The sequence below is a fragment of the Silvimonas sp. genome (assembly GCF_031291215.1).
Classification (GTDB): domain Bacteria; phylum Pseudomonadota; class Gammaproteobacteria; order Burkholderiales; family Chitinibacteraceae; genus Silvimonas; species Silvimonas soli.
The window spans coordinates 228,297-285,967 of the sequence record NZ_JARLJK010000054.1; the positions used below are offsets into that span (position 1 = coordinate 228,297).

Consider the following 57,671-nt stretch of genomic DNA (forward strand, 5'->3'; position numbering starts at 1 on the left):
AACACCCAACCAATAAAAACAGTAAGACCAATGGAAATTAAATATCCAACAGGGTGAAGAAAAAATGCCGCAGCGCTCATCACTGACACTATTCCAAAAAATAATATCGAGGATTGAAAAAGAACGGTTAAAATTCCCGAAAACGAAAGATCAAAATAGTATGTGTTTTGCATAATTACCTTTTTAAATTTCGTATTTCAAATTGAAAATTATTTCATTAGATAACACGCCCCTCAAACATGGGGCTATTACCGTTCCCGCAAACTCTCACTCGCATACTCAATCAGCGGGCTCAGGAAATACTCCGCCACCCGCCTGCGCCCGGTTTTGACTTCCACTGTTACCGCCATGCCCGGGGTGAGGTTCACCCACTTGTTGTCGACATGGATGCGGCTGCTCGGCAGGGTGATGCGGGCGGGGTAAACCAGGCCCAGTTTTTTGTCTTGTGAGGCGTCGTTGCTGACCTTGATGACGGTGCCGGTGAGGTAGTCGTAGCGGGTGTAGGGGAAGGTTTCGATCTTGATGATCGCTTCCTGCCCGGCGTCCACAAACCCGATGTCCTTGTTGTCGACGCTGGCTTCGACTTCCAGGGTGTCGTCGGGGACGATTTCCATGAGCCACTGCGCGGTCTGCACCACGCCGCCGACGGTATGCACGTTCAATTGCTGCACGGTGCCGCTACCTTGAGAGCCGCCTACACGTTTTGGTGGCTGCACACGTGCAAAACAAACGGCAGCCAAAGCTGCCGTTTATTCACCACACTACAAAGATTGCCTGGCTACGCCAAATTACTTCGCGCCGCCCACAATCTCCAGCACTTCCCACTTGCCACCCTTCACGGTGTAAATGGTGATCGCGCCGTTTTTGATGTCGCCCTTTTCATCAAAGGTGATCGGGCCGGTTACGCCCTGGTAGTCGATCTTGGCCAGTTCTGGCAGGTACTTGGCCGGTTCGGTGGAGCCGGCTTTCTTCATGGCTTCAACCATCACCTTCACAGCGTCATAGCAGTACGGTGCGTACAGTTGCACTTCCATGCCGAAGGTCTTCTTGAACTTGTCCAGGAATTCCTTGCCGCCAGGCAGTTGGTCTTTGGGTTGACCTGGGGAGGACGACACCATGCCTTCGGAGTCATCGCCAGCCAGTTTGATCAATTCAGGAGTTTGCGTGCCGTCGCCGCCCATGACCTTGGCGCTGATGCCCAGTTTCTTGGCTTGTTTCTTCAGCGGAGCAGCTTGTGCGTCCATGCCGCCGTAGAAGATCAGGTCAGGCTTGGTGCCTTTGATCGAGGTCAGGATCGCGTTGAAGTCGGTTTCCTGGTTGGTGGTGAATTCGCGCTTCACCACGTCGCCACCGGCGGCCTTGGCGGCTTTTTCGAATTCGTCTGCCAGGCCTTGGCCGTAAGCGGTGCGGTCATCAACAATGGCGATTTTCTTTGCGCCCAGTTTTTGCACTGCGTATTCGCCCAGCACCTTGCCTTGTTGGGCATCGTTAGCCATCACGCGGAAGGCGGTTTTGAAGCCTTGGGCGGTGTAGGCCACGGCAGTGGCGGAGGGGGAGATTTGCGGGATGCCAGCGTCAGAGTAAATCTTGGATGCGGGGATAGTGGTGCCGGAGTTCAAGTGACCGATCACGCCAACCACTTTTTCATCGACAAAACGTTGAGCCACGGTGGTGGCGGTTTTCGGGTCGGCCTGGTCATCTTCCGAATCCATCTCGAACTTGACCTTCTTGCCGCCGATATCTGCGCCGCCAGCGGCGTTGATTTCATCAATCGCCAGCTTCACGCCGTCTTCGTTGTCTTTACCCAAGTGGGCGATGTTGCCGGTCAACGGCGCAGCGTGGCCGATCTTGACGGTAACGGCGCCGCCAGAGGTGTCGGTGGAAGCGGCTGCAGCAGAAGCAGCAGGTGCCGAAGCGGTGTCGGATTGAGCCGGTTCCTGCTTGCCACATGCGGCAAGACCAAGAATGGCTGCAGCAATCAGGCTGTAACGCGCGATGGTCATTTGCAAATCCCCTCAGGACTAATGCGATTTGATCGTCAGAATGATTCGGTGATTCCGGGTCTTGAAATTTCGCCAGGCTGATGCCCGGTAGGGCTTTCACTGTCGTAATTTCAAAGTTACGGTAAACGATAATGAAGAGGCGGGTTTCGGACTGTCAAATGTGTACCGGTGCTGGCGCCATAACGGTGGCTTCTATGCAACACGCGTCAGCTACCAATGCATCTGTAAGGTGCGTCCACCCAATTTGCGACTTAAACATGCCTCAAATTGGGTAATTGTGATGATGCCGTCAGCTATGTTGCCCACTGTGTCAGGCTATAAATGGCCGTGCTCGGCGAAGGAGTACACCTGGTTGCCCGCAACCAGGAAATGATCCAGCAAGCGAATATCCAGCAACGCCAGCCCCTGGTGCAGCCTGCCGGTAAGAGAGACATCCGCGGCGGAAGGCGTAGCGCGACCAGAAGGATGGTTGTGGGCGACGATCACCGCGCTGGCATGATGGTGCAAGGCATGTCGTGCCAGTTCCTGCGGATAAACATGGGCCTGATTGACGCTGCCTTGTGAGAGCTCCACCACGCTGGTGACTTGATGGCCCGCATCAAGCATCAGCGCAATAAAACACTCCACCTGCCGGTTGCGCAGCAACAATCCGAGATAGTCGCGCACCGCTTGTGGGCTAGTCAGCACATCGGTTTGCGCCATGTCTTCTCGCAGCGCACGACGGGCCATTTCCAGCACGGCTTGCAGTTGCGCGTACTTGGCATCGCCCATCCCGGCGATCTTGCCAAACGCCGCCCGTGGCGCGCTGAATACGCCGTTGAGTGAGCCGAATTCGGTGAGCAACAGCCGCGCCAGATCCACCGCACTCAGCCCGACAATGCCCACGCGCAGAAATATCGCCAATAACTCGGCATCGGATAACGCTTGTGCGCCGCGTTCCAGCAGTTTTTCGCGCGGCCGTTCGGCGGCGGGCCAGTCACTGATTGCCATAAGAGCCTTTGACAGGTGGGGAAGGGGAACGCAGCGCGATACCCTGTTACACTTCTGGCCCATCAGCAACCTTGAAACCAGACAGGTTTGCCATGAAACAAACTCAAAAACGCATCGTGCTCGGCGTAACGGGCGGAGTGGCTGCTTACAAGGCAGCAGAATTGACGCGGCTGATGATCAAAGCCGGATGGGATGTCCAGGTGGTGCTGACCCAGGCGGGCGCGGCATTTGTCACGCCCGTTACGTTCCAGGCTCTATCGGGCAACACCGTGTTTACCGATCAGTGGGATGCCCGCATCGGTAATAACATGCCCCACATTGATCTGAGCCGCGGTGCCGATGCCATTGTGGTGGCACCAGCTACAGCCGATCTGATGGCCAAAGTGGCCAACGGCCTGTGTGATGATTTGTTGTCGACCATGATCGCCGCACGCGATTGCCCGTTGCTGGTGGCTCCGGCCATGAACAAGCAGATGTGGGAAAACAAACCCAATCAACGCAATGTGGCGCAACTCAAAGCCGATGGCGTAATCGTGCTGGGTCCGGATGCGGGCGACCAGGCGTGTGGCGAAGTTGGCATGGGCCGCATGCTGGAGCCCGCCGCCATCATGCAAGCGCTGGAAGCGTTTTTTCAGCCCAAGCTGCTGCGGGGCAAGCGCGTGTTGATTACCGCTGGTGCCACATTTGAGCGCATCGACGCCGTACGCGGCATTACCAATACCAGTTCCGGAAAGATGGGTTTTGCCGTGGCCCGCGCCGCGCTGGAAGCCGGGGCCGAGGTGACGCTGGTCGCTGGCGAAACCGCCCAGCCAACGCCTTTCGGTAGCCGCCGCATTAATGTGCAAAGCGCGCATGAAATGCTGGATGCGGTCGAGCGCGAGGTTGCGCACACTGACATTTTCATCAGCGTGGCGGCGGTGGCTGACTATCATGTGGTCAACCAGTCCGAACACAAAATCAAAAAAGATTCGCCCACGCTTACGCTGGAGCTGGCCGCCAATCCGGATATCCTGGCGCAGGTGGCCAGCCGCAAAGACGCGCCGTTCTGCGTGGGCTTTGCGGCGGAATCAGAAAAACTGCTGGAACACGCGCAGGCCAAGCGCAAGCGCAAACACCTGCCATTGCTGGTGGCGAACCTGGTGCAAGACGCCATGGGCGCTGACGATAACGAGGTCATTTTGCTGGACGACGCGGGCGAGCATCGCCTGCCGCGTGCACCCAAGCTGGAGGTGGCCCGCCAGCTGATCGCGCATCTTGCGCATCTTTACCAAACAACGCTTGAGGGGAAGCAAAAATGAGCACGCTCGATATCAAAATTCTGGATGAACGCCTGAAAGACAATCTGCCCGCCTACGCCACGCCAGGCGCAGCCGGGCTGGACTTGCGTGCTTGTCTGGCGGCGCCGCTGGAACTGGCGCCTGGCGCAACGGCGCTAGTGCCATCGGGCATGGCGATTCACCTGGCAGACCCGGGCCTGGCCGCAATGATTATCCCTCGCTCAGGTTTGGGCCATAAGCACGGCATTGTGCTGGGTAATCTGGTGGGTCTGATTGATTCGGATTACCAGGGCCAGGTGTTTGTATCGGTGTGGAATCGCGGCAATCATTCGTTCACGATTCAACCGCTGGAGCGCATTGCGCAACTGGTGGTAGTGCCTGTAGTACAAGTGGAACTCAACATTGTTGAGTCGTTTGAAGAAAGCAGCCGCGGCGAAGGTGGCTTTGGCAGTACCGGCAAGCACTAAGCCACAGTCGGTATCACCTACCGGATATGAATCTGCGGCTTGAGCGCTGGCGCTAGTTAACGTGCAGGATCGTCGCCGTGCCGCCGCAGATTTTCATATTCCACATGCAAGTCTTGTAACAGCCTCTGCATTTCCCCCATACACGCCATCCAGATTTCCGCAACCGTTGCGCCATCACCTTGGCGAGCGGCGCATTCCAGCGCTTGCATCCGTTGCATGTTGGCGTGTGCCGCGATGGTACCGCAGCTGCCTTTGATGGCATGTGCTTCATGCGCGACCGTGCCGAAATCTTCAGCGCTGGCCGCAGATTCAAGCGTTTGCAGCCGTGCAGGTATATCCGATAAAAACACGCCAAGTAGTTCTGCCAGCAAATCGGCGTCGCCAGCAACCGCGCCAAGTGCATTAAGGCGGTTGTATTCAGATTGGAATTGGCTGGTCATGATGGATGCGGTGCCACGGCAGAGTCGCGAGCGAGAGCTTGTAGCAGCGAGCGTGCCGCCTGATCGGCTTCGGCCAGCGCTTTATCGCGCTGCTGTTGCCAGTATAGAGTTAGTTCCGGCGAAAACTGGCCACCGTATTTCTCGTTCAGCACGTCCAGATCATGCAGATGCCCGAGCGCTTCTTGCGCCGGTTTGGCCGCGCCCGGCAGGGCACGCCAACGCCTGGGCAACCACTGCTGCAGATGCTCATGCAAGTAGCGCAATTTTTTTACGGTGACGCGTGCGGCGTGCCAGTTGGCCACATCCGCCTGTTCGTCCAGACCAACCAACTGGCGACCTGATTTGTGCCGCAAAGCACGTGCGGTCTGGCGGATGCGCTGGGTCAGCTTGCGTTTGCCCGGCAAGGACTTTTGCAACAGCTCGGGTAGCGCCTCGACGTTTCGGTCAAAGCCTTTCAGCCGCAACTGGCGCAACGCTTGAGCGCGGGGAACGGCGCTATCGTTGATTTGGGTTATGAGTGGCTCAGTTAACGGTTGCGGCCAGGTGGCGATCAGTTCGAGCAAGGCATCCCGATCGCGCAACGCGTTGGTGGCCGATCCTGCCTGCTTCATCAAGGTCAGAAGTTTGGCGATTGCCTGACGGTGGCTGGCGAGCGGCGTGAGTTGAATACGCAGGCTGCGCAGGCCAATGCGGAACTGGTGCAGCGCGGCTTCGTCACCTTTGCGGCAAACGGCGCGATGTAAACGCACCAGTTGCTGCGCCTGCGCGCTTTGCTGTTTGATCCATTGCTTGCGCTTGCCCATCGCCACTTCCCCCAGAATGTGCCGCTTGCGTTAAATGTCTTTTTGACGTTATCGCGTCAGACCGTCTGCGCGCTCAGCCATTGATCAACAATGAACTGCGCGGCATTGAGCGATTCGACCACCGGTACACCCAGCGCCAGGGTTTCGGCCGACGGCGGACGCAAATCTGGCACCATAATCACGCGGCACCCGGCGCTATGGGCTGCGGCGATACCAAAATTGGAATCCTCAAAAGCCACGCATTCTTGCGGTAAGCGGCCAAGGCTGGCGCTGGCTTTGAGATAGATATCGGGCGCAGGCTTGGGATGTTCGATTTCATCGCCACACACGGCAAACTCAAAGTAAGGCCACAGACCTGCTTCTTGCAGGTGATGCTCAGCCACGCTGCGCCGTGACGATGTCGCTACCGCGCAGGGAATACCGCGTTGTTTGAGCCATTCCAGCAAATCGCGCACCCCGGGGCGATGGGGAATGGCGACTGCAGTCGCTTTCAGGTAGCAGGCGTGGGTGGCGTCGATCAAGTCTTGCACCGGTGCATCAGAACCGAGTTCCAGCCGCAGATAATCCGGAACCTTGCTCATGTGCATGCCGACCATGCCGTAGGGCACACATTCATGTAGTGGGAGATTGAGTTCGCCAGCGGCAGCCATCCAGCAGTCAATGGCGATGCGCTCGGTGTCCAGCATCAAACCGTCCATATCGAAGATGGCGGCTTGCAAAGGTGGGAAAGACATGACGTAAACAATTGATTTGATTAAGATGCCAGTCTACCCGATCTACCACCCCCGGGACAGGCAGGAATGCCGCCCGTTGGCTTGCCAGTACACCCTCATATGACACCTTCCAAAGTTCTCTCCGCTGCCCTGCCTTGTCCTTGCGGTAACAAACTGGCTTATGCCGATTGTTGTGGCGCGTTCCACGCAGGCGAAGCCGCGCCTACGCCAGAAAAACTGATGCGCTCGCGTTACGCCGCTTATGTATTGCAGTTAGCGCCTTATCTATTGCAAACCTGGGCCGAGGCAACGCAACCAGCGACGCTGGATTTTGCCGAGGATGGAGCGGTGAAATGGCTCGGTCTGGAGATCAAACACGCGCAAGCGCAGGGCGACGATGGGCTGGTTGAATTTGTTGCTCGCTACAAAAGCGGTGGCCGTGCAACACGCATGCATGAAACCAGCCGCTTCAAACGCGAGCCGGATGGCCGTTGGTACTATGTAGATGGCGACATGCACGAGAAGTGAGCAACGCGGACGGGTAAACATGCGGTTTTCTCAGCAAAATCCCGTCAGAATCTGACAGTTCATATCAGACGACTACGTCTTTTTTGCCAGCTAGAGCCCTAAATCGGCCAATCTTGCTTTGATCCTGAACACCTTTGTTTGGGAGTGTTTCATTCAGGCAACGGCCTCACTCCATCCCCCGAAATGGTGCATTGGCTCGCAACCCGCGCCGATATTGGTGCGTAGCCGTGCGGGAAAATCCTTATCTTCATTTTGCGGTTGTGAATATTGACTTTGTTGTCGTGCTTCGTTAATTTCAAACAAACGTTTGAAATATTTGAAACAGCGCTACATCTCTGGAGTCAGCATGGCCGAGTCCGCCCGGGCTGTCGAAACATCGACCCGTATTCTTGATGCCGCCGAGCTTCTGTTCGTCGAGCACGGCTTTGATGCCACTTCCATGCGTTTGATCACGCAAGCCGCCGGCGTCAATATCGCCGCCGTTAACTACTATTTCGGCTCCAAAGACGGCCTGTTCAAGGCAGTTTTTGAGCGTCGCGCCGAGCCTTTTGTGCGACTGTTTGTCGGGCACCTGGATCGCCTTGAGCGCGATGTCGCCAATCCGTCGGCACAGCAAGTGGTTGAAGCCTTTGTAAACGCCGCCTGTGAACTGGGTCGCGATACTACCTTGGGCGGTTTGATCTTTGTGCGTTTGCTGGCTCGTACGTTTGTGGAGCCGCATCCGGTACTTAAAGAAAGCATGCCGCGCCGCTACAGCGAACTCACTCGTCGATACACCACTGCCTTGGTCAAAGCCCTGCCACATCTGGGCGAAGCCGAAGTGCACTGGCGTTTCCATTTCCTGGCCAACGCCATGTTCAACGCGTTTGCCGGTACCAACGTACTGCGTCTGTTTATGGCGCAACCCATCGTCAATGCGCGTGACCCGCAAATGGTCGCCCGCATGCTCGTTCCTTTTGTCGTAGCAGGCCTGGACGCGGCTGCCGCCGATCCATCCCTGAATAATGCAAATAATTGAGGAGTAACAAGACATGACCGCGCTCATCTGTGTGGCTGTTGTACTGGTCGCGTTCCTGCTGGTGGCGTATCTGCGCGCCCCGTTGTGGTTAAGCTCGCTGCTGGTTTTGCTGGGTACTGTTTATTCCGTGGCAGCGCACGGCGCTTCTGTGATCTTTGCCGTGGTCGTTGTGGTGGTATTGGCTGTTCTGAATCTCAAACCATTGCGCCGCGCCATCATCACTGGCCCGTTGTTTTCCGTCTTCAAAAAAATCACCCCGCCAATGTCGCAGACCGAGCAAGAAGCGGTTGATGCCGGCACCGTGTGGTGGGATCGTGATTTGTTCTCGGGCAAGCCGAATTACAGCCGCCTGCACAGTTTTCCGGCGCCCAAGCTGACTGCCGAAGAACAAGCGTTTATCGACGGCCCGACCGAGCAGCTGTGCGCCATGCTCGACGACTGGAAGATCACCCACGACACCAAAGATTTGTCGCCTGAAGCCTGGCAGTTCATCAAGGACAACGGCTTCCTGGGCATGATCATCAAGAAAGAATACGGCGGTAAAGAATTCTCCAATCTGGCGCACGCTCGCGTGGTGACCAAGATTGCTACGCGCAGTGGTTCTGCTGCAGTAACGGTGATGGTGCCGAACTCGCTCGGACCGGGCGAATTGCTGCAGCACTACGGTACTGAAGCACAAAAGAACTACTACCTGCCGCGTCTGGCCAAAGGTATCGAGATTCCGTGTTTCGCGCTGACCAGCCCGGAAGCCGGTTCTGATGCCGGTGGCATCCCGGATTACGGTTTAGTCACGCGTGGCAGCTATACCGATCCGCGCACTGGCGAGCGTCATGAAGACGTGCTGGGTATTCGCGTGTCCTGGGAAAAGCGTTACATCACGCTGGGCCCGATCGCCACGATCCTGGGTATGGCTTTCAAGCTGTATGACCCGGATGGTCTGCTGGGCGACAAGAAAGACATTGGTATTACCTGCGCGTTGATCCCGACCGAGCACGAAGGCGTGCAGATCGGCCGTCGCCACTATCCTGGTACCTCGGTGTTCCAGAATGGTCCGAACTGGGGTAAGGACGTGTTTATCCCGATGGACTGGGTTATCGGTGGCAAGGATTACGTCGGCCAGGGCTGGCGCATGCTGGTGGAATGTCTGTCGGTGGGGCGTTGTATCTCGCTGCCAGCCATGTCTGTGGCATCCGGCAAGTTGTCGTCGTGGACTACCGGTGCTTATGCCCGCATCCGTAACCAGTTTGGTCTGGCGATTGGCAAGTTTGAAGGCGTGGATGAAGCACTGGGCCGTATCGGTGGCTTTACCTACCAGATGGACGCCGCGCAAAGCCTGGCGCTGACTGGCCTGGATCTGGGCGAAAAGCCATCCGTGCTGTCCGGCATCTTGAAGTACCACAACACCGAACGCATGCGTAAGTGCATCAACGATGCCATGGACGTGCACGCCGGCAAGGCCGTGTGTATTGGCCCGAACAACTACCTGGCACACGGTTATCAGGCGATCCCGGTGGCGATCACCGTGGAAGGCGCCAATATCCTGACCCGTTCGATGATCATCTTTGGTCAGGGCGCGATCCGCTGCCATCCGTATGTGCTGACCGAATTGCGTGCGGCGATGGGTAACGACGGCGCGGCATTCGATGGCGCAGTAATTGGCCACATCGGCTTCACGATTTCCAACGCGGTGCGTTCGCTGTTAATGGGGCTGACTTGCGGTCGCTTTATCGGCAGCCCGAAATCCGGCGCAACCGCTGTGTTCTATCGCAACACCACACGGATGTCCTCAGCGTTTGCCTTCGCCGCAGACATGGGTATGGCTTCGCTGGGCGGTAGCCTCAAGTTCAAGGAAAAGCTCTCAGCCCGCCTGGGTGATGCGCTGTCCAATCTGTATATCGCCACCGCCGTACTGAAAAAATATCAGGACGAAGGTGCAACGGCTGAAGACTTGCCGCTAATGCAATGGGCTGCCCAAACCGCGCTGTATGACTGCCAGACCGCGCTGGATGGTTTCCTCAATAACCACCCGAACCGCGCCCTGGCATGGCTGATGCGCCGCATTGTGTTCCCGCTGGGTCTGACCCTGCGCACAGCGCCGGATGAAGTCGGTACCCGCATCGCTCGTCTGCTGATGGAGCCTTCTGCCAGCCGCGATCGCCTGACTGAGTTCATGTACAAGCCGACCGCCGAGACTGATCCGGTCGGTGTGCTGGATCACGCCCTCAAGGCCGTGATCGCCACTGAAGCAGTGGAAGGCAAGCTGCGCAAGGCGAGTCGCGGTGGCCAACTGACCGGCTTGACCTCGCACGCCCAGCTGGCCGATGCCCAGACCAAGGGTTTGATTACACAAGAAGAATTCTCTGCCATTACCCGTGCTCGCCAGCTCAAGCGCGCCGTGATCATGGTGGACGATTTTGACAGCCAGTTGCGTAACCCGGATCCGGAAGTAACGACCCGCAGCGTTTTCTAAGCGCGTCAAGGCTCCGTTGTATTTGCGTCCGGTGGCTTGCCGCCGGACCAATCGGAATAAAAAATTCAGCAGGTCGTTTTTGTTGCGCACCAAAGCAGGGCAAAACACTTGACTGGAATCTACTGAAGGCCGGAACAAGGCCTCCGATGAAAACCCGCCAGGAGCGGCGGGTCCCAAAAAAATCGCAGTCAGAAGCTGCGTTTGAAGGAGAGTACGATGAAGAAGATGGTCTGCGCGTTACGCATGATTGGAGCCGGGAGTCTGGTGGTTGTCTCCAGTCATGCTCTGGCTTCGGGATATACCTTCGGCGTGCAAAGTATCAGTGCGCAAAGCGTGGCGAATTCAAATGGTGCAGAAGCCAAAGACGCTTCGGTACTGTTTTATAACCCGGCTGGTATGACCCGCTTGCAAGGTGACAATATCTCCGGCGGTGTGGTGTTGCTTGATCCGTCGATCAAGGTTTCCAATGCCAGTTCCACCACGGTAGGTGGTGTGCCGGTTCAGGGCAATAACGGTGGCGATCCAACCGAACTGGTTGCGGTGCCGCAGTTGTATTACACCCACCAGGTCAATGACCAGATGTTCGCCGGTATCGGTTTCTTTGTGCCGTTTGGTGACTCTGTCAAGTACGACAGCGGTTGGGTTGGTCGTTACAACTCCACTCGCCTCGATATGCGCACTTACGCATTTAACCCGTCGTTTGCCTACAAAGTGAACGATCACCTGTCGCTGGGTGTGGGTTTCACTGCGCAATACATGGACGCGTCTTTCAAGAAGAAGGCGGACTTCGGTTCACTGGCCGCACAAGACCTGAAAGCAACGCTGAGCACCCCGGAAGGCCAGCAGCAACTCACCACCCTGGTTACCCAGATGGTAGTGAACGGCATGCTGACCCAGGCACAGGCCCAGCAAATTCAGGCTTCGCTGCCTACCGCTATTGCTGCCATGCAAGGCAACGCCAAGTATGACGGCGAGCTGAGCTATGAAGGCACTGACTGGGGCTTTGGCTGGAACATCGGCGCGTTGTATGAGGTCGATCCAACCTTGCGTTTCGGTGCCGCTTATCGCAGCAGCATCAAGCAAAACCTGTCGGGTGATGCCGAGTGGAACGATCCGCAGAATTTCAACCTGGATGGCTTGTCCAACTTCGGGGCCGCCGGTTCAGTGCTGAACGCTGCACTTAACAAGACACTGCAAGGCGCTTTCTCGGCCTTTGAAGATGGCAATGGCAAGGTTTCCGTCAATACGCCTGATACCGTGTCGCTGAACTTCTTCAAGCAAATCAACGACAAATGGGCAGTGATGGGCGACTGGACCCACACCTGGCACTCCAAGTTTGACGAACTGCGTTTGCAGTTCGACAACGGCTTGCCAGATGCGGTGATCGAGCAAAACTGGAAGAACACCAACCGTTATTCGCTGGGTGCAACTTATCAGTACAGCACGCCGTTCCAGCTGCGTTTCGGTATGGCGTACGACCAGTCGCCAGTACCAAGTTCGACTTACCGGATTGCAGCACTGCCAGACAGCAACCGGATCTGGTATTCGCTGGGCTTTAACTATGCGGTCAACAAGGATATGTCGGTCGACGTGGCTTATACCTACGTGAATATCCAGGGTTCGCATATGAATAACAACGAAGGTTGCGTACTGCCAACGTGTACCGGCAGTGGCACCACCACTGTGGCTGACTTCAGCAGCAATGCCAATATTCTTGGCGCGCAGTTGAACTACCACTTCTAAACGAGGTGGGCCGGCCCGGCGTTGTTGGCTGGGCTGGCCTGTTCGGCTCCCGCAAGGGAGCTGGTTCTACATGGGATATATTGCAAATGGTCCAGACAGCCAACATCCGCCGCGTCGCCGTTTTGGGCGCCGGGGTGATGGGCGCGCAGATTGCCGCTCACCTGGTGAACGCCGGTATCGACACCGTGCTTTTTGATTTGCCGGCCAAAGAGGGTGATGCCAACGGCATCGTCAAAAAGGCGATCGACAACCTGAAAAAGCTCAAGCCAGCGCCGTTTTCCAGCGCAGCTCGTGCCGAACATGTCGCCATGGCCAATTATGGTTCCGATCTGGAACGGCTGGCAGACTGCGATCTGATCATCGAAGCGATCGCCGAACGCCTGGACTGGAAGCTCGACCTTTACGCCAAAATTGCCCCGCACCTGGCACCACACGCCATTCTGGCAACCAATACTTCTGGCTTGTCGATTGGCAAGCTGGCTGAAGGCGTACCGGCAGAACTGCGTGATCGCTTCTGCGGTATTCACTTCTTTAACCCGCCGCGCTACATGTACCTGGTCGAGCTGATCCCGACTGCACATACCGCTGCCGCCCAACTGGACGCACTCGAATCCTTCCTGGTGACACGTCTGGGCAAAGGCGTGGTTCGCGCCAAAGATACGCCTAACTTCATTGCCAACCGCATCGGTGTGTTCTCCATGCTGGCAACGATTCATCACGCCGAACGCTTCGGCATCCGCTTTGATGTGGTCGATGACCTGACTGGCCCGCGTCTGGGTCGGCCCAAGTCCGCTACGTTCCGCACCGCTGATGTGGTGGGCCTGGATACCTTCGCGCATGTCGTGAAGACCATGACTGACAACCTGCCGAACGATCCGTGGCATGCCCATTACCAGGCACCGGCCTGGATGCAGGCACTGATCGAAAAGGGCGCGCTGGGCCAGAAAACCCGCGCCGGTATCTACAAGAAAGAAGGCCGCGATATTTTCGTGCTGGACCCAAAGGCCGGTGAGTATGTGCCGTCGGGCCAGAAGGGTAGCGATGAAGTCAAAGCCATCCTGAAAATCGAAAACCCGGCCGAACGTGTAGCCGCACTGCGTGCCTCGGCCAACCCGGAAGCGCAGTTCCTGTGGTCGTGCATGCGCGATGTGTGGCAATACATTGCCTACTGGCTGGGCGACATCGCTGGTAACGCGCGGGATGTGGACTTCGCCATTCGCTGGGGTTTCGGCTGGAAGCAAGGCCCGTTTGAAATGTGGCAAGCCGCAGGCTGGAAAGCCATCGCCGCCGCCATCAACGAAGATATCGCCGCTGGCAAAACCATGAGTTCGGCCGCGTTGCCGGCTTGGGTGGCGCAACGTGATGGTGTGCATGCGGCAGAAGGTAGCTACAGCGCCGCGGATAACAGCCTGAAGCCAGCGTCGAACCTGCCGGTGTATCAACGCCAGATTTATCCGCCGACCGTCTTCGGTGCCGCCGAGCCTGTTTATGGCGAAACCGTATTCGAGAACGACGGTGTGCGTATGTGGTTGCGCGCTGGCGACGACGTGCCGGTGCTGACCTTCAAAACCAAAGCGCATTGTGTGGGCGCAGCGGTGCTGGAAGGCGTACAAAAGGCCGTCAAGATTGCCGAAGACCGCTTCCCCGGTCTGGTGATCTGGCATCCGGAAGCGCCGTTCTCGGTCGGCGCCGATCTGGCCAGCATGGGCCCGGCTTTCATGAGCGGCGACTTTGCCGCGATTGAAAGCATGGTGCACGAGTTCCAGAAGACCTCGATGACCATTAAATACAGCCAGGTGCCGGTGGTTGCTGCCGCACAAGGTTATGCGTTTGGTGGCGGTTGCGAGTTCCTGATGCACTCGGCGCGCGTAGTTGCTGCGCTCGAAACCTACGTGGGTCTGGTGGAAGTGGGTGTTGGCCTGCTGCCAGCGGGCGGCGGTTGCAAAGAGTTTGGGCTGCGTGCCTCGCGTGAAGCCAAGGGCGGCGACATCCTGGCCGTGCTCAAGGATTACTACATGGCGATGGCGATGGCCAAAGTCGGTACTTCAGCAGAAGAAGCCAAGGAAATCGGCTACCTGCGTGAGTCGGACATCATCGTCTTCAATGCGAACGAAATCCTGCACGTGGCGCAATCGCAAGTGCGCGCCCTGGCGGACAGCAACTACAAAGCGCCGGTCAAACCCAAAGCGTTTGCCGTGGCTGGCCGTACCGGTGCGGCAACGATTCGTGGCCAACTGGTGAACATGCTGGAAGGCGGTTTCATCTCCAAATACGACTACTTCATCGGCTGCCAGATTGCTGATGTCGTAACGGGTGGTGACGTCGATGCGGGCGCACTGGTGGATGAAGAGTGGATTCTCAAGCTGGAACGCGAACGCTTCATGGCCTTGCTGAAGAAGGGCAAGACCCAGGAGCGGATCATGTACATGCTGGAAAACAACAAGCCATTGCGGAATTGATCCTGGCTGTATTGGTAGATCTGCGTAGGGTGCGCATTCGTGCGCACGCGTTCAGTGCATGTCGGTCATTCAAAACAAGTAACGGTGCGCATGAATGCACACCCTACGACACTTTTGTAGTGCCCGGATATTGAAGTGGCGTAATGACATTGGTGTGCAGCGTGGTTGCACCCCTCACACCTAACCTCTTACGCCTCACACATACAAGGAGCTCACCATGAGCAAACAGATTCAAGAAGCCTACATCGTCGCCGCCACGCGTACACCAGTGGGCAAAGCCCCGCGCGGGATGATGAAGAACGTCCGTCCGGATGACATGCTGGCCCACGTTATTCGTGGCGCGCTGGCACAAGTGCCGGGGCTGGACCCATCGCGTATCGAAGACGCCATTGTTGGTTGCGCCATGCCCGAAGCCGAGCAAGGCATGAACGTGGCGCGGATTGGCGTGCTGCTGGCCGGCCTGCCCAACACCGTTGGCGGCGTCACCATCAATCGCTTCTGCTCGTCGGGTATCAACGCCGTGCAAATGGCGGCTGACCGCATTCGCACTGGCGAGGCCGACATCATGATCGCTGCCGGGACTGAAAGCATGTCCATGGTGCCGATGATGGGCAACAAGGTCGCGCTGAACCCGGAAATTTTTGCCAAGGATGAAAACCTGGGCATCGCTTTCGGCATGGGTCTGACCGCAGAAAAAGTAGCGCAGCAATGGCAAGTCAGCCGCGAAGACCAGGATGCCTTTGCCGTTGAATCACATCGCCGCGCGCTGGCTGCCATTGAAGGCGGCAAGTTCCGTGATGAAATCTCCCCGCTGGATGTGACCTACCGCGTGCCGAATCTGGCTACCGGTGAAGTCGAGCTGATCAGCAAGACCCTGACCACCGACGAAGGCCCGCGCCGTGATACCAGCCTGGAAGGGCTGGCCAAACTGAAGACCGTGTTCGCTGCCAAGGGCTCGGTCACTGCGGGTAACAGCTCGCAGATGTCAGACGGCGCGGGTGCGGTGATTCTGGTGTCCGAGCGCATCCTCAAGGAATACAATCTGACCCCGCTGGCGCGTTATGTGAGCTTTGCGGTGAAAGGCGTTCCGCCAGAAATCATGGGGGTTGGCCCGAAAGAAGCCATCCCGGCCGCATTGCGCGCCGCTGGGTTGTCCAAAGATGATCTGGCCTGGATCGAGCTGAACGAAGCCTTTGCTGCGCAAGCGCTGGCAGTGATGCGTGATCTGGGTCTGGACCCATCCAAGGTCAACCCGCAAGGTGGCGCGATTGCCTTGGGTCACCCGCTGGGCGCAACCGGTGCCATCCGTGCAGCAACCATCGTTCACGGCATGCGCCGTGAAGGCATGGCCGGGAAATACGGCATGGTCACCATGTGTATCGGTACCGGGATGGGCGCCGCCGGCATCATCCAGTCGCTTTAAGCCACATACGAAAACGGGTGCGCCGGACTTGAGCGTTGTTCGCGCCATGCAGTTTCCCCTCGCTGGTCTATGCCCGCGTGGGGCTCTGCACGCCGTAATCTGGTTCGATACAACGTCGCTGGAGTCAGCCACCGGTTTTCGTCGCACCTCGTGTGCATTGTTTTCTTCACGCTCTGCCTTTTTTGCCCGCGGCTATCCACTGCGGGCTTTTTTTATCCAGAATTTATCCAGAATTTCCGGGTTTTCACGCAGTACATCAGAACAGGGGCAGCACCAAAGCCGCGATGCATATACAGGTCCGCACGGATGCTCAATTGCACTCACAGCTTGGTCTGACTCCAATTATGGAGAGATGCACCATGAAGCTTAAACAATCCTGCTTATTGGGTTTGACGCTGGCGGCCGCGCTGGCCTTGTCGGCAGCTGATGCACTGGCGCTGGAAATTGGCGGCCAGTCCGTGACCGACCACGCTGAGGTGGCCGGGCAGAACCTGCAACTGGACGGCGCGGGGATGCGCAAGAAAATCATTTTTGATGTGTACGTGGCTGCGCTATATAGCGCGAACAAAACCACTGACGCCAATGCCGTGATCAACGGTACGGCACCGCGCCGGATGGAACTGCGCATGATGCGCGGCGTTTCTGCATCGACCATGCATGAATCATTTGTGGAAGGCCTCAAAGCCAACGTGAGTGAAGCCCAATTGGCCGCACTCAAGCCAAAAATTGGCGCGCTGGAAAAGATCTTCAATGAAGTCAAAGCGGTAGAGAAGGGTGATTTGATCACCATGGACTTCATTCCAGGTCAGGGCACCAAGGTTAGCGTGCGCGGCAAAGTGTATCCGCTTATTGCCGGTGATGACTTTTCTGCAGCCATGTTGTCGATCTGGCTTGGCCCCAAGCCAGTACAAGACAATTTGAAGGCAGCCCTGCTGGGTAAGCCAGACTGAAAACGGGCGATCGTCACTCGCTAAAAAAGGAGGCCTGGAGCCTCCTTTTTTTATGCTTTTCTTGATGCACGGCATTGGTGCCGGACATTGTTCAAACTTGTGCGTAGTGAGGTGTTTCACTTATTTGCGTAGTATTCCTACGTCTCAGTTTGTTGGGTTTTTTACATTTTGCAACGCAATATAATATTGATTTATAAATGTATTTTATTCTATTTATGTAACAATGCTTCATATTGTTACGAAGTTATTACGTAGTAATTCTACGAAAATGCTTGCACCAGTTTTGTAGTGGATGTAGTATTCACTCATTCCAAGCAGCGCGCTTGACACCTGAAGTTCCAGATCATCAAGGAGATGGAAATGCGTACCTTTATTCGAATTATAAAGAACGCCGAACGGGTTCAACGTCTGCTGGTCAAGTCTTACGGTTGGCAATTGACGCTGTGCCCGCGTTGATTTGACAACCCTGTGCTTCGGCACAACATCGGTTTTAAGCTCTCCTAGGCTTAAAAACACGGCGCAAGCCGTTAGCTTTATCGACTCCTCCATCCTCTGATGCCCGTGGAACATATCCGCCCCAAGCGGTTTATGTCCCGGGCTGTTTTTTTGCCTGTAGCTCCCGCAACGGCGCATTTCTGGCCCGACCTTTCTGAATTCGCGCCACTTCGTTTCTTTTCCGGATATTTCGTACGGGTTTCGGTTCACCGCAGCCCGGCAGTTCGGTAAAGTAGCGGCTTGTTTTCAAGTCTTCGAAATTTCATGCCATTGCTGTTGCGAATCTTGTGTTTGTGCCTGTCGGGGATGTTGCTCCGGCCCGCGTTCGCATCGGATTCTGAATCCCCGAAGATCAATAGCTACAAGATTGATATCACCGCGCCTGGCGACGTCAGCGATCTGCTCAAGTCCTATCTGGATATCTACAAGTGGCGTAGCCAGAAAAACCTGGCTGTCGATGAGCTGCAGGCTGCGGTGGAGCGCACGCCGCAAGATGTCACGTCTTTGCTCAGTACCGAGGGTTATTTCAAGCCCGAGGTCAATGCGCGTATCGCCCAGGAAGGCGACAGCTACCACGTATTCGTGACGGTGAATCCGGGCCCGCAAGTGCACGTGCGCAAGGTGGACCTGCGTTTGACCGGGGCGGTGAATGAAGACCCGGTCTATCGCGACGCCTTGCTGGCTCGGCTCAAACGCAAACCGCCGCTGGCCGAGGGCGCAGTCTTTACCCAAAGCAGCTGGGATCTTTATAAACGGACAACGTTGAATGTCTTGCTGAGCCGCCGTTATGCGGGCGCACGCATTACCGAAAGCGAAGCGCTGGTGTCGCCAGATGATGCCGTGGTCGATCTGACACTGGTGCTCGATAGCGGTCCGTATTACCACTATGGCGACGTGAATATCAAAGGCATGCAGCGTTATCCGGAAAAAATCGTGCGTGACCAGATACATCTGGCGCCCGGTGCGGAATATCGCCGTTTTGAGTTGCTGAACCTGCAAACCAGTTTGCAAGAGATGCCGCAAATCGGCACCGCCGTGGTTGATGCCCAGCTCGACAACCAGCCGCCATACAACGCGCCCATCGAGATTGCGGTGCAGGAGGCGCCATTGCAAAAGCTGGGGCTATCTGCCGGTTACAGCACCAATACCCGCTATCGCGGGCAGCTGGATTATCGCTATAACAACGTCGCTGATATGGGGTGGGTATCGACGACCAAAGCCGTGTATGAAGGGCTGGAGCAATCGTTCAATACCGAGCTGGCTTTCCCCAAACAGCCTGATGGTTACTATCACAAGATTTATTTCACCGGTGAACACAGCATTGTGCAAAACCTGGATACGACGACCTATAAAGGTGGCGTTTCCCGCACGGTGAATGATCGCAATATCGATCGCACCTTGACCCTTGAATACCTCTCCGAACGTCGTGATGCGGGCGACGGTAATATTGATCGACCGCATTCGCTCTCGCTCAATTACCAGTGGATCCGTCGCGATCTGGATAACCAGCGTGACCCGCACAAAGGCACGATCTGGCAGGTCGAAGGCGGCGGCGCGTCGGGTGCGTTGCTGTCGACCCAAACGTTTATCCGGCTGTACAGCAAGGGCGCTTTGTACTGGCCGGTGGGCGAAGAAGGAATCTTCATCGGGCGTCTGGAAGGCGGGGAGAACTTCTCGCGCAATCCGGCTGAAGTCCCGACCGACTGGCTGTTCCGGGCCGGTGGCTCGGGCAGCGTGCGCGGCTACGATTATCAAAGCCTGGGCGTGAAAGCCGACGATGGCACCATCAATCCGGGCCGCGTACTGGCGACGTCCAGTATCGAGTACCAGCACCCGGTTTATAAAGCCTGGCGTGGCGCCGTTTTTGCCGATTACGGCGACGCCGCTGATACCTGGCAAACCTGGCAGGGCCATACCGGCGTGGGCGTGGGCGCGCGCTGGATCAGCCCGGTGGGTTCGATCGGGGCCGATGTCGCTTATGGTGTAACCGATGCCCGGTGGCGCTTTCACTTTGCCATGGGGTTGGCGTTCTGATCATGGATGACATGCTCGATCAATCGCCTCATCCTGCCGATCAACCCAAAAAGCCGCGCCGTAAATGGCTGCGCTGGGTTGTGCTCACGCCGCTGTGCCTGGTGTTGTTTATTGCGCTGGTTGTGGCCGGTGCCGCCTGGTGGGTGGATACGGCCAGCGGGCATCGCTGGTTGCAACAAAAAGCAGCTGCCACCGGCATGGTGCAGATTGGTGCCGTTGAGGGTTCGCTGTATAGCAATCTCACCGTGTCGAACCTGGTTGTGGATACGCCGGAAGTACATGTGGCGATTGATCGCGCTCAGCTGCGCTGGCATCCGCTGGAGTTGTTTTCCTCACGCCTCGGGATTGATGCGCTGGATGCGGGATCGGTGCGCATCACAACCAAACCGCAACCGCCCAACAAACCAGCATCGCCGCCGCCGACCAGTCTGGATTTGCCGATTGCGCTGCGCGTGGACGACTTTCAGGTGGCGCGACTGGAAATCGTCAATACGCCGCTGGTGTTTACCGGACTGAAGGCCTCGCTTAAGAGTGATGGCGAGCAACATCAATTGCGATTGGCGCAACTGCTGACCCCGCGCGGTAGCGTGCAGGCCGATCTGCAGCTGAACGGGCAAGCGCCATTCAAAACGGTGGGGCAGGTGCAGTTTCACGGGCATCTGGACGGTAAGAACATCCAGGCAGGCCTGCAACTGAACAACACGCTACGCGACCTGGAAGTGCAAGGGCGTTTGCAAGGTGAAGTTGCGCAAGCCAGTGTGTCGCTGCGCGCCGACGTGTTTGCCGAATACAGCTATACCATGCTGCATGAGCTAAAGCTGACCGCCGAACGGGTCAATCCGCAGCAACTGATGCCCAATCTGCCGCAGGCTTCGCTCTCGGCCCAGATGACGTTGACGCCCCGCGCCAAAGACCGCGCCGATGGCACCATCATTATCAGCAACCCGGCCGCCGCCACGCTGGACGATGGCGCGATTCCGGTGACCGAGGTGGCCTCCAGCTTTACCGTGTTTATGGATCGGCTTGATCTGGAAAACTTCCAGGCCAAGCTGTTAGGCGGTGCCAGAATCACCGGTCAGGGCGAGTTCCGCCAGGACAAACTCGCCGCTTCGTTCAAGCTGGATGCGCTGGATATCTCGCAACTGCTCAAGCGCCAGCCGCCAACGCGTTTGTCGGGCGACATCCAGTTGCGTGGCCCGTATAAAGCGCCGGATGTATTGGCCAAGCTGAACGACGCGCGTTACAAAGCGTCAGCGGATGTTGATCTGGGCTGGATCAATCCGGAAAAAGAACGTCGACTGGCGATTCGTAAACTTAATCTGGCGCGCGGCCTGGCCAGTGTGGCGTTGTCCGGCGAGTTTGCGCTGGATGGCAAGCAGGATTTCAAAGCCAGCGGCAAGTTTGCCAAGGTGAATCCGGCCGAATACGTGGCGGCACCGGTTGGCAGCATTAGTGGCGATTTCACCGCTGCCGGGCAGCTGCAGCCAACGTGGCAGGGGCAACTGCAATACAAACTGGCCAACAGCACATTCAACGGCCAGGCGCTGGCGGGGCAAGGCCAGGCCAAAGTCGACGCCACGCGGATGGTAACGCCAGGTTTGTGGTTGCAACTGGGTGCCAATCGGGTTGATGCCAAAGGCGCTTTGGGCGCGGCCAAGGATCAACTCAGTCTGCACATTGCCGCGCCGCATATTGCCGATTTTGGCCAGGGTTTCGGCGGTGAACTCAACGGTGATGTAACGCTGCTCGGCGGTTTCAAGCGTCCGGAAATCCAGGGCAAGCTGGCCGCGCATGCACTGAAGACGCCATTTGGCGTGCAGGTGGCCGAAGCCAAAGTCGATGCGCGCCTGTTCCCTGATCTGAATAGCCCGATTCACGCCAATATCGAATTGACCGATGCCACGGGTTTTGACGCCACGGTGCAGTCGCTCAAATTCAATCTGGAAGGCACGCGTGGGCAGCATCATGCGGCGCTGGACATGCAGGGCAAATATCAAAATCAGCCAATTTCGGCTAGCTTTGCCGCCGCCGGTGGGCTGGACGCGCAATGGCGCTGGCAAGGCCGGATCGAGAAACTGCTGGCTCAAGGCCCGCTCAAACTGGATTTGCTGGCCCCGACCACGCTAACCGCAGGTGCGGGTGAGGTGGCGCTGGCCGATACACGCATCCAGCTGGGCAATGGCCAGATACATATTGCCCGCTTTAATTTAAAAGACGGGCGCATTGCTACCGCTGGCGAATTGCAGAAAGTGCCGCTGGCGGATTACCTCACTGTGGCCGGGGTGAAAAACCTCGCGTCCGACATGGTGTTGTCGGGTCATTGGAACTTCAGCGGAACAGACGTGCTTGATGGCAGTCTGGACGTCCAGCGTGATTCGGGCGATATCCGTCTGATCGGTGATGGCCCGCCGCAGCCATTTACGCTGACTGATGCTCACGTCAAAGTCCAGGCCAGCCAATCGCGAGTGGCGCTGAGCGGGCTGGTCTCGAGCGAGCGATTCGGGACTGTGAATCTGGACGGCGGCACGCTGCTGGATTGGCATGACAAACGTATCGCGCCGGGCGCACCGCTGACATTGAACGTGGTCGGTAATATCGAGAAGCTGGACAAGATCGCCCCGTTGATCAGTAGCAATATCGCGTTGGCTGGCAGCATCAAGTTTGATATCCACCGCGCCGGTACGCTGGATGAGCCCAAGGTATCCGGCAATGTGGATGGCCAGCAGCTGGATATCCGTGATTCCGCTACCGGTATCGCGCTCAAGGACGGCACGGTGCATTTGAGCATGCTGGATAACCGTCTTACGCTCAAGCAGTTCGAGTTCCATGGCGGGCAGGGCGTATTACGCGCCGACGGCACCATGGATATCGGCAAGGAAGGCCCGCACGCCCAGGCCAATATCACGGCCGAGCGGCTCACTTTGATCAACAAACCAGACATGCAATTGATCGTGTCGGGTAAAGGCCTGGTCGGGTACGACAAGGACGGTATCTCGGTAAAAGGCAATATGCGCGCTGACCATGGTCTGGTGCGGTATCAAGCCTCGGGTGAGCCACATTTGTCGGACGATGTGGTAATTGCCGGTGCCAAACGCCAGCAAAAAGCCAATGTGCCGCTGGCCGCATTGCAGTTTGAGGTGGATCTGGGCGATGACTTCACCTTCAAGGGTTACGGTCTGGATGCCCGCCTGGCTGGGGCGCTCCGCCTGCGCGCCAGCCCGAACCAGTCGCTCTCGGCACTGGGCACAGTGAGTGTGGAAGATGGCAAGTACGCCGCCTATGGACAGAACTTGAGCATTGAACGCGGGGTGCTGTCTTTCTCCGGTCCGCTGGATAACCCGGCACTGGATATCCTGGCTATGCGGCGCGGGCTGTCGGTCGAGGCCGGGGTCGCAGTCAAGGGCACCGCCAATTCTCCGCGTGTCACGCTGTATTCCGAGCCTTCGGTGCCGGATAACGAAAAGTTGTCCTGGCTATTGTTTGGGCACGGCACCGATGGCATGGACAAGGGCGATGCAGCGGTGATGGTGCAGGCGCTCAATACCTTGTTGTCTGGCGATTCTTCCGGTCAGGGACTGTCGCAAGAACTCTTGGGCACCATCGGGATTGATGAGGTTGGCATGAGTTCCGACAAACACGCCGATGGCACGACCACCCAAGTGGTGTCGATCGGCAAGCGTCTGACCGACAAAGTGTCCATTGCCTTTGAGAAGAGTCTGGATGGGCTGGAGGACGCCATCAAGCTCACATTGCGGCTTTCACGCAACTGGTCGATCGTTACCCGTTTTGGTGCCTACGAAAGTACCCTGGACGCCACCTATAACATCAGCTTTGATAAATGGCCCTGGTAGCGCGGTTTTATTGGGCTCTACGCCAGAAAAGGACAGCTTGCGCTGTCCTTTTTCATTGGGTCCGTCATGGCGTTTGCATATTGCGCGGACTCAAACGCGACGCTTGCTGAAACTGCTTATTGTTGGGTGTGTTGCACGCTTATTACGCTGCACCTTGTAGTCGGACAAAAAACACTACAAAACCGGTACACTCTGTGCCCTGTTCCACGCAGGGCGCCGGAATTCGTTCTGGCCTGCAAGTTAAACAAACGAATGATTTAATCATCAAAAGGTAAGGAGATGCGCATGCGCACAAACGGAATCGGAGCGCTATCGGCGCTGGTTGCAGCACTGTTTCTGGCCGGTTGTGGCGGCGGTAGTGATGGTGGTAATGACTTCAATGACAATGCTGGCAATACGACTCAAGCGAACATCAAAGAGGTGGTTTCGTTTGGCGACAGCTTGAATGATGTCGGTACGTACAATCCGACAACTTCTCCGGGCCTGCCGGCTTCAGGCTACAACTACGCCGGTCTGCCGTTCACAACCAAGCCGGGCAATACCTGGGCTTCGTACGTGGCGCTGCAATACAACTTCTTGCTGCTGCCGTATGAGCGTGTCGACTTTGGTATTCCCAAGTCGGTGGTCCCAACCGGTACGGGTCAGGTCGTACTGACGGGTGGTACCAGTTACGCCCAAGGTGGTGCCACAGTACAGACCGATGATATCAATGGTCCTGGTGGTGTCGTGACCGTGACCCTTCCGGGGTATGGTCCGACCCCGGTTCAAGAAGCGACGCAACTGTCGGTGAAAAAGCAGATCGATACCTATCTGGCCAGCCGCAGCAGCTTCAATGCGCATCAACTGATTCTGGTGGATGGCGGTGCCAACGATATCCTCAATTTCCTGAGCGGCCTGAGCACCAATCCAGCCAATGCTGCTAACGCGACTGCTGTTGTCACTGCCGCTGCCACTGGCATGGTGACCCAACTGCAGCGTCTGGTTGCTGCAGGTGCTACCAATATCGTATACGTCAACGTGCCTGATATTGGTACCACGCCGTTCGCGACCATGTTGCTGGCTTCCGCCAATCCGCAATTGCCCGCACTGGCAACGCAGATGAGTACCGGCTATAACCAGGCTGTCGCGGCTGGAATTGCCAATACCAAGATCATCACCTTCGATACAGCCGCCATGTTGAAGAACGTGCAGGCCAACATGTCGCAATACGGCATGGTGAATGTGAATTCGCCAGCTTGTAATGCCAAGGCACAAACATCCACAACCGATCCGACTTCGCTGACCTCGTTGATTTGCTCCACCGCGACCCTGGTAGCACCGGGTGCAGACAGCAACTACCTGTTCGCGGACTATGTGCACCCAACCAATGGCGCGCACAAAATCTGGGCGGGTCTGGTCATGCAACAGATTTTGCCAAGCATCCCGAAATAAAGATTTGAAAACACAAGAAGAAGGCGTCGGCGACCTGTCGACGTCTGAGAAGCGCAGCCACAAGCTGCGCTTTTTTTTGCCCGTCATTTGCCGCTGTTCAGAGGGTTCGGGCCAGCACCCAGGCATCCACCTGGCGAGCGCCCGCCTGCAGCAAGGTGCGGGCGGCTACATGCAAAGTCGCGCCACTAGTCATTACGTCGTCGACCAGCACGATATGCAAGCCACGCGCATTGGGTGAAGCCTGAAACGCGCGGCGCATATTGCGGGCGCGAGCGGCAACGTCCAGTTGCGTCTGGTGGCTGGTGTCGCGAATACGCTGGAGTAGATCGGGCTGCACCGGGACACCCAGCTCGCGCTGCCAGACTTGAGCTATCTCCATACTTTGGTTGAAGCCCCGTTCACGCAAGCGGCTGGCATGTAAAGGCATCGGCACCAGGCAATCGGGTCGCGAGCCGATCCGGTAGTGCGATGCGCTGATCTGCGCAAGTAGCGCGAACAACGACCAGCGCTCACCAAATTTGCCTGCAGGCACCAGTTTCGCTACATGTGTTTGGTACGCGAATGCAGCCAGCGTGTGGGTAAATGCGGGAGGGTTATGATGACATTCTGCGCAAATCTGCGCGTTATTTGAAGGCATGGCGCAGCGCGGGCACAAGGCGATATCCAGCCATGGCAGCGCCAGTTGGCAGGCATCGCAAATACCCTGCCTCCCATCGCCCCCGCACAAAACGCATTGGGCAGGTGGCAATAAACCGTGCCTGAAAAGGCTTAACCATTGGTTGTGTAGTTTGTTCAGAAAATTATTCTTATAAATTGACAATTAAGGATGCCTCCGCTGAAAATGCCTCATCGACATTTTCTCCATGCTAGGTAAAGCCATGAATAACCCTTCTGCGCTGGCACAACCGGTCACCTTCAAACGGCTTGATCCACATCCAGCAAGCAACACCTGGGATGTAGCGGCGGTACAAGCACTGTTCGATCTGCCTTTTAACGACCTCTTGTTCCGCGCGCAGCAAGTGCATCGCGAGCACTTTGATGCGAACCGCGTGCAACTCTCCACGCTGCTATCGGTAAAGACCGGCGGCTGTAGCGAGGACTGTGGTTACTGTCCGCAAGCCGCGCGCTATCACACGGGTGTGGATAACGAAGCGTTGATGAGCGCCGATGAAGTCATCGACGTCGCCCGCGTTGCGCGTGAAAACGGCGCCAGCCGCTTCTGTATGGGCGCAGCATGGCGCGGTCCCAAGCAGCGTGATCTGGACGAAGTAAAGAAAATGATCGCGGGTGTGAAAGCACTGGGGCTTGAAACCTGTGCCACGTTGGGCATGCTCAAGGAAGGGCAGGCCGAACAACTGCGTGATAGCGGTCTGGATTACTACAACCACAATCTGGATACCGCGCCTGAGAAATACGGCGATATCGTAAGCACCCGCCAGTATGACGACCGCCTGGACACGCTGGGCAAAGTGCGTAAAGCCGGTATTCATGTATGTACGGGCGGCATTGTCGGCATGGGCGAAACCCGCGAAGATCGCGCCGGATTGGTGGCGCAACTGGCCAATCTGGACCCGCAGCCAGAGTCGGTACCGATCAACAATCTGGTGCAAGTTGAAGGCACTCCGCTGCATGGCACAGACCCGATCGACTGGACCGAGTTTGTCCGTACCATTGCCGTGGCCCGTATCACGCTCCCAAAGAGCTACGTGCGGTTGTCCGCAGGCCGTCAGGCCATGCCCGAAGCCATGCAGGCGCTGTGTTTCATGGCGGGTGCCAATTCGATTTTCTACGGCGACAAGCTGCTGACCACTGGTAATCCAGACGTTACCCGCGATCGCCAGTTGTTTGAGAAGCTGGATATCAAGCCGCTGTGATGTGAAATCAACGGCGAGAGTAAACACAGGGCAAGCGTGGCTTGCCCCTTTTTTTATTCTTATTTGTTATAAAATTGTAGTTTAATATTCTTTATTGTTTGTTTGTGACGAGTGCTAGTCTGCCTCTACAGCCTGCAAATGCTCCGGTGCGAGCATGCAGAAAAACAGGGGATGGCTGCATGAATGCTTATCTGATCGGCGCCGACCGGCTCGGCAATATTCCGCAGTTACTGGAAAGCTACGGCATCCAGATTTCCGGTCATCTCACCGGACGCGACGCTTCGCATCAGCGCAAGCCCACCAGCACGCGTGGCGCCGATCTGATCATTCTGTTTACCGATTTCATGGGCCACAATGTGATGCGCAACTATCGGCAATTGGCCACCCAGAACAATATCCGCTTCGTGGCCTGCCGCCGTTCGGTGTGCGATTTGCGCCAATCGCTGGAGCCGATGGGATTACAGCGGCAAGCGGCTTGAGCCTCGGTCAGCCGCTAACCGTGTAGCCCGGATGGAGCATAGCGAGAATCCGGGGAGAGGTATTTGGTACGGCCAATGTTGACCGCTTGTGGATGCAGTGTTGCCCCGGATTCTCGCTGAGCTTCATTCGGGCTACAGAAATTGTTTGTCAGATACCCGTCGGCGTTAAGGCGTAACAGCCTTCACAGCAACGTCCGGTAGCCATTCACAATCACTGTCACCGCAAAATACGCAAACAGCGCGGCGGAAAACGCGTTGCAATACTGCGCCAGCTTGTGGCCGATCAGATGGCGACCTTTGCCTGCCAGCACGGCCAGAAACGCCGACCAGGCCAGCCCGCCCGCAAAGAATCCACCCAGAAATACCGCGTTCATCACTGCAGACCCATCGGTCGATTGCGCGATCACCGCGCCACCCACCGCCGCAAACCATAGCAATGAGGTCGGCGACGCCATCGCCATGCCCAAGCCGCGCAAGAACTCCACCTTGGGCGACCAGGCCATGGCTTCGGCACTGGTATCGTAATCGGGCTGTTCTTGTCGTTTGCGCGATTCCGCCCATGCCGCTGCGGCCATTTTCCACGACAACCACAGCAACAACACGCCGCCACCCAGCCATAGCACCCAGCGCACGGCGGTGAACTGGAACAGGATGGCGAGGCCGAATAATGAAAGGATGGCGTAGAAAATATCGCCAAAACAGGAACCGAGGCCGACCATGAAAGCGGGGCGTACCCCGGCGCGAATGCCGGTATTGATTAACGCCGTGTTAACGATGCCGATGTCCAGACATAGTGAAATGGACAGCAGAAAACCTTTGATCAGCACGGCGAGCATCATGGGGAGCAGCACATCTGGGTTGAGCGGGGAGGCAGCACTATAACCCGGGACTCGTTCTCATTTGAAGAAGAACCGCAGGCCCGGCACAGTAAATGCGGCCCGGCGCCACACAAAGCGACATCGCCAAAGCGATGGTGATTTTAAATGACCACTGCGCGCAGACTATGCATGTCTGGTAGCTGGATTGTGTATTTGCGCTGGACCAGTCGGTCGCTACACTAAGGACCGATTCTGCGATTTATGCATCCAACAAGGAGAACACATTGCAAACGCGTAAATTTGGTAAAACCGGCTGGTCGGTCTCGGAAATCGGCTTTGGTGCATGGGCAATCGGGGGCAGTTGGGGCGACGTGTCTGATCGCGATGCCGAAGCCGCGCTGAATGCCGCGCTGGATGAGGGCGTCACGTTCCTGGATACCGCTGACGTGTACGGTGACGGGCGCTCGGAGCGGCTGATTGCGCGGGTACTCAAGTCACGCGGGCGCGACGGCATTGTGGTGGCGACCAAAGCCGGTCGCAAAGTGAACCCGCATGTGTCGGCGGGTTACACCCCGGCGGTGCTTGAACACTACATTGATGACTCGCTGCGCAATCTGGAGGTTGATGCGCTGGATGTACTGCAACTGCATTGTCCGCCGACCGAGGTGTTTTATCGCCCGGAGATTTTCGAGGCGCTGGACAAGATGGTCGCCAAGGGCAAGCTCAAATCTTATGGCGTGTCGGTAGAGAAGGTAGAAGAAGCGCTCAAGGCGCTGGAATACCCGATCTCCAGCGTGCAGATCATTTTCAACATGTTCCGCCAACGGCCGATCGAGCACTTCTTTGCCCGCGCCAAAGCCCAGGATGTGGCGATCATCGCCCGCGTACCGCTGGCCAGTGGTTTGCTTACCGGAAAGCTCAACGCCAGCAGCACATTTGCGGCAGAAGATCACCGCCAGTTCAATCGCCATGGCGAAGCATTTGATGTGGGCGAGACGTTCTCTGGCGTCCCGTTTGAAGTGGGCTTGCAAGCAGTGGAAGCTTTGAAGGCGGTCGCTGGCAACGTGCCACTGGCCCAATTGGCGCTGCGCTGGATTCTGATGTTTGATGCGATCACCGTGGCGATTCCTGGCGCGAAGAATCAGGCCCAGGCAGCGGGTAATGCCGCGGCGGCCAGTCTGCCGCCGCTATCGGACGAACAAATGGCCGCTGTGCGCAAAATCTACGACACGTATATCAAGCCACACGTGCATCAGCGCTGGTGAACCTTGAATAGACGTTGTGGACAACGAATCTATCCCACGATGCAATGTTATGAGCAACAAACGTAGCCCGGATGAAGCGCAGCGAGAATCCGGGCTACAAAGTTCGCAGGGCGGATTTGCGCCGCACTCCACCCTAAGGTGATATTACGAGGTCACCGCCAGCGACTTGGCCGGCAAACCCCGCAAGCGCAGTGCCACGCCCAGGCTGGCCAGCACAATCACCATCAGCGCTCCGCATACCCCAGTCCATTTATCGTGCGCCCAGAACAAACCGGTGATCGACCCCACCAGGCTAGAGCCCAGGTAATAGCAGCACAGATAAAGCGATGCTGCCAAGGCCTTGGATGATCCGGCACGGCGTCCTACCCAGCTACTGGCGACGGTATGGCCGCCAAAAAAGGCAAATGTCACCATGGCGATGCCCGCGATCACCATGGGTAACCAGTCGGACATGGTCAGCAACAGCCCGGCCAGCATCAATATCTTCATGCCCCACAGCACGTGACGGCGACCAATGCGGTCGGCCAGTTTGCCAGACCACGCCGAGGCAAACGTGCCCACGATATACAGCGTAAAGATCATGCCGATGGTGCTGTCACGCAGGTTGAACGGCGCGGCTTCCAGCCGGAAGCCAATGTAGTTGTACATGCTGACAAAACAGCCCATCAGTAAGAAGCCCACGGCAAACAGCCACGGCTGACCAGCATCGCTGAACTGACTACGCACCGCATCCCACAACGCTTTACGGCCAGACGGGCTGATTGGCAGTTCGCGCGAAACAAAATGGCGCGATGCCGGCAAAAAACGCCAGAACACGAACGCCGCAATCATGCCCACGCCACCCACAAACCCCGCTGCGGCTCGCCAGGTAAAGAAGTCGGCAACCAGCGAGCTTGCCAACCGCCCACTCATGCCGCCCAGTGCGGTACCGGCGATGTACAGACCCATGGAGGCGCCCAGCGAGAGTGGGTCAATTTCTTCCGCCAGATAGGCCATGGCTACCGCCGGCAACCCGGCCAGCACCACACCGGATAACACCCGGAATACCAGCAGCGTGCCAAAGCCGGGCACTATCGCGCTGAGCATGGTGAGCACGGCGGCTACCGACATCGCCGTACACATCACCGGCTTGCGACCGAAGCGATCCGAGATAAAGCTGGCTGGTATTAATGCCAGTGCCATGCCCCCGGTCGAAATCGACAAAGCAACGCTACTGGCTGCCGGGCTGAGCCCGAACACGCGAGAGAAAAGCGGTAACAATGGCTGCACCCAATACAGCAACCAGAATGTCGAAAAACCACCTAAAAACAAAGCGATATTGGTGCGGCGGTAGGCCGGTGTGCCGGCCTTGATCAGCGGGAATGAAGCTGCGGATTGCATGGGGTTGCCTGATGGGGCGATGACTATGGCGCGATCATAGGATTGGCCTTACTGTCAGTCCAATATATATTTATGGGTGTTTTGATCTGTTTGAGATATCAATGGAGCTGAGACATCTGCGTTATTTCGTGACCGTGGCCGAAGAACTGCATTTCACCAGGGCAGCCGAGAAGCTGCATATCGGTCAGCCGCCATTGAGTCAGCAGATTCAGGCACTGGAGGCCGAACTGGGTGTTGACCTGTTCACCCGTACGCGGCGCAAAGTGGCGTTAACGCCTGCAGGGGAGCGCTTTTTGCTGCGGGCGCGAGCCATTTTGCAAGACACCGCCGATGCCGCCGCCGACGCACGTCGGGCCGCACGAGGAGAAGTCGGGCAGCTCACCATTGGCTTCACCCCTTCATTGCCATTTACCAGTTTTCTGCCGCGGCTCATTTACCGCTTTCGCCAGCGTTACCCGGACGTCACGCTCACGCTGCGCGAAATGATGACCGTGCAGCAAATCCGCGCCGTGGCGGAAGGGGGGCTGGATATCGGCATGGTGCGCTCGGGTGATGTCGAAGTGCCCGATACCGTGGCGCTACGCCACTTGCTGGATGACCCCATGCTGGTCGCGTTGCGCGACGATCACCCGCTGGCGGGGCAAAGCTCGATTTCCCTGGCGCAACTGCGTACCGAACCGTTTGTGATGTACCCGGAATCCGCTGGCACCGGCATTTATCGCCACATTGCCCGCCTGTGCCACGACGTCGGGTTTACGCCCAACGTGGTCCAGGAGGCGAGCGAGGGCACTACGCTGATCGGGCTGGTCGCCGCGGGGCTAGGGGTGAGTATTTTGCCCGCGCCGCTTTCGTGCATCCGGGTGGAAGGCGTGCAGTATTTGCCATTGGCCGATGCCGGTGCGGTTACGACCACATCGCTGGCAACGCGGGTCGACGATGCATCACCACTGGTGGCGCACTTTGTCGCGCTGCTCGATAGCGTTAACTGATGTAGCTGTTTCTCAGCTGGCGCTACCGCCCGCTGATACTGAAACCGCCACAGCGCCCACGGATGGCCCTGACCCGGCACTGGCCAGAGCATCTTTGATTGAGGCCTCGGCGCTTTGCAGGTCTTTGTTTTTGGTCTGATGCAGATGCATTTTGACCAGTGAAATCAAGTCTTGCAGGCTACGCGCTACCGCCTGCACCAGCGCAGCATCAGCGGCGCTCATATTCCCGCTGCTGCCTTTGCCGGGAATCTTGAAATTGATACTGGCACCGTTACCGGACTTGACCGCGTTGCTGGCGCTAGCCGCAGCTTTTTCGGCGGCGGCCACGGCGGCTTGGTCGCTGCTGCTGGTTTTATCCGGATCTTTGCTTTTATCTGTGTCAGTCGGCTTGGCGCCAGTGCCTGTCGCCGCAGCGTTGTCCGTGGCGGCTGCAGATGACGAAGAGGTAGAAGCATCGGCGGCAGTTGCTGCCGCACTGTCTGCCGTGGCCGAGCTCGGCGCAGCGTTCGCATCAGCAGTAGGGTCTGGCGCGGAGCCTGGGTTTGCTTCACTGCTGGCATCGGCGCTGGCGCGACTTGAGCCCTGATCTGATGATTGATCACCAGCGCCGCTGGTCCCCTTATCACCTGAGCCATCGGTCGTAGCGCCGGGTGTGGCTGCATTGGCAGACGTACTGACGTCACTACTAGCGCTACTTGCATTACTGCTTGATGTGGCCACAGGCGCCGGGGAGGCCGCTGGCGTTGTGCTGCCGTCGCTGCCACCCAGTTCGGCTGCGGCAGACTTCAGCTGTGCAGCGAGCATTTTCAGTACGCTGGCCATGGCTTTGGCCGCACGAGGATTGAGTGCAATGGCCATTCTTTTCATGGCATCTATTTGCGCTTTCAAGCGATTCAGCCGGGCTCGGGCCGCGTTTTTACGCTGATTGGTCGCGCTGGGCAGGCTGCTGAGCTTTTGCAGCCATGACGGCTGCGGTGCAGCTGATTGGCTTGACGTGGGCGCGTGATACGTCAGCGCCTGGCGCAGCGAAGTCACATCAATGGTTACTCGTGTCGACGATGGCTCATTGTTTTTCTCGTCCTGCTGCTGCTGGGCCAGCGCATTCGCGTCATCCTCTTTCTGCGCGGCATTCAGCGAATTGGCGAGCGCGATATTGCTGGCGTCCGGGCCGCCCAGCGCGGTGCGCGCAGCAGCCACAAGAGAATTGAGATTGGTCATGATGACGTGGGTGCGATTGGTTTTTATGTCTCATGTATCGGCATGTATCAAAAAAACTTAAATGTGCTGAAAGCATAAGACCCGTTACGCATCCTTTTTTCTCTCCCTCAGCCGCCGTGACCGGGCTGTCAGGCGAGGCAAAAAAAAGCACCCCGAACCAGGTTCGGAGTGCTTGGGAGGCAACCACTGCAAAAGCCCTGCCGCATGGGCGGCGGGGCTGGCTGATTACGGCAGCGCTTTCAGATGTGGCGCTACGGTATTGGCGAAGTTGTTGTTATTGCTGGCGTCCCAGTTGGTCGACCAATCCATCACTGCACGCAGACCCGGATATTTGGCCACCGGAATATATGTGCCGCAATGCGTACCTTGGGTCAGGCAATCCACCGCGTTGTTAACGATGGATGGATCAACATATCCACTGCTTGCGCCCGACGCCGAAGCAGGCAGGCCCAGACCAACCTGGCCCGGTTGCAGGTATTGCAGAACCGTATCGGCCTGCGCGGTGATGAAGTCCACCGTACCCTGGTTGTAGTTCTTGCCGTCGCGGCCTGGCATGGAGCCCGAGTTGTAGTATTGGGTGTTGACCATGGTGATGATGCTGCCCAGATCACGCGCTACCTGCAGATATAAGCCCGCACCCGGAATCCCCGCCAGCATGTCGATGGTTTGCGGCGCCATGGTGATGATCAGGTTGCTGCCCACCTTGTTATGCAATTGCGTGAGGGCGCTTTCCAGATTGGCCACATTGATGCCGTTTTCCAGATCGATATCGATCCCGTCAAAGCCGTATTGCTGGATCAGCGAATACGCAGTGTTCACAAAGTTGGTCACCGCAGTGGAATTACCCAAGGTGATGCTGCCGTTCTGGCCACCAATGGAGAGCACCACAAAACGACCTTGACTGTGCAGCGTCTGGATATCTGCAGCAAATTGCGCGTTGGTATAGCCACCGGTGACCGCTTTGGCCAGACCCGGATCAATATCAAACGAGATGCCGCCATCATTGGCAGTGTCTGCATTGGCAAAAGCCACTTCGATCACGTTGTAGGCTGTTGGGACTTGCGCCAAGGTCTGCACTGCGGCGCCATTGTCAAAGTTCTGCCAGTAACCGACCAGCACGTGCTTGGGCAAGCTGCCCGACGGGGTAGGCGCAGGCGTTGGCGTGGGTGTCGGAGCCGGTGTTGGCGTTGGAGTAGGTGTCGGCGCTGGGGTCGGCGTGGGTGTTGGGGCCGGAGTAGGCGTCGGAGTCGGCGCGGGCGTTGGGGTTGGTGTCGGAGCAGGTGTCGGGGTAGGCGTTGGCGTTGGAGTGCCACCCGTACACGCACCGTTGGAGGTCCACGGCTGACCTGTTCCGGTCACGCCATTGTTGGTGTCCGGCTCCTGGTTCTGGGTCCACCAGTTTGCGGTGTAGTTCACGCCGTTGAAGCTGGCAGTGTTACCGCCCACATACGCGGTGGCGGCATTCCAGGCTGGCGAACAAGCCGCAGAAAATGCAAATGAGCTGACGAACAGGGCAGGCAGGACAGCAAAAGCCATCCGTTTGATGTGCAACATGAAAATCTCCATCCTTAGTTGGTTTTGACTATCAACGCGGACGCTTGCTGCGTCTCTGACTCACATGGCTTTTCCTGTCCTGGGGACTGCGCCATGCGGTTGACATTGTCTTGATGCCGCTCAATATGGGCGCGCATTAACGCTATTAACCGGGAGCATTTGTCACGGCGTCAATCGGCGCAAAAGAGCCAATACAAGCGGGAAACATGAGGGTAATCAGACCACTCCTGTCGGACCTCACTTGATGACAATACGTGAAAGGCCGGAAGGCCCGCATGGCAGAACGCCTTGAGGGCGACAACGCAGAATTGGGCCAGGGCGATGATGCTTGAGCTGATAGGACCACTGCCCTGGTTGACACCGAATATCACCTTATGAGTGGCAGAAAAATCCATCCCGCCATTCACAAATACGCAACGCGCCGGTCAGTGGGCGGGGTTGGCTGAGTGGCCGGCGCAAACAAAAACACCCCGAACCAGGTTCGGGGTGTTTCATGGCTACATGACTTGCGAGTCGATCTGCCGGGCCATATTCCGGCCCAGCAAACCCGATCGCTTACGGCAGTGTTTTCAGGTGTGCCGCAACGCTGTTGCTGAAGTTATTGCCGTTGCTGGCGTCCCAGTTGGTCGACCAATCCATTACGCCACGCAGACCTGGATATTTGGCCACCGGAATATACGAGCCGCAATGCGTGCCTTGGGTCAGGCAATCCACCGCATTGTTGACCACGGATGGATCAACATAACCACTGCCTGCACCCGAAGCCGAGGCAGGCAGGCCCAGACCAACCTGGCCCGGTTGCAGGTATTGCAGCACCGTATCGGCCTGCGCGGTAATGAAGTCCACCGTACCCTGGTTGTAGTTCTTGCCGTCTCGACCTGGCATGGAACCGGAGTTGTAGTACTGGGTATTGACCATGGTGATGATGCTGCCCAAATCACGCGCCACTTGCAGATACAGACCGGCCCCCGGAATCCCCGCCAGCATGTCGATGGTTTGCGGTGCCATGGTAATGACCAGGTTCGGCCCGACCTTCGCACTCAACTGCCGCAACGCGCTTTCCATATTGGCGACGTTGATGCCGTTTTCCAGGTCGATATCGATCCCGTCAAAGCCATATTGCTGGATCAGCGAGTACGTGCTGTTCACAAAATTGGTCACAGCGGTGGCGTTACCCAAGGTAATGCTGCCGTTCTGACCGCCAACGGACAGCACCACAAAGCGGCCTTGGCCGTGCAGCGTCTGGATATCCGCTTTGAATTGCGCATCCGTATAGCCACCTGCCACGGCTTTAGCCAGACCCGGATCAATATCAAAGGTAATGCCGCCATCGTTTGCGGTATCGGCGTTGGCAAAAGCCACTTCGATCACGTTGTACGTGCTTGGCACCTGGGCCAGCGTTTGTACAGCGGCGCCGTTATCGAAGTTCTGCCAGTAGCCCACCAGCACGTGCTTGGGTAGGCTGCCCGACGGGGTTGGTGCAGGAGTTGGTGTCGGTGTTGGCGTAGGCGTAGGAGTTGGAGTCGGTGTTGGTGTTGGTGTCGGAGTTGGAGTCGGTGTTGGCGTAGGTGTCGGAACGCCGCCCGAGCAATTGCCAACAACAGTCCATGGCTGGCCGCTGCCGCTGGCGCCGGAACTGGTCGACGGATTGTTACCTTGAGTCCACCAGTTGGCCTTGTAGTTCACGCCGTTATAGCTGACCGTCGCGCCGCCGTTATAGGCGGTGGTCGATACCCAGGCGGTATAGCAGCCGCCCGATGGGGTTGGCGCGGGCGTTGGGGCCGGAGTCGGGGTAGGTGTCGGCGCCGGGGTTGGCGTTGGAGTAGGTGCTGGTGTCGGTGTCGGCGTTGGCGCTGGGGTAGGAGTCGGCGTTGGGGTGCCGCCGGTGTCTGTGCCCAGGTCTTTCCACAGGCTTGGTGTGGCCGCCGGGTTCCAGTTGGCGCCTACATAATCGGTCTGAGTGACCAGCGCCTGATAATCATGACCGCTGTAATAAACAATGGTGCCGGCGGTGTAAGTGCCACCGTCAGTCCATGTCGGGTATGCGGCAAAGGCGGAGAGTGCGGCAAAAGCGGCTGGCATTGCGGCGAGCGCAAGCTTCCCGCGTCCGCTGGCGAACAAGCGTGACTTCATGTCTTCATCCTCTATCTGGTTTTGATGTTTCTGCTTTTTATCGTGCGTGCGCCGGGAGCGCCCGCTGGTACGGATCATAGTGCAAGCATAGGGCCAGACCAATGTGCCGGAAATGGCCTTTTTGTCAGCTAATCAAGGGTTTATGCGGGTTGGCAGGCGCGTGGCGTAATCAGTTGAACGACTAGCGGCGAGATCGGGCGGACTAGCGTTCATGTTTGCCATGTTTACTTATGTATCTGCGCTTAGGTGGCGGCCAGACCTCGTTCGGTGGCCAGATTTTGGTAATGGCGATCCAGGCGTGGATGCATTACGCGATACCAAAGCGGCGGGCACAGCGCCAGCATGATCATGGTCGGATAACTGGCGGGCAACATGGGAGATTCCGCCTGATCGCCCAGCGCAGAGAACGGCACCAGCGGGCGCATGTGATGATCCGCATGCCGTTGCAGTTCAAACAGCAGCCAGTTGCTGACCAGATGATTGGTGCTCCAGCTATGCGCGGCGGTGGTTCTCTCAAAGTGGCCATCGGCAAAGCGATGTCGCACCAAGCCGTAGTGCTCGATGTAATCCACTACTTCCAGTAATGAGAAACCAATAACCGCCTGCACCACATACACCAGCAAGCCAGTGTTACCGGCTACCAGCCAGGCCAACAGCGCTAGCGTCAGCGTGCCAGCAATGTTTTGCCAGACCTCGTTCTTCCAGTGCCAGCCGGGCAACTGCAGTTTCATCAGGCGGCCCGCTTCCTGGGTCCAGGCGCCGCGCAATGTGCCGGTTACGGCCTGCCACCAGAACGCATAGTAGGGCTGGTTACGTCGCGCGGTCGCCGGGTCATAGGGCGTGGCAACCCACACATGGTGACCCCGATTATGCTCAACGCGAAAATGTCCGTATGCCGATACCCACAGCAAAATGCGCGATAAGGTGCGCAACCAGACCGAGCGACGGTGCCCCAGTTCATGCGCAGCCACAATGCCTACGCCTGCGGTCACGCCCAGTGAGAGGGTATTGCCGACCCATTCCAGATGGCTCCAGTGCGCGGACTGCATCACGCCACAGGCCAGCGTGAACAGGCACAGCGGCACGTAGCCTTGCAGAATCCAGTCGGCGGCCTGATTACCCGCGCGATTGGGCAAGCGCGGGGCACGACCGATTGCCAGATCGGCCAATGGCACCAGCACGAACGCAAACAGCGGTAGCGCAAAGCTGCCAATACCGCCGGTTTGCATACCCAACAAGGTCAGAAGAGGGAAGAGCCACGCCATTAAATAGACACAGGCGCGGGGACGAACAAGCATGAGCGCTCCGAAAAAATATTGCCGTTTTGCAAAACGATAACGGCTCCGGGCGCGCTTTACGGTGTAAGACAGCCGAACGGATAAAATGGGCGATGTCCGGCGCGGCGATCATTTGTATCGCCGTTTGTCGTCAGATGAAGTGTCCAGATTATTGAACGACCGTTTGGTTTTTCAGGATATTTTCAAATGGCATTGGCAGCCTGGCTAGTTGCTCAGACCGGGCCCAGCCAGCGGTTTTCTGGCAACCCGCGCACATCATCAAAGGTGATTTCAAAGACTGCTCCGGCCAGTGGTTGCTGCGCCAGCGCTTCGTCACTTAAACCATTGCGGGCGCTGGTCACATACAAGGTCTCCAGCGCGGCTCCGCCAAACGTGACGCAAGTGGGTTGCGCAACCGGCATATCGATAATGCGATCCACACTGCCGTCAGGCCGGTACCGCACCACGCGCTGGCCCGCCCACTGGGCATTCCAAAGACAACCTTCGGCATCCACCGTAGAGCCGTCCGGCTCAATGATGGTGTCGCCCAGATCGACAAATACGCGGTGATTACTCACGGCGCCACTGGCCGAGTCGTAATCGCTTTGCATGATCTTGTGCTGCTGCGAATCGCACCAGTACATGATCTTGCCGTCCGGGCTGAAGCAAATACTGTTGGAAATGGCGATATTGGGTAGATCCAGCCGGCTCAGCACGCCACGCGTATCAAAGCGATAAAAACTGGCCACCGCATTCGGGCTGCCTTCATGCATGGTGCCAAAAATGAAATTGCCGGCACGGTCGCAACGGCCATCATTGGTGCGGGTCTTGGGCAGGCTGGTTTCCACGCTAACCAGCCGGGTGTACTCATCCCGCGCATGGTTGAACAGCACCAGGCCGGTTTCCAGCGCCAATAACAGGATGTCCTGGTGCTGGGTCAGCGCAAAACAACCCAGACGTTGCGGCAAACTCCAGCGCTTATGCGCGCCAGTACCGGGCTTGAGCCGCCACAACTCTTTGGCATGGATATTGGTCCACCACAGAAACCCAGTCTGCTCGTCACGGATGATGCCTTCAGCAAGGTTGTATTGGCCATCAGACAGGCAGCGGACGGTGGTGCTCATATGCGGTTCCTGGGGCGGGCGATGAATGGGTGGAGGGTTAATTTACGCGAGGTTTGTGAAGGGGGGGATCAGGTGAAGACCTGTGGGATGGTTTTTTTGAGGATGGGGCGGGCGTAACCGGCCGTGTTGCGGTGCTTGGGGTTTTGGAAGCTTGGTTGTTAGTGCCTTGCGGCACGATGTGAAGGGCGTTTGATACCCGGGGGTGCCCGGGAGCACGACACCTTTCTTTGCGTCGCCAAAGAAAGGTGTCCCAAAGTCCCGCAGAGCGGGATAGCAAAAGGCGACCCGGGTGCAAGCACCTGACGGGGCCCCGAAGTCAAAAGCCGAAGCACACCATCTGTTTGTCAGAAGGGTCTGCGCGCATCCTGCGTTCCCTCGGTCGGCCGGAGCCTAAGGTCTCCGGCTCTCGGTCGGCGTGTTTAACCGCTTTGTTTGCCGGTTTTAAAAAGCAATGGCGCTGGGCGAGTCCGGGCGGCGATATCGTTGATGGCGGATGCTCGCAGTCCCTGCGGGCAAACCACAACAATGCGCTACGCCGACAGAGAGTCGGAGACCCAGGCTCCGACCGATCGAGGGAACGGCGGAGCCGCGCAGAGACGCCAAGCAGACAGTGTGTTCGTTTCGGCTTTTGACTTTGGGCCCCGTTTGCGCTTGCGCTGTCGGGTCGCCTTTTCTTTGGTTTCTTTCTTTTGGCGACGCAAAAGAAAGAAACGTGCTCCCCGGGCACCCCCGGGTATCAAACGCTTTTCACACCCGTGCCGAAGGCACTAACAAACACAACAAGGTCACCGCGCACGGGTGACGTAGCCCGGATGAAGCGAAGCGGGAATCCGGGGAAACAACGCGTCAACGAGCAACGTACGCTGGACTTGTCCCCGGCGTTCCTGGATTGCTGCGCGAATCCGCGCTACATTCCATTTGAATCTCCGCTACGCCGACATGACATTACCGCGCCCGCGCTTTCCCTTTTACCGTCCGCTTCCCTTTCCCCTGCCCTGGACCAACAATCTTCTTGGGTGTAGCCGATGCTGCTGGCCGGCGTTGCACTGGTTGCTGCAAGTTACGCGGTGGCGCCACGGCGCGCTCGCCGGGTTGCTGCGCCGGGATCAGATGCTTGGGGCTGTTGCCGATCAACTCAGCGCGGCCCATCTGGATCAGTGCTTCACGCAAAATCGGCCAGTTTTCCGGATCGTGATAACGCAGGAAAGCCTTGTGTACCTTGCGCTGTTGCGCGTCGCGGATCACCTCGACCTTCTCTGAACTACGCGCCAGTTTCTTCAACGGATTGCGGCGGGTATGCCACATGGTGGTGGCGAGCGCCATTGGCGTTGGGGTGAAGGCCTGGACCTGGTCTGGCTTGACGTTATTGGCTTTGAGCCACAGCGCCAGATTCAGCATGTCTTCGTTGGTGGTACCGGGGTGCGCGGCGATGAAGTACGGGATCAGATACTGCTTTTTGCCTGCCTGTGCCGAGTACTTGTCGAACAGCGTTTTGAATTTCTCAAACGTGCCGATGCCCGGCTTCATCATCTTCGACAACGTGCCTTCTTCGGTGTGCTCCGGTGCAATCTTCAGATAGCCGCTCACATGGTGAGTTACCAGCTCTTTGATGTATTCCGGGTTCTCCACGGCCAGGTCGTAACGCAGACCGGAACCGATGGTGATCTTTTTCACGCCCGGAATCGCCCGCGCTTTGCGATAAAGCTGGATCAGCGGGGCGTGATCGGTGTTCAGGTTTTCGCAAATGCCTGGGTACACGCAGGACAAGCGGCGACAGGATTGCTCGATCTTCGGGTCTTTACAGGCCAGCCGGTACATATTGGCGGTCGGGCCGCCCAGATCGCTGATATGGCCGGTAAAACCCTTGGTTTTATCGCGGATTTCCACGATCTCATTCAGGATCGACTCTTCCGAACGGCTCTGGATAATGCGGCCTTCGTGTTCGGTAATCGAACAGAAAGTACAGCCGCCAAAGCAGCCGCGCATGATGTTGATGGAGAAGCGGATCATCTCCCACGCGGGAATGCGCTCGCCTTCATACGACGGATGCGGATTGCGTGCGTAATGCAGGTCGTAGACGTAATCCATTTCCGGCGTGGTCAGCGGAATAGGCGGCGGGTTGAGCCACACATCGCGTTCGCCGTGCGCTTGCACCATGGCGCGCGCGTTGCCGGGGTTGGATTCCAGATGCAGCGTGCGGCTGGCGTGGGCGTACAGCACCGGGTCATAAGCGACCGCTTCGAAAGCTGGAATGCGCACCACGGTTTTCTGGCGTTCTGCTTGCTTGGCGGCCAGACGCTCTGCCTTGCTGACAATACGAATCGGCTGCGCAGCTTCGGGCGGCTTGGGTGCAGCGGCGGATTTCTCCGGCTCCATCGCGTACGGGTCCGGATGCGGATCAACGCGACCGGGTAAATCAACGGTGGATGAATCCAGCACTGACCAATCTTCAGCAGGCATCCAGCCGGAGCGCGTCATGAATGCCGTGCCACGCACATTGCGGATTTGCGCGAGGCGTTCACCGGCATTGGCGCGGTGGCTCACTTCAACCAGTGCGCGTTCGGCGTTGCCGAACAGCAGAATGTCGGCCTTGGCGTAAACCAGTGCGGACTGACGAACCTTGTCGCTCCAGTAATCGTATTGCGCAATGCGGCGCAGGCTACCTTCGATGCCGCCGGCCATGATATCCACGCCGGGATACGCTTCGCGGCAGCGTTGGCAGTAAATGGTCAGCGCGCGATCCGGGCGTTTGCCGGATTTGCCGCCCGCGGTGTACGCGTCGTCCGAGCGTGGTTTGCGATCAGCCGTGTAGCGGTTGATCATCGAATCCATATTGCCCGCTGTCACGCCAAAGTACAGCCGCGGCTTGCCCAGCGCCTTGAAGGCGTCGGCAGAGTGCCAGTCTGGCTGGCTGATGATGCCGACCCGGAACCCTTGCGCTTCCAGCAACCGCCCGATCAACGCCATGCCAAAACTGGGGTGATCGATATATGCGTCGCCCGTAATCAGGATGATGTCGCACTCGTCCCAGCCGAGCGCGTTCATTTCCGCACGACTCATCGGCAGGAATGGTGCGGGTTTGCGGGGTACGGTGCCGGCTGGCAGCGTAAAAATCGGGGTAGGGGACGAGGTCATTCGAGTCATTACTTTGGGCAATCTGGTATTTTCGCAGAAATGCGCCCGGCCAATACGAAAAAATGTTGTTTTTCATTGTGATAGCAGCCAGAAGGCGCAGGGCCGAGCGTGAGACCGCTACCGCCCGGCTGTGAGGCGGTGCGTCTTTTGTTGTGCGACGCAGCATAAAAACTAAAATAGTCAGGTGCACCACGGCACGGCAGGTCGGCACAAATGCTGATCGGCAAGGAGGAACCGCATGAGCATGGCCGGCGCTGAACAATCAGTCTCAGTCTGTAATGCAGATAATGCAGAGCATGATTCTGCCAATGGCGGAAATTGGGCGGCGCTGGCTTGGCGTTGCCAGCACTTGCCAGTTGACGAGGCCGCGTTGGCATTTATAGACCCGCGCTGTGTTGCTGCCACCGACGCCACGCCCTTGCTGTTTGCCGCATCGGCAAATGCTTTTATCCTGGATGCCGGGCGCGCTCTGGTCGCCCACGGGTTGGCAGCAGGCAATCGGATGGACTGATACCGCTGTTATTACCCCGATACATCTTCATTAGCGGGCGTCCCAAACGTCTAACGTCATCGCAAATTCGTCTAGACGTCACAACCTTGTAACACAGCCAGCCCAGAATCCGCAGCGTCTGATCTACAGACCCATCCATTGGAGCTGCCGATAAAAACGACTGTGTCGGCAGTTCTTGCGAAACCCAACAAGGATTCAACAAGGATTCTGGAAATGAAAACCCTGCCTCGCGTGCTTGCCGGCCTGATCGCCCTGTGCGGTGCTGCCGCTTATGCCGACACCACACTGACCGTCTACACCGCGCTCGAAGCCGACCAGGTCAAGGCGTATCAAGACAAGTTCGAACAAGAAAACCCAGGTGTACATATCAAGTGGGTGCGCGACTCCACCGGCGTGATTACCGCCAAACTGCTGGCTGAAAAGAACAATCCACAAGCCGACGTGGTGATGGGCGTTGCTGCTTCTTCGCTGCTGATCCTGGATAAAGAAGGCATGTTGCAGCCGTACGCGCCTAAAGGCGTGGACAAGCTGACCAAGTCGTATGTGGATAGCAAGAACCCGCCAGCATGGGCCGGTATGGACGTGTGGGGCGCCACCATCTGTTTCAACACCGTTGAAGCCGCCAAGCAAGGTCTGAAGAAGCCGGAAAGCTGGAAAGACCTGTTGAAGCCGGAATACAAAGGCAAGATCGTCATGCCGAACCCGGCATCCAGCGGTACGGGCTACTTTGATGTTTCTGCCTGGCTGAAGATGTTTGGCGAGAAGGGCGGCTGGGAATACATGGATGGTCTGCATCAGAACATCGCCCAGTACGAACATTCCGGCTCCAAGCCTTGCAAGCAGGCTGCCACCGGTGAATACCCGATCGGCATCTCGTTTGAATACCGTGCTGCCAGCCTGAAGAAGGGCGGCGCGCCGATTGATCTGGTGTTCCCGAAAGAAGGCCTGGGCTGGGATCTGGAAGCCACCGGCATCATGAAGGGTACCAAGAACCTGGACGCTGCCAAGAAGCTGGCTGACTGGTCCGCATCGCGCTCGGCCAACGAACTGTTCGAGAAGAACTTTGCCGTGGTCGCCATGCCCGGCGTCGCCAAGCCGATCGAGTTCATTCCTGGCAACTACGAACAAATGCTGATCAAGCAAGACCTGGGTTGGGCCGCATCCAATCGTGATCGCATTCTGGCCGAATGGACCAAACGTTACGACAGCAAGTCTGAACCGAAGTAATTGTGTGTGAGGGGCGAAGCGTGAGGTGCGAAACCTGGCGCCTCGCCCCATTTGCTGCGCACGTCTGTCTTCCCCCAGGCTTTTCATGCCTTGCTCACGGCTACCCACACCATGCAATTCACCATCGACGATCTGTCCTGGCTGTATGAACAACACGGTCGCGCCCAATATGGCGGCGAGGCGGTGTCACAACTGGATCACGCGCTGCAAAGTGCCCATTTTGCCGATCAGGACGGCGCGCCCGAGTCGCTGGTGATCGCCGCTTTGCTGCATGACTTCGGCCATCTGGTGGCCGAGCAAAAAGACGATGACCTTGCCAACGGTATTGATGACCGCCACGAAGCCGTGGGCGTCGCCGCGCTCAAGCCGCTGTTTGATGAAACCGTGCTGGCGCCGATTGCGCTGCATGTCGCCGCCAAGCGTTATCTCTGTGCAACATCACCCGAATATCTTTACACCTTGTCGCAAGCCTCGCGCCAATCCTTGCTGTTGCAAGGTGGCGTGATGAGTGACGAGGAAATCACCCGCTTTGAGGCCAACCCTTACCTTGAAGCCGCTATCGCATTGCGTCGCTACGATGATCTGGCCAAAGTGCCCGACTTGGTGACGCAACCTCTTTCGCATTATCTGGATCGCGCGCGCCTGTTGGTGCGTGCGCGGGCAGCGCAGGAAACACCATGAATCGCGCTATGGTTATTGAACCGGCAGAACTGGCACCACACGCGTCCCTTTCTTCCACCGACCAGCCCGATGCTTTGCGCCTGACGGGTTTGCATAAACAATTTGGCAGCTTTATTGCGCTGGCAGATATCAATCTGACTGTGCGTAAAGGGGAGTTCGTTTGCCTGCTGGGTCCTTCGGGCTGCGGCAAAACGACCTTGCTGCGCATGATTGCCGGGCTGGAAAACGCCAATGCTGGCCAGATTGACATGCTGGGTGTGGATGTCACCCGCCAGCCTGCTGCCAAGCGCAATTACGGCATTGTGTTCCAGTCGTACGCGCTGTTCCCCAATCTCAATGTGGCCGAAAACATCGCCTACGGTCTCAAAGGTCGTCGCCAGGACAAACAAAGCCGCGTGAGCGAATTGCTGACGCTGATTGGCCTGACCGGTATTGAGAGCAAATATCCCGGCCAGCTTTCTGGTGGTCAGCAACAGCGCGTAGCCTTGGCGCGCGCGCTGGCAACATCGCCCGGTTTGCTGCTGCTGGATGAGCCATTGTCTGCACTGGATGCACGCGTGCGCGAGCATCTGCGCCGCGAAATTCGCAGCTTGCAACAACGCCTGGGCATTACCACCATCATGGTCACGCACGATCAGGAAGAAGCACTGACCATGGCTGATCGCATTGTGGTGATGAACCAGGGTCATATCGAGCAAATCGGCACGCCCGACGAAATCTACGCCATGCCGCAAAGCCGGTTTGTGGCGGAGTTTGTCGGTCGGGCCAACTGGCTTGGTGGCAAGGTAGACGGACATGGCGTGGTGCGCGTGGGCGACACGCAACTGGCTGTACCGCATTTGCCGCCATTGCCACTTGGTCGTGAAATAGAACTGTTTGTGCGACCGGAAGCCGTCGCCCTGCACGCACGTTGGCAGGGTGGCCAGAATATGGTGCTGGCGCATATGGTCGGTGTGGAATCGCTCGGCGGCTTTTGCCGGGTCAGCCTGGTGGTGCCGGCCATGGGCAATCTGGCCATGATCGCCGATGTGAGCCGTACCGAACTGGCCACGCTGAATCTGCAATCGGGCCAGATGGTGCCAGTGACACTACCGCAAGCCGGTTTGAGATTTTTCCTCGACGAAGTGAATGCGGGAGTGGTGGCATGAGTGCGTCGTTGAATCCGCTTGTGGCGCTGCGCCCGCGACCGTTGTTGCAGGCGAAGAGCGATCGTTTTGCTGGCGCACTGGCGTGGTTGTCATGCCTCTTTTTGCTGGTATTTCTGGCGCTGCCGCTAATCGCCATTCTGGGTAAAGCCGGACAGGACAAATCGGGTCAGTATGTCGGACTAGCCAACTTTGCCGGTCTGTTCGATGCGCGTTTTGGCTATCTGTTGCACAACAGCGTGGGCGTCTCGCTGGCGACAACCGCCATCGTCATTCCGCTGGCTTACTGCTTTGCTGCGGCGATGATGCGCACCTGCATGCCTGCCAAACCGATGTTTCGCATGCTGGCGCTGATCCCGCTACTGGCACCATCCTTGCTGCCGGGCATCTCGTTGATTTATCTGTTTGGCAATCAAGGCGTATTGAAAGCCTGGCTGGGCGATGGCTCCATTTATGGGCCGTGGGGCATTGTCTTGGGCGAAGTGTTTTATACCTTTCCGCATGCCCTGATGATCTTGCTGACCGCTTTGTCGTTGGCGGACGCTCGCCTGTATGAGGCGGCAACGTCGCTAGGCGCTGGCAAAGTGCGCCAGTTCTTTACCGTAACGCTGCCCTCGGTGCGATATGGTCTTATCTCCGCGGCGATGCTGGTGTTTACGCTGGTGATCACCGACTTTGGCGTGCCCAAGATCGTCGGCGGCAAGTTCGACGTGCTGGCGGTAGAAATCTACAAGCAGGTGATCGGCCAGCAGAATTTCGGCATGGGCTCGGTCTACGGCCTGGTGCTGTTGTTCCCCGCAGTGCTGTCGTGGCTGGTCGACCGCTTTGTGCAGAAAAAACAGAAAGCGTTGCTGACTGCCCGGGCGCAGCCACTGCAACCGCAACGACGTGCCATCCCCGATATCGTCGCCACGCTGTTTTGCGTGTTGGTGAGCGTGTGGCTGGTAGTCATGTTGGGCACCTCGGTCGCCGCTGCTTTCATCAAGCAATGGCCATACAACATGGCGCCGACGCTGGCGCATTTTGACTTCGACAATATGGATGGCGGCGGCTGGCTGGCTTATCGCAATAGTCTGAAGCTGGCGCTGGGTGTGGCTTTGCTGGGCGGCGTGGCGGTATTTACCGGCGCGTATTGGGTGGAGAAAATTCGCACCGCGCCCGTGGCCCGCAACGTAACCGGTTTTCTGGCCGTGTTGCCCATGGCCGTGCCTGGCATGGTGCTGGGTCTGGGTTACATCTTTTTCTTCAACGCCCCCGGCAATCCGCTCAACGTGCTGTACGGCAGCATGGTGCTGCTGGTGGTGTGCACGGTGGTGCATTACTACAGCACCGCGCATCTCACTGCCATTACCGCGCTTAAACAACTGGACGGCGAATTCGAACACGTCTCGGCGTCACTCAAAGTGCCGTTCTGGACCACGTTGCGCCGGGTGACATTACCCATCTGCCTGCCCGCCGTACTGGAAATTGCCCGCTACTTTTTTGTCTCGGCGATGACCACCGTGTCTGCCGTCATCTTCTTGTATACGCCCGACACGGTGTTGTCTTCGGTGGCGGTGCTGAACATGGATGACGCTGGCGATACCGCCGCCGCCGCTGCCATGGCGACACTCATCGTCGCGACCTCTGCGGGCGTTTGCCTGGTATTCGGCCTGCTTTCCTGGTCGGCCTTGCGCCGGACCCAAAGGTGGCGTGGTCATCGTGATTAGCCTGCATAGGGTGTGCATTTCGTGCGCACCATTACTCACATTTTCCTTAATTCATCTAGACGTTCAGGAGACCTGACGATATGCGTGAACCCATCCTCCTTACGCCGGGCCCGTTGACCACGAGCCTTAAAACCAAAACCGCCATGCTCACCGATTGGGGCTCGTGGGACCGGTCGTTTAACGACCTGACTGCCAGCGTGTGTGCCGATCTGCTCGACATCGCTCATGCCGCAGAAGATCACGTCTGCGTGCCATTGCAAGGTTCCGGCACCTTTGCCGTAGAGGCTGCCATTGGCACCTTGCTGCCGCGCCACGGCAAATTGCTGGTGCTGGTGAATGGCGCCTACGGCAAACGCATGGCACGCGCTGTCGAAGTCATGGGGCGGCAGGTCGCCATTCTTGAATCGGCCGAAGACCAGCCGAGTGACCCACAAGCGTTGGCGGCCCGGCTGGCGCAAGACCCGACTATCACCCACGTCGGCGTCATTCATTGCGAAACCAGCACCGGCATTCTCAACCCGCTGGCCGAACTGGCCCGCGTGACTGCACGACTGGGTCGCAAACTGATTATCGACAGCATGTCTGGTTTTGGCGCGTTGCCCATCGACGCGCGCGAGGTCGAGTTTGATGCGCTGATCGCTTCGGCCAATAAATGTCTAGAAGGCGTGCCCGGCATGGGGTTTGTCATCGCCCGCAAATCAGCGCTGGTCGAAAGCCGTGGCAACAGCCATTCGCTGTCGATGGATCTACACGACCAATACGTTTACATGCAAAAAACCGGTCAATGGCGCTTCACTCCGCCCACGCACGTGCTGGCCGCGCTGCGTGCTGCGCTAGACCAATATCTGGAAGAGGGCGGCCAACCGGCCCGGCTGGCGCGTTACACCGCCAATCACAACATGCTGGTTGAAGGCCTGCGCCGACTGGAATTGCGGCCCTTCCTCAACCCGGAAATCCAGGCACCGATCATTGTCACCTTCCATGCGCCGGATCATCCGGAATACCACTTCCAGTCGCTGTACGAAGCGGTGCGCGAAAAGGGGTTTGTGCTGTACCCGGGCAAATTGACGCAAGTGGAGACTTTCCGTGTTGGCTGCATTGGCGCCATCAACGAGGCCGAAATCGGCCAGGCGGTTGCAGCGATTGGTGAAGGGCTGCATCAATTGGGCTGGTTGTAAGCCTGTCGCCCAAAGGCCGCTCGTAGCCAGCATGAAGCCACAGGCGGGAATCCGGGAGCGCAAGGCGTAATGCGCCAGCGACTGCGGCAGTGACCACGGTGATTTCGCCGCTTCCCGCTGTGCGCCATCCGGGCTAAGCCGCGTGAACGGCCAGATCAACACATACCAAACAAGGATTTACCGCAATGACTACTGAGCAATCCATCCAGCAATACGTTGAAGCCGTGATCTTTGACTGGGCTGGCACCATTGTTGATTTCGGTTCTTTCGCGCCCACGCAAGTGCTGGTTGAGGCGCTGGCCGGTTTTAATATTCCGATCACGCTGGCAGAAGCTCGCGGGCCAATGGGCGTGGGCAAATGGCAGCATATCCAGGCGCTTGGCCGCGATCCGAAAATCGCCGGTCGCTGGTTTGAGCGTTTTGGCCGTGAAGTGTGCGATGCCGATGTCGATGCCATTTACCAGGCTTTCATGCCGCTGCAACTGGCGCGCGTCGGCCATTATTCCCAACCCATTGCGGGTGCGCTGGAACTGGTTGGGCAACTGCGCGAGCACAGTATCAAGGTCGGTTCATGCTCGGGCTATCCACGCCAGGTGATGGACGCTTTGTTGCCTATCGCGGCGCAGCGCGGCTACACGCCCGACTGCGCCATCGCCGCCGATGACTTGGCTGCTGGTGGCCGTCCCGGCCCATGGATGGCGTTGCAGTGCGTGATTGATCTGGCGGTGAATAACGTTGCAGCCTGCGTGAAAGTGGACGATACCGTGCCTGGCATTGTGGAAGGTTTGCGCGCCGGGATGTGGACGGTGGGGTTGTCGGCCAGTGGCAATGAAGTCGGTTTGACCGATGCCGAGTGGCAAGCGCTGTCGGACTCAGAAAAGGCGACCCGCAAAGCGCCAGCGGTTGCCAAATTGCAGGCCAGTGGCGCGCATTACGTGATCGATACCGTGGCCGATTTGTGGCCAGTATTGCAAGACATTGCTGCTCGCCGTGCGCGGGGAGAGCGCCCGTGACGGCTGCGGCACACCCATCGGTAGCGCAACTTTCAACCTCTGGACAAGCTACGCATTTACCGTTCTGGCTGGCTCAGGCGCTCGCCCAGGAGCCCGCACAGCCGCGGCCATTGCAAGGCGAAACCACCGCTGATGTCTGTATCGTGGGCGGTGGTTTTACCGGGCTGTGGACGGCTATCCAGCTCAAGCAAGCCAGGCCGGACCTGGATGTGGTGATCGTCGAGAAAGGGTTGTGCGGTTCCGGGGCGTCGGGCCGTAACGGTGGGTGCCTGCTGACCTGGTCCACGCGGTTTTTCACGCTGTTGCGACTGTTTGGCGAAACGGAAGCTTGTCGTCTGGTAAAAGCCTCTGAAGACGCGGTTTATCAGATCGCCAATTTCTGCTGCGAGCATGCCATTGAGGCGCAAGTACGGGTGGATGGCACGCTGTACACCGCGACCAATGAGGCGCAAAAGGGGGCGATGCAGCCGGTGATGGCGGCCTTGGCGGCGCGCGGCATTTCTTCGTGGGCACCGTGGGGCCGTGATGAAGTCCAGCGCCACGCCGGTTCCGCCTTGCACGAAGAGGGCTGTTTTTCACCTGCAGCGGGCAGTGTGCAGCCAGGCTTGCTGGTGCGTGGCCTGGCCCGCGTGGCGCGGCAAATGGGTGTGCGTATTTATGAAAACACGCCCATGAGCAAGTTGGTGGAAAGCGAGCAACCCCAAGTACTCACCACGCAAGGACGTGTCGCTGCCGGGCAAGTGGTGCTGGCGATGAATGCGTGGATGGCTACTTCATTCAGCCAGTTCTCGCGCAGCATTGCGGTGGTGTCCAGCGATATGATCATTACCGAACCGCGCCAGTGCCTGCTGGAACATACCGGGCTGGAGCACGGCACGGCGGTGATGGATTCACGCACCTTTGTCTATTACTACCGCAGCACGCCGGATGGCCGGATCATGCTGGGCAAGGGCGGCAATACGTTTGCATATGGCGGGCAGATGCTGCCGTCGTTTGATCAGCCCAGCGCTTATGAAGGCCAGTTGCAAGAAGCGTTACGGGCGTTTTTTCCGGCATGGCGCGATGTGCCATTGGCGGCATCGTGGAATGGCGCTTCTGATCGCTCGGTAACCGGGCTGCCCTTTTTCGGCCGCCTCAACAATCATCCTCGTATCTTCTACGGCTTTGGTTATTCGGGGAACGGCGTCGGGCCGAGTTATATGGGCGGCCAAATCTTGTCATCGTTGGTACTCGGGCTGGACAACGACTGGACGCGTAGCGGTCTGGTTGGCGGGCCATTGGGCCATTTCCCACCTGAACCGGTGCGTTGGCTGGGCTCGCTGATGGTGCGTAATGCCATTCGCCGCAAAGAACTGGCCCAGGACCTCGGCTTGCGTCCACGGCGGCTGGATAACTGGCTGGCAGAGTTTGCCGGGGCGGCAGGGAAGACGGATAAGCGCTGAGGCTTTGCCTCTCGAACAACCGCCAGTTCATCATTCCCGACTTGGGCGGCCCCCTTGGCGGGAATCCAGTGGGGCCGCCGAGTTTGCCACCTGAACGTCTCTGGCCGTTTCTCGCCCAGCGTGGAAATGACCAGGCAAGAAGGTTGTACGGGGAATGAGCGAGGCATAAAAAAGGTGGACCGGCTATGCCAAGTCCACCTTTTTCTGTCGCTACCAGTCGGTAGCTACAGCGTGCTTAACGCGCAGTCTTGATAACCGATGTTGCCATGGCCACTACGCTGGCGATATCCGCCGCATTAGACGGCAGCAGCATGGTGTTGCCTTGCTTGGCGATGTTGCCAAAGGCGTCGATATATTGCTGCGCCACTTTCAGGTTCACCGCTTCCAGGCCACCTGGCGCGTTTACCGATTCACCCACTGCGCGCAAGGCATCGGCCGTAGCCGAAGCGACCAGACGCAGCGCTTCGGCATCACCCTTGGCGCGGTTGATGGCCGCTTGTTTTTCACCTTCCGACTGGTTGATCTTGGCCTGCATGTCACCTTCAGATTTCTGGATTGCGGCAGAGCGTTCACCGGTTGCCAGGTTAATCTGTTGCTGACGCACACCTTCGGATTGCGCAATCAAGGCCCGCTTCTCACGCTCGGCAGTAATCTGCTGCTGCATGGCATGCAGAATTTCTTTTGGTGGAGTCAAGTCTTTGATTTCATAACGCAATACTTTAACGCCCCAACTGGTAGCGGCTTCATCCAGCGCCAATACTACGGCCCGATTGATATCGTCACGCTCTTCAAAGGTCTTATCCATTTCCAGTTTGCCGATCACCGAACGCAAAGTGGTTTGCGCCAATTGCGTAATCGCCACAATGTAATTGGACGAGCCATATGAGGCCAGTTTTGGGTCCATTACCTGAAAATAGAGAATGCCATCGACGGTGAGTTGCGTATTGTCGCGGGTAATACAAATCTGGCTGGGCACATCCAGCGGAATTTCTTTAAGGCTATGTTTGTAAGCGACCACATCAACAAATGGCACTACAAAATTCAGACCAGGCTGCAATACGCTATGAAAGCGCCCCAGTCGCTGGAGAATCCAGGCTTCTTGTTGCGGTACCACGCGGAACGTTTTTGCAATAAAAATGACAACGATCACCAATAAGACAATTGCAAACGGCATGACTTTTCCCCTGGATATTTCAATAAACCAGAACAACAGACCATTTAATTACGATAAAACCAGATCAGTTGTGCTGTTTGTGACCAACATTGCAGCTGGATTATGTTTTCGCGCTGCAATGCTTGGTAGTTGATTCAGACAATTAGTTCGCGAGAATCTCTGCATTAGCCGGCGGAATGATATCGATCAGCAAAATATTGCCGCGTTGGCCGGTAATGAAATAGGTTGGTGCGTTCTGTGGCACACCCAGATCGGCGATCTCGGCATCCCAGGTCGTACCACGGTAACGGACACGGGCGTGACGGTCATCCAGCCACTGGTCAATGGTGACGCGGTGCCCCAGATCAAGCTGGCTCTGTACGGTGTCTGGCGTGCCGATCTGCTTGCGGGCCTTCCAGTTGTGCAGCAAGCCCACAGCAACAACGGCAGCCGCAGCGGCGATGATGATCTGTGCCGGGACAGAAATCCCCAGCAGTGATGAGATACCACCGACTGCCAGCCCGCAGGCGATGGCCAGCATATAGAGCGTGCCGGAGAGCATTTCCAGCCCGGCCAAGACCAGCGCCGCAATAAACCACATCGATATATGAGACATGAATTCAACCCTCCCGGGTCCAAAGTAGCTTGTTATTGTGCAGTAAAGATATAGACCACACTGTGCTTGGACACAAAAGCAGGCGATGAATTCAGCAGATTAGGCACAGTTTTTGTTGCGTTATTTGATGAGGCAATAAAAAAAGGCGCCAGATAATCGGCGCCTTTTTAAACATAAATGACCGTATTTAGACGGTTAGTGTCTCAATTCCACCCATGTATGGGCGCAATGCTGCAGGTACGGTCACGCTGCCATCGGCGTTCTGGTAGTTCTCCAGCACCGCAACCAGTGTACGGCCGACTGCCAGGCCGGAGCCATTGAGCGTGTGCACCAGTTCTGGCTTGCCCGCGTCGTTACGGAAACGCGCCTGCATACGGCGGGACTGGAAGGCTTCGCAGTTGGAACAGCTGGAGATTTCGCGATATGTGTTCTGCGCAGGCAGCCAGACTTCCAGATCGTAAGTTTTGGTGGCGCCAAAGCCCATGTCACCCGTGCACAGCGAGACCACGCGGTAGGGCAGGCCCAGCTTTTGCAGGATTTTCTCGGCGTGGCCAACCATTTCTTCCAGCGTTTCGTATGACTTGTCCGGATGCGCAATCTGCACCATCTCCACCTTGTCGAACTGATGCTGGCGGATCATGCCGCGGGTGTCGCGACCGTAAGTGCCAGCTTCCGAACGGAAACACGGTGAATGTGCAGTCAGTTTGACCGGCAACTCTTCGAGCTTGAGGATGCTGTCGCGCACGGTATTGGTCAGGGTGATTTCGGCGGTAGAAATCAGGTACTGGGTAACCTTGTTTTCTTCGCCGCCTTTTTCGACCCGGAACATGTCATCGGCAAACTTGGGCAACTGGCCGGTACCAAACAGAATGTCCGGATTGACGATATATGGGGTGTAGGTTTCGGCGTAGCCGTGTTCCTGGGTGTGCGTATCCAGCATGAATTGCGCCAAAGCGCGATGCAGACGGGCAATCTGGCTGCGCAGCACGGTAAAACGTGCGCCGGAGAGTTTTGCCCCGGTCTCGGCATCCAGCCCTAGCGGCGTGCCGACATCCACATGGTCTTTGACTTCAAAATCAAAGGCGCGCGGCGTGCCCCAGCGACGTACTTCGACGTTGTCTTCTTCGCTACGGCCAACTGGCACATCTGCATGTGGCAGATTGGGCACCGCCAGCAGCAGATCGTTGAGCTTGTTTTGCAGCTCAGCCAGCGCGGTTTCATTGGCTTTGAGTTCATCGCCCAGCGTGGCGACTTCGGCCATGATCGCCGAAACATCTTCGCCTTTTGCCTTGGCCTGACCAATCATTTTGGAAGAGGAATTACGCTTGGCCTGCAAATCCTGGGTGCGGGTTTGCAGGGTTTTGCGCTCAGCTTCCAGCGCAGAAAAGGTGGTCGCGTCAAAAGCAAAGCCGCGCGTTTGCAGGCGGGCGACAACGTTGTCCAGATCGTTACGAAGCAGATTGATGTCGAGCATGGTGGCCGGTATCAGTTAGGTATTAAAGGGGTTCTAAAGCCGGGGAGGCCAGTGTTTGCTGGTCTGCTAGCCCGATATTGGTGGGTGATTCTACCCGTTTCGCTCGCGCCATGCGGCGTCCAGTTCAGCCAGGTGTTTGAGTTTCTCCGCGATCTTTGCTTCCAGACCGCGCGGCACTGGCTCATAAAACGTCAGTTCTTCCAGGCCTTCGGGCAGGTAAGTTTCGCCCGCCGCATAGGCTTCCGGTTCATCGTGCGCATAGCGATACAGCTTGCCGTAGCCCAGTTCTTTCATGAGCTTGGTGGGGGCGTTGCGCAAGTGTTCGGGTACCGGGCGCGATTTGTCTTTGTTGATGACCGCGCGAGCAGTGTTATAGGCGTTATAGCCCGCGTTGGATTTGGGCGCGATGGCCAGGTAAATCACGGCCTGGGCCAGTGCCAGCTCGCCTTCCGGGCTGCCAAGGCGTTCATAGGTTTCGGCTGCATCCAGCGTGATTTGTGCTGCGCGCGGGTCCGCCAGACCGATGTCTTCCCAAGCCATACGCACAATGCGGCGTGCCAGATAGCGTGGATCGGCGCCACCATCCAGCATGCGGGTGAGCCAGTAAACGGCACCGTCCGGGCTGGAGCCGCGCACGGATTTGTGCAAAGCCGAAATCTGATCGTAAAAAGCATCACCGCCTTTATCAAAACGGCGGGCGTTGAGTGACAACGCGTTTTCCAGAAAGCCGGCATCAATGGTGGTGATCTGACTGGCTTGCGCTGCATGAGCACTTTGCTCAATCAGATTAAGCATGCGGCGGGCGTCGCCATCGGCATAACCTGTCCAGACTGCAATGGCGTCGTCGGTCGCTTGCAGGTCGGGGAAGCAGGTCAGCGCACGTGCTACCAACTCGCCCAGTTCGTCGTCTGTGAGCGCTTTGAGCACGTAAACCTGTGCCCGGGACAGCAGTGCGGCGTTCACCTCAAACGAAGGGTTCTCCGTGGTGGCGCCGATAAAGGTGACCAGGCCGGACTCTACAAAGGGCAGAAAGGCATCTTGCTGTGATTTATTGAAGCGGTGGACTTCGTCGACAAACAGGATGGTAGAACGCCCGCGCATGCGATGGCGTTCGGCTTCTTCCATGGCGGCGCGAATATCTTTAACGCCAGAAAACACGGCCGAGAGCGGGATGAACTCGGCATCAAAGGTTCCTGCGAGCAGGCGCGCCAGCGTGGTCTTGCCCACGCCAGGTGGGCCCCACAGGATCATCGAATGGATTTGCCCGGATGCTATCGCCAGCGCAAGCGGCTTGCCGGGCCCGAGCAAATGGCGTTGCCCGACCACCTCCGCAACAACTCGGGGGCGCAATCGCTCCGCTAGTGGCTCGTTGGGTTTTTCTGGCGCGAAAAGGTCATTCGCGAACGACATCGACATCCTTCGGCGGCGTGAAGTGGAACAAGCCGGTATCCAGCTTGGGATTACTCATGATCTGGCTAAAGCGGATCTGCGTGGTTTGACCGAACTTGTCGAACAGGTCCATCCGTTGGATTTGACCGTTGGCCAGGCCCAGACGGATATGCTCAAAGCTGCTGTCATCGCGTTTTGGGGTTGCTTCAAGCCAGGCAAGACCATCCTGGTCCGGCAGGGCCTTGAGCGTGTAATTCTTTTCCCAGGCGGCATCCCCAGCCAACAGAGCCGCCGGGCTGCTTTCCAGCGCATTGGCCACATTTTTGGACGTTGCTTGTTTGAGGTCCTGGTCATATAGCCAAACCTCTTTGGCATCGCCCACAATCAGTTGTTGATAGGGTTTTTGATATTCCCAGCGAAATTTGCCCGGAATCATGATTGCCACGACACCGCTGCTGACCTGCGCTTTACCTTTGCCCGTTACGCTTTGGGTGAATTGCGCCTTGAGCGAATGGGTATTGCCGAGAAATTGCTTGAGATCGCTAATACCGTCGGCGTGGGCAAAAGCCATGACGGTGGCGGTAATCAGGCCGAATAAAATCTTGATACGCATTATGTAGAGATACTCCAAGGGACATAACCTACAGACAAGCAATGTCCGCGAGCGTTCTGCAAATGAAAAAGCCCCGCCATGCGGCGGGGCTTTTTTTACTCACGCCGGATTAGTTTGCCGGGGTGGTTGTTACTTCGCGAACACCTTGGACGTCGATTTCAACACGACGATCCGGGCTCAGGCACTCGATCAGCTTCTTGCGGTTCTTCACCTTGGCGCAAGTATCGCCAGTAACTGGATCTGCCTTGCCGCGGCTTTGCGCGTCGATCTTGTCTGCCGGAGCACCCTTGGAAACAAGGTAATCAGCAACAGACTTGGCACGACGGTAGCCCAGGTCGAAGTTGTACTTTTCGCTACCGATACGGTCGGTGTAGCCAACAACAACTGCCTTGCCTTCCTTCGGATCCAGATCCTTGACCTGATCGTACATCTTGTCCAGCGCGTCCTTGCCTTCTGGCTTCAGGGTGGACTTGTTGAATTCGAACAGCACGTCAGACTTCAGCGAGAAGTGCTTGGTCACGGTAACAGGAACAGGAGCCGGAGCCGGTGCCGGTGCCGGAGCAACAGCAACAACAGGTTCTACGTAACCTGGGCAACCTTTGATGGTCTTGGCCTTGTCAGCCGTCCATGAACCGGTTTGCCAGCACTCACCGATGCCATTCTTTACAACGCCTTCAGGGTTTGCATCGCTTACGTTGGTGCTGTTGGTCAGATATGCATCGGTTGCAGCAAAAGCGGAAGCGGAAAAACCGAGCGCCGCAACTACGGCGAGACTCGACATCGTTTGCTTGAGCGACAGCATAGTTATTTCTCCTGGTTGAATATCGTTCGATTGCGATGTTTATAGTAGTACAGATGTTATTGGATATAACCGACAACAAGTGGATGTCAAGGCTATTCTCTCAACACATCGCACATTCTAGTGGGTTAACTTTAACGCACGCAAATAAAAGGATTGTGAAATTTTGACAGAACAGCGTCAAAATTGGTGTGCAAACCACACCATGTTAAACTCCTGCATGTTTGGCGCGCTTGTTTACAGCTGCGCGTCCCCACCTCTCTTTGATCAGGCCCTATACGGGCCGCAACGGCGGATCGATTCCGGAAGATGTCCGAACAGCAAAGCTTTGCCAAAGAAACGATTCCCGTCAGCCTTGAAGAGGAAATGCGCCGGTCCTA

48 protein-coding genes and 1 pseudogene (2 of these 49 cut by a window edge) are annotated in these 57,671 nt (G+C 57.4%); 25 read left to right on the top strand and 24 right to left on the bottom strand.

Annotated elements, in window-relative coordinates; translation table 11 throughout:
- The 4 genes from P4L78_RS02645 to radC all read right to left on the bottom strand — a co-directional run.
- On the bottom strand, positions 1-83 hold the 5' portion of the coding sequence (locus tag P4L78_RS02645) for a hypothetical protein (protein ID WP_309326831.1). 403 nt of this gene lie to the left of the window's left edge; only the first 83 of its 486 coding nucleotides appear in the window; the start codon lies at positions 81-83; the stop codon falls past the left edge of the window.
- 165 nt (positions 84-248) lie between these two features.
- Positions 249-716, bottom strand: a complete 468-nt coding sequence (locus tag P4L78_RS02650) for an HlyD family efflux transporter periplasmic adaptor subunit (protein ID WP_405051492.1) — start codon at positions 714-716, stop codon at positions 249-251.
- A gap of 72 nt (positions 717-788) precedes the next feature.
- Positions 789-2,003 (bottom strand): branched-chain amino acid ABC transporter substrate-binding protein, encoded by a 1,215-nt coding sequence (locus P4L78_RS02655; protein WP_309326834.1) that lies wholly within the window; start codon positions 2,001-2,003, stop codon positions 789-791.
- Positions 2,004-2,318: 315 nt separating this feature from the next.
- Entirely contained in the window at positions 2,319-2,993 is a 675-nt protein-coding gene (radC, locus tag P4L78_RS02660; RefSeq protein WP_309326836.1) for a DNA repair protein RadC, read from the bottom strand.
- 92 nt (positions 2,994-3,085) lie between these two features.
- Between radC and coaBC the strand changes: the two genes are divergently transcribed.
- Both coaBC and dut read left to right on the top strand, forming a co-directional pair.
- The gene (coaBC, locus tag P4L78_RS02665) at positions 3,086-4,291 is read left to right on the top strand and encodes a bifunctional phosphopantothenoylcysteine decarboxylase/phosphopantothenate--cysteine ligase CoaBC (RefSeq protein WP_309326838.1); all 1,206 of its coding nucleotides are present in this window, start codon (positions 3,086-3,088) and stop codon (positions 4,289-4,291) included.
- Positions 4,288-4,737, top strand: a complete 450-nt coding sequence (dut, locus tag P4L78_RS02670; protein ID WP_283148627.1) for a dUTP diphosphatase — start codon at positions 4,288-4,290, stop codon at positions 4,735-4,737. Before coaBC ends, dut begins: the two co-directional genes overlap by 4 nt.
- A gap of 56 nt (positions 4,738-4,793) precedes the next feature.
- Here the strand turns inward: dut and P4L78_RS02675 are convergent, their stop codons facing one another.
- Genes P4L78_RS02675 through P4L78_RS02685 form a run of 3 tightly spaced genes read right to left on the bottom strand, consistent with a single transcriptional unit; the run spans position 4,794 to position 6,714 of the window.
- A complete protein-coding gene (locus P4L78_RS02675) occupies positions 4,794-5,177 on the bottom strand; it encodes an Hpt domain-containing protein (protein WP_309326840.1) in 384 nt (127 codons plus the stop codon).
- Positions 5,174-5,980 carry a CHAD domain-containing protein gene (locus P4L78_RS02680; protein WP_309326842.1) on the bottom strand — a complete coding sequence of 269 codons (807 nt, stop codon included), beginning with the start codon at positions 5,978-5,980 and terminating at the stop codon, positions 5,174-5,176. Before P4L78_RS02680 ends, P4L78_RS02675 begins: the two co-directional genes overlap by 4 nt.
- Before the next feature lie 56 nt (positions 5,981-6,036).
- The gene (locus P4L78_RS02685; RefSeq protein ID WP_283148630.1) at positions 6,037-6,714 is read right to left on the bottom strand and encodes an HAD family phosphatase; all 678 of its coding nucleotides are present in this window, start codon (positions 6,712-6,714) and stop codon (positions 6,037-6,039) included.
- 99 nt (positions 6,715-6,813) lie between these two features.
- Between P4L78_RS02685 and P4L78_RS02690 the strand changes: the two genes are divergently transcribed.
- From P4L78_RS02690 to P4L78_RS02720, 7 genes are all read left to right on the top strand, one after another.
- A complete protein-coding gene (locus tag P4L78_RS02690; protein WP_309326844.1) occupies positions 6,814-7,221 on the top strand; it encodes a YchJ family metal-binding protein in 408 nt (135 codons plus the stop codon).
- A 346-nt stretch (positions 7,222-7,567) separates the two neighbouring features.
- Positions 7,568-8,239: a TetR/AcrR family transcriptional regulator gene (locus P4L78_RS02695; RefSeq protein ID WP_283148632.1), complete on the top strand. Its 672-nt coding sequence runs from the start codon at positions 7,568-7,570 to the stop codon at positions 8,237-8,239.
- 13 nt (positions 8,240-8,252) lie between these two features.
- The gene (locus P4L78_RS02700; RefSeq protein WP_309326846.1) at positions 8,253-10,709 is read left to right on the top strand and encodes an acyl-CoA dehydrogenase; all 2,457 of its coding nucleotides are present in this window, start codon (positions 8,253-8,255) and stop codon (positions 10,707-10,709) included.
- A 216-nt stretch (positions 10,710-10,925) separates the two neighbouring features.
- Positions 10,926-12,452, top strand: a complete 1,527-nt coding sequence (locus tag P4L78_RS02705) for an OmpP1/FadL family transporter (RefSeq protein ID WP_309326848.1) — start codon at positions 10,926-10,928, stop codon at positions 12,450-12,452.
- Between the two features lie 86 nt (positions 12,453-12,538).
- Complete coding sequence (locus tag P4L78_RS02710) at positions 12,539-14,911, top strand: 3-hydroxyacyl-CoA dehydrogenase/enoyl-CoA hydratase family protein (RefSeq protein ID WP_309326850.1); 2,373 nt, start codon at positions 12,539-12,541, stop codon at positions 14,909-14,911.
- A gap of 217 nt (positions 14,912-15,128) precedes the next feature.
- Positions 15,129-16,334, top strand: a complete 1,206-nt coding sequence (locus P4L78_RS02715; protein ID WP_309326852.1) for an acetyl-CoA C-acyltransferase — start codon at positions 15,129-15,131, stop codon at positions 16,332-16,334.
- 359 nt (positions 16,335-16,693) lie between these two features.
- Positions 16,694-17,284 (top strand): chalcone isomerase family protein, encoded by a 591-nt coding sequence (locus tag P4L78_RS02720; protein WP_309326854.1) that lies wholly within the window; start codon positions 16,694-16,696, stop codon positions 17,282-17,284.
- A gap of 228 nt (positions 17,285-17,512) precedes the next feature.
- On the opposite strand, the gene P4L78_RS02725 is transcribed toward P4L78_RS02720, so the two are convergent.
- Positions 17,513-17,989 (bottom strand): hypothetical protein, encoded by a 477-nt coding sequence (locus P4L78_RS02725; RefSeq protein ID WP_309326856.1) that lies wholly within the window; start codon positions 17,987-17,989, stop codon positions 17,513-17,515.
- Positions 17,990-18,043: 54 nt separating this feature from the next.
- Between P4L78_RS02725 and P4L78_RS02730 the strand changes: the two genes are divergently transcribed.
- The 3 genes from P4L78_RS02730 to P4L78_RS02740 all read left to right on the top strand — a co-directional run bounded on the left by P4L78_RS02730 (position 18,044) and on the right by P4L78_RS02740 (position 25,095).
- The gene (locus tag P4L78_RS02730; protein ID WP_309326858.1) at positions 18,044-19,813 is read left to right on the top strand and encodes a BamA/TamA family outer membrane protein; all 1,770 of its coding nucleotides are present in this window, start codon (positions 18,044-18,046) and stop codon (positions 19,811-19,813) included.
- A gap of 2 nt (positions 19,814-19,815) precedes the next feature.
- A complete protein-coding gene (locus P4L78_RS02735; protein ID WP_309326860.1) occupies positions 19,816-23,664 on the top strand; it encodes a translocation/assembly module TamB domain-containing protein in 3,849 nt (1,282 codons plus the stop codon).
- Positions 23,665-23,949: 285 nt separating this feature from the next.
- A complete protein-coding gene (locus tag P4L78_RS02740; RefSeq protein WP_309326862.1) occupies positions 23,950-25,095 on the top strand; it encodes an SGNH/GDSL hydrolase family protein in 1,146 nt (381 codons plus the stop codon).
- Between the two features lie 97 nt (positions 25,096-25,192).
- Here P4L78_RS02740 and P4L78_RS02745 read toward each other — a convergent pair whose 3' ends face one another.
- Both P4L78_RS02745 and P4L78_RS22855 read right to left on the bottom strand, forming a co-directional pair.
- Positions 25,193-25,627: a phosphoribosyltransferase family protein gene (locus P4L78_RS02745; RefSeq protein ID WP_309326864.1), complete on the bottom strand. Its 435-nt coding sequence runs from the start codon at positions 25,625-25,627 to the stop codon at positions 25,193-25,195.
- 81 nt (positions 25,628-25,708) lie between these two features.
- Positions 25,709-25,915, bottom strand: a pseudogene (locus P4L78_RS22855) (double zinc ribbon domain-containing protein); the annotation flags it as partial.
- Positions 25,916-25,973: 58 nt separating this feature from the next.
- Here P4L78_RS22855 and bioB point away from each other — a divergent pair.
- Together bioB and P4L78_RS02755 are read left to right on the top strand one after the other, a co-directional pair.
- On the top strand, positions 25,974-26,969 hold the full coding sequence (bioB, locus tag P4L78_RS02750) for a biotin synthase BioB (protein ID WP_283148642.1): 996 nt from the start codon (positions 25,974-25,976) through the stop codon (positions 26,967-26,969).
- A gap of 179 nt (positions 26,970-27,148) precedes the next feature.
- The gene (locus P4L78_RS02755) at positions 27,149-27,448 is read left to right on the top strand and encodes a DUF2325 domain-containing protein (protein WP_283148643.1); all 300 of its coding nucleotides are present in this window, start codon (positions 27,149-27,151) and stop codon (positions 27,446-27,448) included.
- 182 nt (positions 27,449-27,630) lie between these two features.
- On the opposite strand, the gene P4L78_RS02760 is transcribed toward P4L78_RS02755, so the two are convergent.
- Positions 27,631-28,287 carry a LysE family translocator gene (locus tag P4L78_RS02760; RefSeq protein ID WP_283148644.1) on the bottom strand — a complete coding sequence of 219 codons (657 nt, stop codon included), beginning with the start codon at positions 28,285-28,287 and terminating at the stop codon, positions 27,631-27,633.
- Between the two features lie 263 nt (positions 28,288-28,550).
- Here P4L78_RS02760 and P4L78_RS02765 point away from each other — a divergent pair, with 263 nt between their 5' ends.
- Positions 28,551-29,531: an aldo/keto reductase gene (locus P4L78_RS02765; RefSeq protein WP_309326866.1), complete on the top strand. Its 981-nt coding sequence runs from the start codon at positions 28,551-28,553 to the stop codon at positions 29,529-29,531.
- A gap of 144 nt (positions 29,532-29,675) precedes the next feature.
- On the opposite strand, the gene P4L78_RS02770 is transcribed toward P4L78_RS02765, so the two are convergent.
- Positions 29,676-30,911, bottom strand: a complete 1,236-nt coding sequence (locus tag P4L78_RS02770) for an MFS transporter (RefSeq protein ID WP_309326868.1) — start codon at positions 30,909-30,911, stop codon at positions 29,676-29,678.
- A gap of 101 nt (positions 30,912-31,012) precedes the next feature.
- On the opposite strand from P4L78_RS02770, the gene P4L78_RS02775 reads away from it, so the two are divergent.
- Entirely contained in the window at positions 31,013-31,900 is an 888-nt protein-coding gene (locus P4L78_RS02775; protein ID WP_283148647.1) for a LysR family transcriptional regulator, read from the top strand.
- 12 nt (positions 31,901-31,912) lie between these two features.
- On the opposite strand, the gene P4L78_RS02780 is transcribed toward P4L78_RS02775, so the two are convergent.
- The 6 genes from P4L78_RS02780 to P4L78_RS02805 form a co-directional block, all read right to left on the bottom strand.
- Positions 31,913-33,118 (bottom strand): hypothetical protein, encoded by a 1,206-nt coding sequence (locus P4L78_RS02780; protein WP_309326871.1) that lies wholly within the window; start codon positions 33,116-33,118, stop codon positions 31,913-31,915.
- A gap of 225 nt (positions 33,119-33,343) precedes the next feature.
- A complete protein-coding gene (locus tag P4L78_RS02785) occupies positions 33,344-34,672 on the bottom strand; it encodes a glycosyl hydrolase family 18 protein (RefSeq protein WP_309326873.1) in 1,329 nt (442 codons plus the stop codon).
- A gap of 555 nt (positions 34,673-35,227) precedes the next feature.
- A complete protein-coding gene (locus tag P4L78_RS02790; RefSeq protein ID WP_309326875.1) occupies positions 35,228-36,805 on the bottom strand; it encodes a carbohydrate-binding protein in 1,578 nt (525 codons plus the stop codon).
- A 242-nt stretch (positions 36,806-37,047) separates the two neighbouring features.
- A complete protein-coding gene (locus P4L78_RS02795) occupies positions 37,048-38,103 on the bottom strand; it encodes an alkane 1-monooxygenase (protein ID WP_309326877.1) in 1,056 nt (351 codons plus the stop codon).
- Positions 38,104-38,315: 212 nt separating this feature from the next.
- Positions 38,316-39,206, bottom strand: coding sequence for an SMP-30/gluconolactonase/LRE family protein (locus P4L78_RS02800; RefSeq protein WP_309326879.1), 891 nt, complete (start codon positions 39,204-39,206; stop codon positions 38,316-38,318).
- A 945-nt stretch (positions 39,207-40,151) separates the two neighbouring features.
- On the bottom strand, positions 40,152-42,341 hold the full coding sequence (locus tag P4L78_RS02805) for a YgiQ family radical SAM protein (protein WP_309326880.1): 2,190 nt from the start codon (positions 42,339-42,341) through the stop codon (positions 40,152-40,154).
- Positions 42,342-42,579: 238 nt separating this feature from the next.
- Between P4L78_RS02805 and P4L78_RS02810 the strand changes: the two genes are divergently transcribed.
- The 8 genes from P4L78_RS02810 (at position 42,580) to P4L78_RS02845 (ending at position 51,247) form a co-directional block, all read left to right on the top strand.
- Complete coding sequence (locus P4L78_RS02810; protein WP_309326881.1) at positions 42,580-42,852, top strand: hypothetical protein; 273 nt, start codon at positions 42,580-42,582, stop codon at positions 42,850-42,852.
- A 213-nt stretch (positions 42,853-43,065) separates the two neighbouring features.
- Positions 43,066-44,079, top strand: coding sequence for a putative 2-aminoethylphosphonate ABC transporter substrate-binding protein (locus tag P4L78_RS02815; protein ID WP_283148655.1), 1,014 nt, complete (start codon positions 43,066-43,068; stop codon positions 44,077-44,079).
- A 111-nt stretch (positions 44,080-44,190) separates the two neighbouring features.
- The gene (locus tag P4L78_RS02820) at positions 44,191-44,760 is read left to right on the top strand and encodes a phosphonate degradation HD-domain oxygenase (protein ID WP_283148656.1); all 570 of its coding nucleotides are present in this window, start codon (positions 44,191-44,193) and stop codon (positions 44,758-44,760) included.
- Positions 44,757-45,908: a putative 2-aminoethylphosphonate ABC transporter ATP-binding protein gene (locus P4L78_RS02825; protein WP_283148657.1), complete on the top strand. Its 1,152-nt coding sequence runs from the start codon at positions 44,757-44,759 to the stop codon at positions 45,906-45,908. Before P4L78_RS02820 ends, P4L78_RS02825 begins: the two co-directional genes overlap by 4 nt.
- Positions 45,905-47,614, top strand: a complete 1,710-nt coding sequence (locus P4L78_RS02830; RefSeq protein WP_309326882.1) for a putative 2-aminoethylphosphonate ABC transporter permease subunit — start codon at positions 45,905-45,907, stop codon at positions 47,612-47,614. Before P4L78_RS02825 ends, P4L78_RS02830 begins: the two co-directional genes overlap by 4 nt.
- Positions 47,615-47,694: 80 nt before the next feature.
- A complete protein-coding gene (locus P4L78_RS02835) occupies positions 47,695-48,792 on the top strand; it encodes a 2-aminoethylphosphonate--pyruvate transaminase (protein ID WP_309326883.1) in 1,098 nt (365 codons plus the stop codon).
- Between the two features lie 185 nt (positions 48,793-48,977).
- Positions 48,978-49,805, top strand: a complete 828-nt coding sequence (phnX, locus tag P4L78_RS02840; protein WP_283148660.1) for a phosphonoacetaldehyde hydrolase — start codon at positions 48,978-48,980, stop codon at positions 49,803-49,805.
- A complete protein-coding gene (locus tag P4L78_RS02845; RefSeq protein ID WP_309326884.1) occupies positions 49,802-51,247 on the top strand; it encodes an FAD-dependent oxidoreductase in 1,446 nt (481 codons plus the stop codon). Before phnX ends, P4L78_RS02845 begins: the two co-directional genes overlap by 4 nt.
- A 235-nt stretch (positions 51,248-51,482) precedes the next feature.
- On the opposite strand, the gene P4L78_RS02850 is transcribed toward P4L78_RS02845, so the two are convergent.
- From P4L78_RS02850 to P4L78_RS02875, 6 genes are all read right to left on the bottom strand, one after another.
- On the bottom strand, positions 51,483-52,421 hold the full coding sequence (locus P4L78_RS02850; RefSeq protein ID WP_283148662.1) for an SPFH domain-containing protein: 939 nt from the start codon (positions 52,419-52,421) through the stop codon (positions 51,483-51,485).
- Positions 52,422-52,563: 142 nt separating this feature from the next.
- Entirely contained in the window at positions 52,564-53,016 is a 453-nt protein-coding gene (locus P4L78_RS02855) for an NfeD family protein (protein WP_283148663.1), read from the bottom strand.
- Positions 53,017-53,203: 187 nt separating this feature from the next.
- Positions 53,204-54,490: a serine--tRNA ligase gene (gene serS, locus P4L78_RS02860; protein WP_283148664.1), complete on the bottom strand. Its 1,287-nt coding sequence runs from the start codon at positions 54,488-54,490 to the stop codon at positions 53,204-53,206.
- 90 nt (positions 54,491-54,580) lie between these two features.
- Positions 54,581-55,900, bottom strand: a complete 1,320-nt coding sequence (locus P4L78_RS02865; RefSeq protein ID WP_309326885.1) for a replication-associated recombination protein A — start codon at positions 55,898-55,900, stop codon at positions 54,581-54,583.
- Positions 55,884-56,492 (bottom strand): outer membrane lipoprotein chaperone LolA, encoded by a 609-nt coding sequence (lolA, locus tag P4L78_RS02870; RefSeq protein ID WP_309326886.1) that lies wholly within the window; start codon positions 56,490-56,492, stop codon positions 55,884-55,886. Before lolA ends, P4L78_RS02865 begins: the two co-directional genes overlap by 17 nt.
- A gap of 109 nt (positions 56,493-56,601) precedes the next feature.
- On the bottom strand, positions 56,602-57,294 hold the full coding sequence (locus tag P4L78_RS02875; protein WP_309326887.1) for an OmpA family protein: 693 nt from the start codon (positions 57,292-57,294) through the stop codon (positions 56,602-56,604).
- A gap of 306 nt (positions 57,295-57,600) precedes the next feature.
- Between P4L78_RS02875 and gyrA the strand changes: the two genes are divergently transcribed.
- A protein-coding gene (gene gyrA, locus P4L78_RS02880; RefSeq protein ID WP_309326888.1) for a DNA gyrase subunit A crosses the window boundary here: on the top strand, positions 57,601-57,671 show its 5' portion. The gene runs 2,563 nt beyond the window's last position; the window shows 71 of its 2,634 coding nt (coding positions 1-71); the start codon lies at positions 57,601-57,603; its stop codon lies beyond the right edge, outside the window.

Bases quoted from the DNA above. Each gene is read 5' to 3' on its own strand.
- P4L78_RS02655 (WP_309326834.1), bottom strand. From the start codon at position 2,003: ATGACCATCGCGCGTTACAGCCTGATTGCTGCAGCCATTCTTGGTCTT.
- radC (WP_309326836.1), bottom strand. From the start codon at position 2,993: ATGGCAATCAGTGACTGGCCCGCCGCCGAACGGCCGCGCGAAAAACTG.
- coaBC (WP_309326838.1), top strand. From the start codon at position 3,086: ATGAAACAAACTCAAAAACGCATCGTGCTCGGCGTAACGGGCGGAGTG.
- dut (WP_283148627.1), top strand. From the start codon at position 4,288: ATGAGCACGCTCGATATCAAAATTCTGGATGAACGCCTGAAAGACAAT.
- P4L78_RS02675 (WP_309326840.1), bottom strand. From the start codon at position 5,177: ATGACCAGCCAATTCCAATCTGAATACAACCGCCTTAATGCACTTGGC.
- P4L78_RS02680 (WP_309326842.1), bottom strand. From the start codon at position 5,980: ATGGGCAAGCGCAAGCAATGGATCAAACAGCAAAGCGCGCAGGCGCAG.
- P4L78_RS02685 (WP_283148630.1), bottom strand. From the start codon at position 6,714: ATGTCTTTCCCACCTTTGCAAGCCGCCATCTTCGATATGGACGGTTTG.
- P4L78_RS02690 (WP_309326844.1), top strand. From the start codon at position 6,814: ATGACACCTTCCAAAGTTCTCTCCGCTGCCCTGCCTTGTCCTTGCGGT.
- P4L78_RS02695 (WP_283148632.1), top strand. From the start codon at position 7,568: ATGGCCGAGTCCGCCCGGGCTGTCGAAACATCGACCCGTATTCTTGAT.
- P4L78_RS02700 (WP_309326846.1), top strand. From the start codon at position 8,253: ATGACCGCGCTCATCTGTGTGGCTGTTGTACTGGTCGCGTTCCTGCTG.
- P4L78_RS02705 (WP_309326848.1), top strand. From the start codon at position 10,926: ATGAAGAAGATGGTCTGCGCGTTACGCATGATTGGAGCCGGGAGTCTG.
- P4L78_RS02710 (WP_309326850.1), top strand. From the start codon at position 12,539: ATGGTCCAGACAGCCAACATCCGCCGCGTCGCCGTTTTGGGCGCCGGG.
- P4L78_RS02715 (WP_309326852.1), top strand. From the start codon at position 15,129: ATGAGCAAACAGATTCAAGAAGCCTACATCGTCGCCGCCACGCGTACA.
- P4L78_RS02720 (WP_309326854.1), top strand. From the start codon at position 16,694: ATGAAGCTTAAACAATCCTGCTTATTGGGTTTGACGCTGGCGGCCGCG.
- P4L78_RS02730 (WP_309326858.1), top strand. From the start codon at position 18,044: ATGCCATTGCTGTTGCGAATCTTGTGTTTGTGCCTGTCGGGGATGTTG.
- P4L78_RS02735 (WP_309326860.1), top strand. From the start codon at position 19,816: ATGGATGACATGCTCGATCAATCGCCTCATCCTGCCGATCAACCCAAA.
- P4L78_RS02740 (WP_309326862.1), top strand. From the start codon at position 23,950: ATGCGCACAAACGGAATCGGAGCGCTATCGGCGCTGGTTGCAGCACTG.
- bioB (WP_283148642.1), top strand. From the start codon at position 25,974: ATGAATAACCCTTCTGCGCTGGCACAACCGGTCACCTTCAAACGGCTT.
- P4L78_RS02755 (WP_283148643.1), top strand. From the start codon at position 27,149: ATGAATGCTTATCTGATCGGCGCCGACCGGCTCGGCAATATTCCGCAG.
- P4L78_RS02760 (WP_283148644.1), bottom strand. From the start codon at position 28,287: ATGATGCTCGCCGTGCTGATCAAAGGTTTTCTGCTGTCCATTTCACTA.
- P4L78_RS02770 (WP_309326868.1), bottom strand. From the start codon at position 30,911: ATGCAATCCGCAGCTTCATTCCCGCTGATCAAGGCCGGCACACCGGCC.
- P4L78_RS02775 (WP_283148647.1), top strand. From the start codon at position 31,013: ATGGAGCTGAGACATCTGCGTTATTTCGTGACCGTGGCCGAAGAACTG.
- P4L78_RS02780 (WP_309326871.1), bottom strand. From the start codon at position 33,118: ATGACCAATCTCAATTCTCTTGTGGCTGCTGCGCGCACCGCGCTGGGC.
- P4L78_RS02785 (WP_309326873.1), bottom strand. From the start codon at position 34,672: ATGTTGCACATCAAACGGATGGCTTTTGCTGTCCTGCCTGCCCTGTTC.
- P4L78_RS02790 (WP_309326875.1), bottom strand. From the start codon at position 36,805: ATGAAGTCACGCTTGTTCGCCAGCGGACGCGGGAAGCTTGCGCTCGCC.
- P4L78_RS02795 (WP_309326877.1), bottom strand. From the start codon at position 38,103: ATGCTTGTTCGTCCCCGCGCCTGTGTCTATTTAATGGCGTGGCTCTTC.
- P4L78_RS02800 (WP_309326879.1), bottom strand. From the start codon at position 39,206: ATGAGCACCACCGTCCGCTGCCTGTCTGATGGCCAATACAACCTTGCT.
- P4L78_RS02805 (WP_309326880.1), bottom strand. From the start codon at position 42,341: ATGACCTCGTCCCCTACCCCGATTTTTACGCTGCCAGCCGGCACCGTA.
- P4L78_RS02810 (WP_309326881.1), top strand. From the start codon at position 42,580: ATGAGCATGGCCGGCGCTGAACAATCAGTCTCAGTCTGTAATGCAGAT.
- P4L78_RS02815 (WP_283148655.1), top strand. From the start codon at position 43,066: ATGAAAACCCTGCCTCGCGTGCTTGCCGGCCTGATCGCCCTGTGCGGT.
- P4L78_RS02820 (WP_283148656.1), top strand. From the start codon at position 44,191: ATGCAATTCACCATCGACGATCTGTCCTGGCTGTATGAACAACACGGT.
- P4L78_RS02825 (WP_283148657.1), top strand. From the start codon at position 44,757: ATGAATCGCGCTATGGTTATTGAACCGGCAGAACTGGCACCACACGCG.
- P4L78_RS02830 (WP_309326882.1), top strand. From the start codon at position 45,905: ATGAGTGCGTCGTTGAATCCGCTTGTGGCGCTGCGCCCGCGACCGTTG.
- P4L78_RS02835 (WP_309326883.1), top strand. From the start codon at position 47,695: ATGCGTGAACCCATCCTCCTTACGCCGGGCCCGTTGACCACGAGCCTT.
- phnX (WP_283148660.1), top strand. From the start codon at position 48,978: ATGACTACTGAGCAATCCATCCAGCAATACGTTGAAGCCGTGATCTTT.
- P4L78_RS02850 (WP_283148662.1), bottom strand. From the start codon at position 52,421: ATGCCGTTTGCAATTGTCTTATTGGTGATCGTTGTCATTTTTATTGCA.
- P4L78_RS02855 (WP_283148663.1), bottom strand. From the start codon at position 53,016: ATGTCTCATATATCGATGTGGTTTATTGCGGCGCTGGTCTTGGCCGGG.
- serS (WP_283148664.1), bottom strand. From the start codon at position 54,490: ATGCTCGACATCAATCTGCTTCGTAACGATCTGGACAACGTTGTCGCC.
- P4L78_RS02865 (WP_309326885.1), bottom strand. From the start codon at position 55,900: ATGTCGTTCGCGAATGACCTTTTCGCGCCAGAAAAACCCAACGAGCCA.
- lolA (WP_309326886.1), bottom strand. From the start codon at position 56,492: ATGCGTATCAAGATTTTATTCGGCCTGATTACCGCCACCGTCATGGCT.
- P4L78_RS02875 (WP_309326887.1), bottom strand. From the start codon at position 57,294: ATGCTGTCGCTCAAGCAAACGATGTCGAGTCTCGCCGTAGTTGCGGCG.